At 46.1% G+C, this 57671-nt stretch carries 45 protein-coding genes and 1 pseudogene (2 of these 46 running past the window's edge); 26 read left to right on the top strand and 20 right to left on the bottom strand.

Annotated features, from left to right (window positions below; all coding sequences use genetic code 11):
- Nucleotides 1–3066: the 5' portion of a SusC/RagA family TonB-linked outer membrane protein gene (locus tag BMX95_RS14815; RefSeq protein ID WP_081203223.1), read on the bottom strand. The gene continues 369 nt to the left of window position 1, outside the view; only the first 3066 of its 3435 coding nucleotides appear in the window; it begins with the start codon at nt 3064–3066; the stop codon falls past the left edge of the window.
- A gap of 189 nt (nt 3067–3255) precedes the next feature.
- Nucleotides 3256–4722 carry a hypothetical protein gene (locus tag BMX95_RS14810; protein ID WP_081203222.1) on the bottom strand — a complete coding sequence of 489 codons (1467 nt, stop codon included), beginning with the start codon at nt 4720–4722 and terminating at the stop codon, nt 3256–3258.
- A 186-nt stretch (nt 4723–4908) separates the two neighbouring features.
- Here BMX95_RS14810 and BMX95_RS14805 point away from each other — a divergent pair, with 186 nt between their 5' ends.
- The 8 genes and pseudogenes from BMX95_RS14805 to BMX95_RS35500 all read left to right on the top strand — a co-directional run bounded on the left by BMX95_RS14805 (nt 4909) and on the right by BMX95_RS35500 (nt 10966).
- Nucleotides 4909–5730 carry a hypothetical protein gene (locus BMX95_RS14805; RefSeq protein WP_133054026.1) on the top strand — a complete coding sequence of 274 codons (822 nt, stop codon included), beginning with the start codon at nt 4909–4911 and terminating at the stop codon, nt 5728–5730.
- An 82-nt stretch (nt 5731–5812) separates the two neighbouring features.
- Nucleotides 5813–6352 (top strand): RNA polymerase sigma factor, encoded by a 540-nt coding sequence (locus tag BMX95_RS14800; RefSeq protein ID WP_081203220.1) that lies wholly within the window; start codon nt 5813–5815, stop codon nt 6350–6352.
- On the top strand, nt 6345–6938 hold the full coding sequence (locus tag BMX95_RS14795) for a DUF4974 domain-containing protein (RefSeq protein ID WP_081203219.1): 594 nt from the start codon (nt 6345–6347) through the stop codon (nt 6936–6938). The genes BMX95_RS14800 and BMX95_RS14795 overlap by 8 nt, the downstream gene beginning before the upstream one ends.
- Nucleotides 6922–8433: a hypothetical protein gene (locus tag BMX95_RS14790; protein WP_081203218.1), complete on the top strand. Its 1512-nt coding sequence runs from the start codon at nt 6922–6924 to the stop codon at nt 8431–8433. The genes BMX95_RS14795 and BMX95_RS14790 overlap by 17 nt, the downstream gene beginning before the upstream one ends.
- A 35-nt stretch (nt 8434–8468) precedes the next feature.
- Nucleotides 8469–8837 carry a VOC family protein gene (locus BMX95_RS14785; protein WP_081203217.1) on the top strand — a complete coding sequence of 123 codons (369 nt, stop codon included), beginning with the start codon at nt 8469–8471 and terminating at the stop codon, nt 8835–8837.
- A gap of 792 nt (nt 8838–9629) precedes the next feature.
- Nucleotides 9630–10235 (top strand): fibronectin type III domain-containing protein, encoded by a 606-nt coding sequence (locus BMX95_RS14775; protein WP_081203215.1) that lies wholly within the window; start codon nt 9630–9632, stop codon nt 10233–10235.
- A 37-nt stretch (nt 10236–10272) separates the two neighbouring features.
- Nucleotides 10273–10479, top strand: a pseudogene (locus tag BMX95_RS35760) (hypothetical protein); the annotation flags it as partial.
- 199 nt (nt 10480–10678) lie between these two features.
- On the top strand, nt 10679–10966 hold the full coding sequence (locus tag BMX95_RS35500) for a chromate transporter (protein WP_242673220.1): 288 nt from the start codon (nt 10679–10681) through the stop codon (nt 10964–10966).
- On the opposite strand, the gene BMX95_RS14765 is transcribed toward BMX95_RS35500, so the two are convergent.
- Entirely contained in the window at nt 10961–13114 is a 2154-nt protein-coding gene (locus BMX95_RS14765; RefSeq protein ID WP_081203214.1) for a TonB-dependent receptor, read from the bottom strand. The genes BMX95_RS35500 and BMX95_RS14765 overlap by 6 nt on opposite strands.
- 134 nt (nt 13115–13248) lie before the next feature.
- On the opposite strand from BMX95_RS14765, the gene BMX95_RS14760 reads away from it, so the two are divergent.
- Nucleotides 13249–13491, top strand: coding sequence for a hypothetical protein (locus BMX95_RS14760; protein ID WP_081203213.1), 243 nt, complete (start codon nt 13249–13251; stop codon nt 13489–13491).
- A gap of 41 nt (nt 13492–13532) precedes the next feature.
- Here the strand turns inward: BMX95_RS14760 and BMX95_RS14755 are convergent, their stop codons facing one another.
- From BMX95_RS14755 to BMX95_RS35680, 8 genes are all read right to left on the bottom strand, one after another.
- Complete coding sequence (locus BMX95_RS14755; RefSeq protein WP_207631694.1) at nt 13533–14882, bottom strand: sigma-54-dependent transcriptional regulator; 1350 nt, start codon at nt 14880–14882, stop codon at nt 13533–13535.
- Nucleotides 14883–14897: 15 nt separating this feature from the next.
- Entirely contained in the window at nt 14898–16595 is a 1698-nt protein-coding gene (locus tag BMX95_RS14750) for a HAMP domain-containing sensor histidine kinase (RefSeq protein ID WP_081203212.1), read from the bottom strand.
- Between the two features lie 100 nt (nt 16596–16695).
- On the bottom strand, nt 16696–17781 hold the full coding sequence (locus BMX95_RS14745; RefSeq protein ID WP_081203211.1) for a porin: 1086 nt from the start codon (nt 17779–17781) through the stop codon (nt 16696–16698).
- Nucleotides 17782–17792: 11 nt separating this feature from the next.
- Nucleotides 17793–18356 carry a K(+)-transporting ATPase subunit C gene (locus BMX95_RS14740; protein WP_081203210.1) on the bottom strand — a complete coding sequence of 188 codons (564 nt, stop codon included), beginning with the start codon at nt 18354–18356 and terminating at the stop codon, nt 17793–17795.
- Between the two features lie 16 nt (nt 18357–18372).
- Nucleotides 18373–20415: a potassium-transporting ATPase subunit KdpB gene (gene kdpB, locus BMX95_RS14735; protein ID WP_081203209.1), complete on the bottom strand. Its 2043-nt coding sequence runs from the start codon at nt 20413–20415 to the stop codon at nt 18373–18375.
- 9 nt (nt 20416–20424) lie between these two features.
- Nucleotides 20425–22137, bottom strand: a complete 1713-nt coding sequence (gene kdpA / locus BMX95_RS14730; protein WP_081203208.1) for a potassium-transporting ATPase subunit KdpA — start codon at nt 22135–22137, stop codon at nt 20425–20427.
- 18 nt (nt 22138–22155) lie between these two features.
- The gene (gene kdpF, locus BMX95_RS35845) at nt 22156–22236 is read right to left on the bottom strand and encodes a K(+)-transporting ATPase subunit F (protein ID WP_081203207.1); all 81 of its coding nucleotides are present in this window, start codon (nt 22234–22236) and stop codon (nt 22156–22158) included.
- A 116-nt stretch (nt 22237–22352) separates the two neighbouring features.
- Complete coding sequence (locus tag BMX95_RS35680) at nt 22353–22475, bottom strand: hypothetical protein (RefSeq protein WP_262493616.1); 123 nt, start codon at nt 22473–22475, stop codon at nt 22353–22355.
- A gap of 305 nt (nt 22476–22780) precedes the next feature.
- On the opposite strand from BMX95_RS35680, the gene BMX95_RS14715 reads away from it, so the two are divergent.
- The 13 genes from BMX95_RS14715 (at nt 22781) to BMX95_RS14655 (ending at nt 45132) form a co-directional block, all read left to right on the top strand.
- Nucleotides 22781–23053 carry a helix-turn-helix domain-containing protein gene (locus BMX95_RS14715; RefSeq protein ID WP_242673219.1) on the top strand — a complete coding sequence of 91 codons (273 nt, stop codon included), beginning with the start codon at nt 22781–22783 and terminating at the stop codon, nt 23051–23053.
- A 432-nt stretch (nt 23054–23485) separates the two neighbouring features.
- Nucleotides 23486–24775: a TolC family protein gene (locus tag BMX95_RS14710; RefSeq protein WP_165759053.1), complete on the top strand. Its 1290-nt coding sequence runs from the start codon at nt 23486–23488 to the stop codon at nt 24773–24775.
- A gap of 6 nt (nt 24776–24781) precedes the next feature.
- Nucleotides 24782–27922, top strand: coding sequence for an efflux RND transporter permease subunit (locus BMX95_RS14705; RefSeq protein WP_081203204.1), 3141 nt, complete (start codon nt 24782–24784; stop codon nt 27920–27922).
- A 16-nt stretch (nt 27923–27938) separates the two neighbouring features.
- Entirely contained in the window at nt 27939–29021 is a 1083-nt protein-coding gene (locus BMX95_RS14700; protein WP_165759052.1) for an efflux RND transporter periplasmic adaptor subunit, read from the top strand.
- 163 nt (nt 29022–29184) lie between these two features.
- Nucleotides 29185–29787, top strand: a complete 603-nt coding sequence (locus BMX95_RS14695; RefSeq protein WP_081203202.1) for an RNA polymerase sigma-70 factor — start codon at nt 29185–29187, stop codon at nt 29785–29787.
- An 82-nt stretch (nt 29788–29869) separates the two neighbouring features.
- The gene (locus BMX95_RS14690; protein ID WP_081203201.1) at nt 29870–31135 is read left to right on the top strand and encodes a FecR family protein; all 1266 of its coding nucleotides are present in this window, start codon (nt 29870–29872) and stop codon (nt 31133–31135) included.
- Nucleotides 31136–31522: 387 nt separating this feature from the next.
- Nucleotides 31523–35062 (top strand): SusC/RagA family TonB-linked outer membrane protein, encoded by a 3540-nt coding sequence (locus tag BMX95_RS14685; protein WP_081203200.1) that lies wholly within the window; start codon nt 31523–31525, stop codon nt 35060–35062.
- A gap of 10 nt (nt 35063–35072) precedes the next feature.
- The gene (locus tag BMX95_RS14680) at nt 35073–36587 is read left to right on the top strand and encodes a RagB/SusD family nutrient uptake outer membrane protein (protein ID WP_081203199.1); all 1515 of its coding nucleotides are present in this window, start codon (nt 35073–35075) and stop codon (nt 36585–36587) included.
- A gap of 11 nt (nt 36588–36598) precedes the next feature.
- Nucleotides 36599–37426 carry a DUF4843 domain-containing protein gene (locus tag BMX95_RS14675; RefSeq protein WP_242673218.1) on the top strand — a complete coding sequence of 276 codons (828 nt, stop codon included), beginning with the start codon at nt 36599–36601 and terminating at the stop codon, nt 37424–37426.
- 18 nt (nt 37427–37444) lie between these two features.
- Nucleotides 37445–38947, top strand: coding sequence for a PKD-like family lipoprotein (locus tag BMX95_RS14670; protein WP_081203198.1), 1503 nt, complete (start codon nt 37445–37447; stop codon nt 38945–38947).
- A gap of 172 nt (nt 38948–39119) precedes the next feature.
- Nucleotides 39120–39974: a peroxiredoxin family protein gene (locus tag BMX95_RS14665; protein WP_081203609.1), complete on the top strand. Its 855-nt coding sequence runs from the start codon at nt 39120–39122 to the stop codon at nt 39972–39974.
- 8 nt (nt 39975–39982) lie between these two features.
- On the top strand, nt 39983–42523 hold the full coding sequence (locus BMX95_RS14660; RefSeq protein ID WP_081203197.1) for a zinc-dependent metalloprotease: 2541 nt from the start codon (nt 39983–39985) through the stop codon (nt 42521–42523).
- 215 nt (nt 42524–42738) lie between these two features.
- Nucleotides 42739–45132: an ABC transporter permease gene (locus tag BMX95_RS14655; protein WP_081203196.1), complete on the top strand. Its 2394-nt coding sequence runs from the start codon at nt 42739–42741 to the stop codon at nt 45130–45132.
- A 2-nt stretch (nt 45133–45134) separates the two neighbouring features.
- On the opposite strand, the gene BMX95_RS14650 is transcribed toward BMX95_RS14655, so the two are convergent.
- From BMX95_RS14650 to BMX95_RS14635, 4 genes are all read right to left on the bottom strand, one after another.
- Nucleotides 45135–46265 (bottom strand): hypothetical protein, encoded by a 1131-nt coding sequence (locus tag BMX95_RS14650; protein ID WP_081203195.1) that lies wholly within the window; start codon nt 46263–46265, stop codon nt 45135–45137.
- Complete coding sequence (locus tag BMX95_RS14645) at nt 46262–46894, bottom strand: ABC transporter ATP-binding protein (protein ID WP_081203194.1); 633 nt, start codon at nt 46892–46894, stop codon at nt 46262–46264. Before BMX95_RS14645 ends, BMX95_RS14650 begins: the two co-directional genes overlap by 4 nt.
- Nucleotides 46895–47004: 110 nt before the next feature.
- Nucleotides 47005–47625 (bottom strand): DsbA family oxidoreductase, encoded by a 621-nt coding sequence (locus tag BMX95_RS14640; RefSeq protein ID WP_081203193.1) that lies wholly within the window; start codon nt 47623–47625, stop codon nt 47005–47007.
- 105 nt (nt 47626–47730) lie between these two features.
- Entirely contained in the window at nt 47731–47943 is a 213-nt protein-coding gene (locus tag BMX95_RS14635; protein WP_081203192.1) for an HU family DNA-binding protein, read from the bottom strand.
- 99 nt (nt 47944–48042) lie between these two features.
- Between BMX95_RS14635 and BMX95_RS14630 the strand changes: the two genes are divergently transcribed.
- Nucleotides 48043–49065, top strand: a complete 1023-nt coding sequence (locus BMX95_RS14630; RefSeq protein ID WP_081203191.1) for a proline iminopeptidase-family hydrolase — start codon at nt 48043–48045, stop codon at nt 49063–49065.
- A gap of 117 nt (nt 49066–49182) precedes the next feature.
- On the opposite strand, the gene BMX95_RS14625 is transcribed toward BMX95_RS14630, so the two are convergent.
- Entirely contained in the window at nt 49183–50289 is a 1107-nt protein-coding gene (locus tag BMX95_RS14625; protein ID WP_081203190.1) for a LamG domain-containing protein, read from the bottom strand.
- A gap of 116 nt (nt 50290–50405) precedes the next feature.
- Between BMX95_RS14625 and BMX95_RS14620 the strand changes: the two genes are divergently transcribed.
- Together BMX95_RS14620 and BMX95_RS14615 are read left to right on the top strand one after the other, a co-directional pair.
- Nucleotides 50406–51695 carry a hypothetical protein gene (locus BMX95_RS14620; protein ID WP_081203189.1) on the top strand — a complete coding sequence of 430 codons (1290 nt, stop codon included), beginning with the start codon at nt 50406–50408 and terminating at the stop codon, nt 51693–51695.
- Between the two features lie 79 nt (nt 51696–51774).
- Nucleotides 51775–52677: a helix-turn-helix domain-containing protein gene (locus BMX95_RS14615; protein ID WP_081203188.1), complete on the top strand. Its 903-nt coding sequence runs from the start codon at nt 51775–51777 to the stop codon at nt 52675–52677.
- 1 nt (nt 52678) lies between these two features.
- Here the strand turns inward: BMX95_RS14615 and BMX95_RS14610 are convergent, their stop codons facing one another.
- From BMX95_RS14610 to BMX95_RS14600, 3 genes are all read right to left on the bottom strand, one after another.
- Complete coding sequence (locus tag BMX95_RS14610) at nt 52679–53134, bottom strand: cupin domain-containing protein (RefSeq protein ID WP_081203187.1); 456 nt, start codon at nt 53132–53134, stop codon at nt 52679–52681.
- A gap of 82 nt (nt 53135–53216) precedes the next feature.
- Nucleotides 53217–55352: a S9 family peptidase gene (locus BMX95_RS14605; protein ID WP_242673217.1), complete on the bottom strand. Its 2136-nt coding sequence runs from the start codon at nt 55350–55352 to the stop codon at nt 53217–53219.
- 102 nt (nt 55353–55454) lie between these two features.
- Complete coding sequence (locus BMX95_RS14600) at nt 55455–56354, bottom strand: pepsin/retropepsin-like aspartic protease family protein (RefSeq protein ID WP_081203186.1); 900 nt, start codon at nt 56352–56354, stop codon at nt 55455–55457.
- A gap of 78 nt (nt 56355–56432) precedes the next feature.
- Here BMX95_RS14600 and BMX95_RS14595 point away from each other — a divergent pair, with 78 nt between their 5' ends.
- Nucleotides 56433–57071 carry an NAD(P)H-dependent oxidoreductase gene (locus BMX95_RS14595; RefSeq protein ID WP_081203185.1) on the top strand — a complete coding sequence of 213 codons (639 nt, stop codon included), beginning with the start codon at nt 56433–56435 and terminating at the stop codon, nt 57069–57071.
- Nucleotides 57072–57460: 389 nt separating this feature from the next.
- On the opposite strand, the gene BMX95_RS14590 is transcribed toward BMX95_RS14595, so the two are convergent.
- Nucleotides 57461–57671, bottom strand: partial view of a hypothetical protein gene (locus BMX95_RS14590; RefSeq protein ID WP_133054025.1) — the 3' end only. The gene runs 401 nt beyond the window's last position; only the last 211 of its 612 coding nucleotides appear in the window; the start codon falls outside the window, past its right edge — the gene reads right to left on this strand; it ends in the stop codon at nt 57461–57463.

Raw genomic sequence — 57671 nt, 5'->3', positions numbered from 1 at the left:
CGGCATCAGCCAGCGGTCGCTCAGGCGATTGCTGAGGGTATACATATCGGAATAGGACGCCGCGAAATTCAATTGCGGCCGAACATAGTTACCGGCTGAATAAGTTACCAGTGCGGAGAGCGAGAATCCTTTCCACGAAAAGTTATTATAGAACCCGCCGGTTAAGGTAGGGTCTACCGGACCGTTATAAACGAGATAATCCTTGTCTTCTTCCTGTAACCGGATATAACTGGCAGAGGTTTTACCATCCTGGTCTGTGAACAGCGGATAACCGTAGTTGTGGTCGAGACCGGCAAATGGAACAGAATATAAGCCCCGTTGTGCATTACCTACCCGCATACCGCCTTCGGGTTGTGCGTTCGACCAAACGCTGGGGTTTACCCGCAGGTTGGTGATCTCATTTTTATTAAAGCTTACATTCAATTGTGTTCGCCAGCGAAAACCATTGTTGGGCAATTTGATGGGGCTGCCGCCAATGGTAAATTCAAAACCCCGGGCAGCCATGTCGGCATAGTTGGCGGTTTTTACATATTGTCCGCCGATGCCGGAAGTATTGATGGGGCCAATAAGATCGAATGATTTGCGGCGGTACCAATCCATGGTCAGGTCGATCTTGTTGAACAGCAACAGATCGGTACCCAGGTTCTCCTCATACATTTTTTCCCAGGTCAGCTCCCTGTTTTCGAGGCTGTTGATGTAAATGCCCGTTTCTTTTTCGGTATCATACGGGCGGGTGGCAATCCCGTTATAATAAAGCGCAGCAGCATTGTGGGCATCGCCGATGCTGGCCGTCATGCCATAGGTACCACGCAGTGTAACGCCGGAAATGATGCCGGTGAGTTTACCGGTAAAGAATTTCTCCTTGTCAAGGTGCCACGCGCCTGATATGTTCCAGGTAGGCAGCCAGCGGGCAGTAGTTGATTTACCCATTTTATTGCTGCCATCGTAACGACCGGTCACATTCACGCTGTATTTTTCATCGAAGGAGTAAGCGGCCCTTCCCATAAAGGCTGCAAACCGGTCTTTGCCATACGACATGGCAAAATAAGGATCATTGCCTTCGATCATTTTTTTGAAGAAGCGATAGTTCGGGTTTACCAGTCCGCCGTTCTCATATTGATAACCGATGCCCTGGTAATCGGAGTTCTGCCGGTCGATGCTGCGCAATTCCAAGGAGCCAAAAAAGTTCACCAGGTGTTTATTGCGGAAGGTGTTGTTGTATTCAAGGTTCTGGCGGAAGTACAAACTCCGCAGGTTATCGAGAGTGGTATTAAAGAAACCGCCTTCGGGCAATACTACCTGGGGCAGCGAATTGGGATTATCGGGATCGGTATACAGGTTGATGTTATTGGCTGCGATGGTAGCGTCGTAATCGGCGCGGAAAGATTCAACCATGTTAGAACCTTCTTTTACATAATGCTGCCGCGTATTGTTTACATAGCGATAGGAGCCATCGACTGAGTATTCCAGCTGGGGAATGATCTTGTATGTAAGCCCCGTTTGCACCTGCAGATCGAGCGATTTCAGTTGAATATAATTTGTTTCCAGCTCGTTCAGGATGTTGAAGGGGGCATAGTTCCGTACAAAATATTCGCGGTTGCCATTTGCATCATAGGGCGTCATCAGCCGGCTGGTGTTCAGCGCGTAGGAGTAGGGATTAATATCGAATGACCGGTTAATGATCCCGTGCACCGGGTCGGGGTCTCTGTTCAGGGTACCGGGCGTACGCTGGTCGCGCACGGAGCCATTTACCATTACTTCACCGCGCAACCGGTCGTTCATCCTGAAGTTGTTTCGAAACTTTGCGGTATACCTGCTTACATTATCACCAACCGTCCAGCCATTGTCTTTCATAAGCGAGGTAGAAAAATACGTTTGGGAGTTGGGTGAACCCGAGGTCATGCTCAGGGAGTGTTCCTGCAACAGGGAATTTTTGAATAACACATCAAACCAGTCGGTGTTGGCCTTTGCATACCGTTCCAGGAATTGTAACCTGTCTTGCGGTGTATTCTTCAACGCGTATGAATCGGTGTTGGCATCATAATCATACATCTGGTTGTACATTTTATAAAAGATGCCGCCGTCTTTTGCGCGGGAAATAGAGCTGTGGTTATAATAGCCTTTGTTCTCCAGTTCCAGCAGTACAGAAAGCTGGTCGGCCGAATTCATGATGTCGAATTGATCGTACGAAGGCTTTCCGTAAGAAGTAAAGCTGCCGCTGTAATTGATCTGGGGTGTTCCGTTGGTGTTCTTTCCTCTTTTCGTGTTTACGACAATAACGCCGTTCATGGCGCGGGCCCCATACATGGCCGTGGCTGCAGCGTCTTTCAAAATGGTGAAGGATTCTATATCGTCGGGATTTATGCCGGCAACGGAGGAACCGATAAGAGTACTGGCATCACCGGTAGAAAGCGCTTCGTTGGAGATGTTTATCACTTCTTCGAGGATGATGCCATCCACCACCCAAAGTGGTTTATTCTCACCCGAGAGCGAAGTGGCGCCGCGTACGCGTATTTTAGGCGCAGCGCCAAATGTACCCGATACGTTCTGTACCGTTACACCGGCCACCTGGCCTTCGAGCATCCGTGAAATATCGGGTATGCCATTGCGTTCGGCGTCTTTGGCATTCACTTTGGCGGCCGCGCCGGTAAACAATTTCCGGTCAACATTCTGGTAACCTGTTACTACCACTTCCTGTAACTGGTTGTCTGTTTCCTGCAACACAATACTTAAAACAGTGGCAGCAGCGTGTAGCTTTACCTGTTTGGAGGTATAGCCTACAATACTGAATACCAGGGTAGCTTTTTCAGGAACACCTTTCAGTTCAAACCGGCCTTCGTTATCGGTGGTGGTGCCGGTGGTGGTGCCTTTGATCAATACAGAAACGCCTTGAAGCGGAGTGCCGGCCGCGCTTTTTACCACGCCGGTTATAGAGATGTTGTCGTAGGCCATGGCCTGGAAGGAAACTATGGCCAGCATCAAAAAGATCAATAGCTTCCATAGCAATGCTTTGAGTAGGGGCCGCCCGTACCAGGAGTGCATGCCCTCATAAGCAGTAATCGTCATACTGTTTGCGTGTTAGGTTTTTTAAGGTTTACCAAATGAAATATGCCTTCGGTAAGGGGAATGGTGTATTCACCTCCCGAATGTGGTAAGTGCCCTGAAATTATTGTGACTGCTGTGCGCTGCGGTTAAGTTGCTGGTCTTATATACAAAGATGCAAAAAAACGAAATTTATTCCTTTCCGTCTGTAAATTAACTGTTACGGAGGTCCGCTTTAAAAGTTTTGATGATTTTGACAGGCGCACTGCCATTTTTAGGCACCACCTCAAGGGAAACCCTTACACCCAGTATGTTTAAGGGCGCTGAAGCTTTTAGCTGTTGCCCCTGGTACAGGTGTGCTTCAGTGAGGTTGGGCGTTTCATTGGTAGCTACTGCAACGATCTCCTGGCGAAAGTTGCGTATAGTCGCATAGGCTTGTGTGAAGGGATTTATTTTGTATTCAATGGAGGCTACATCGAGTGTGTATTGTTCAGACAAAGGCCCGTCTACTTTCGTATGGTTGATAACGGGTGCGGCGCCCAGATAAAAAATACCCAGGGGTTCATTAAATGAAGGCCCGAAACCAATCACATTACTGTGATCGAACCCTGGTGATGCGAGGTTAAGCCGTATATATCCAACGCCGTCGGGATAGAGCCGTATTAATGCAGGAACATCAACCTTGGTATCGGCCATGTTCAATTGCGGTACCAGGGTGGCATTGAGTTTATTGCCAGCAGTACTGTCGAAGATGGTTTGCTTCAGGTTACTGACAACGGAACCGGAGAAGATCCCGGACAGTTCATCGAGCCCGCCAACTGATTTTATGTGTGCCTGCATGTTGGTACCAATAGTGGTACCCAGGTTAAAAAGAAAATTAAATCCGGGGCTTTGCAGAAAGAGCATTTTGTTGCCGGCAGGTTTGTTGTTGAGGGATAACTCCAGCGGGCGTACAAAATTAAAGCTCCAGCCAAGCAGAAATTTGTCCCAGGTCAAATCATGCAGGTTACCATCATACGCTATTTCATATTGGGAAAGATACCAGGCGTTTTGAGTAAAGGGCCATGGTTCCATAAGCACAGCCCTGTCGGAATTGACATTCATATCAACGATCAGCTGGTCGGCAAAATTGAGCATATGGGTCATCCCGTTTACTTCGCCATTCACGCTCATGATATTTACAATGGAACGGTAATTGGCCACGGTAGGATTACTTTCTCTTACATTATAGGTGTAATACCGAATTACGCCCCGGTATTTATTGTAGAGTATAAAGAAGGGATCGGCGGCATCGAGGGTATCCGAAAAACTGTTATATACCAGTTCCCAGCCATCGCTTTTTTTATAATCATAACGAAGGCCGGGGTCATAATTCCTGATCGTTTGATCGCTCCAGGGAACGGGTACGGCCGGGTGACCGGGCACTACGGGCATGAATTGGGTATTTTCCCAGTCGAAGACAAAATTATATTTGGTTTTTGAAGGGGGTACCGTGGTATTGCCGGTGATGGTGATCACTGGCTGGGCCGAATTGCCGGCAGTGGGGGCTTCTTCAACCTCCAATGGTTTTTCAGGGGCAGGACCGTTATCATTATCCTTGTCGCAGCTTATGAAAATAAAACTGAATATGAAGGCGGCCGTGACCGCTTTGTGCAATTGAATGATAAGGCGCTTTTTCATGATATGAGGTTGAAGCGATTACAAGACAAACAGGTCCCGTTTTTTGTTGCATTAAAAAATGGTTAGTCGAAGTCGAAACTTTTTTTAAAAAAATATCCGGTTGTTCCAACCTTTTGGGCAGGGGCTGTAGTTTATTAAGTACAGCAGTGATCACTCTGTATCAAATACCCAAAAATTAAAAGCATCATGAAACGTTTATTAGTCCCGATTTTACTATTGACCGGGGTAATTGGCTACATGTCGTGTCAGAAAGAACACAGCAGTGATCCAAACTCGGTAAAAGCTGCAAAAACAGAAGGGATCAAAAAGGGAGAACCGGTAATATTTACGGTAGAAAATAACTCCGGACAAACCGCCAAATGGTCTGTAACCCCTTCCAGCAATGTATCTCTTACCAGCGATGGCGATAAAGCCACCGTTTATTTTCGCCAGTCAGGTTCTTATTCGGTAATAGCCAGCATGGGCAGCCTGGTGCAACGGATTTCGGTAAATGTAGTGGACAGCAATTATTGCGACAGCCTGTACAGAGATTCACTCTGTGGGTTTCCGCACGATACGATCCCTACCATTCCCCGCGATACCACCAAAACGGATACTACCTGTAAGAACTGCGGTCCGCATGATTCTACTTACACATTGCTGAACGACCACATCAATCTTTCCGTAGTGAAAATTGATACCGGTAATATTTCAGGGTTGGTAATTAAAGCGACTACGCAAAACAGCTATCGCTGCACTTACAATACCCTCATCACCGGGTTTTCCAATTCGAATGGCAGCTATTATTTAGAATACTCGAGTGTATATGTTCCGGGAAGCTGTCTCAGCGGGCCGGTGCAGGCAACATCAACGAGGACACTGTATCCGATACAGGATGGCAGCCATGAATTTAAAGTGAATGTAAGTGGCGTTACTTATACCGGTTCCTTTACAAAAACGGGTAGTCAGTATAGCTTTACCTGGCCCGACCCAAGCAGAGTAACTATTTCACCACTAATTCTTAATTAGACGCTGTAAATGGTAAATTTGTATACCGTGCCACGGTTCAAAACCGTGGCACGGTTGGTACTGAGTATAAACCCCGGATCATTTGGATAAGAAGATAATAGATGGCTGCAAAAAAAATGACCCCCAGAGTCAGGAAAAATTGTACAGGCAATTTTACCCGGCCATGTTTGCATTGTGTAAATGCTTTTTTTCCGACAACCATGATATTCTTACAGCAGTAAATAACGGCATGTTGAAAGTGTTCAGGAATTTTGATAAATACGATCCCGCCAAAGGCGATCTGTTTAACTGGGCTTACACAACCGTGCGCAATGCTGCGCTTACCCTTATCAGGGATAAAAAGACCCGGCTCACCTTTGAGTTGAATGAGAACAACAGTGATGCCGTGGTGAATAATCCCTTCAAACAACTGGAATGGAAGGATATTTATTATTACCTTGACCTGTTACCACCCAATACCAGGTATGTGTGCAGCCTGTACTACCTGGAAGGTTTTTCAATAAAAGAAATAGCCCGGATGATCGATATGAAGGAGGGTACGGTGAAATGGCAGCTGAACGAATGCCGCACCAGGCTGAAAGAAATTTTTGAACAGCATAATAGAAACAGAAACATTGGATAAGAAAAAGTTACATATTAATGAGGTTGGCGATAACCGTTATCCTGAACCGGATATACCGGTGGAGGCCGCCTGGGAAAATATGCAACAACTGCTGTTGCAGACGCCTGCAGCACCCGTGAGGGCATCCGGTTTCAAAAAATGGATAGGGAAGGGAACAGCCAAATTGGTGATCGGTGCAGGCCTGGTAGCAACCATTTTCCTGATCACTTATATAACCACAAAAAAGCCAGCCCAAAAGGCAGCAACGCCCGCAACCTATAAGAACGACAGCCCGGCTGCAAACGATACGGCACCTACAGGCACTACGGCTGTTTCTGACACGCTTACCCCAAACGCAAAAGATAAACGGGTCTCCCTTGAGTTCGAGAGTACGCCTTTTAAAAATGTGGCCGAACACATGGAAAAGGAGTTTGATATAAAGATCATTTTAAAAGGCAATGTGGGCGAACGCAGAATCACCACCCGGTTTGATAGTGTTACATTAAAACAAATGCTCGATGTAATGGCATACACCCTTGCTTTCGAGTATAAAATAGATAAAGGGAACAAGCAAGTCACAATATCTGGAAATGGACGTAATAAATAAATGCCTGGCGGGACTGGTTATACTATTGGTATTGACTGTTCCGGTAGATTGCTTCGCACAACAAAAGGCCGCTGCACCCAATAACCAGCGACCTCAATTTTATTTTGATAAGCCGATAACACTGGATTCGCTTACAAAATATGTACACACGCACAGCTCCATTCGTTTTTCGTTTAACTCATCGAAGGTAAAAGGCGATAAGATCATCAACCTGAAAAAAGGATCGTACACCATTGGTATGTTGTTACAGGAAATACGCAAGAACACCTCGCTGTATTATTCCATGTTCAAAGGGTATGTGATCTTCCAGGATAACCCGCCAAAACAACAAACAGCAACTGCAAAAATTAACCCGCATAAAAAAAACAACCTCAGTCATCATAAACCGGTAAGAAAGGTAATGCGGCCTGTTCCGCAAACCAGGCCCGGGGACACCATCCTAATGGCAGCGCATACAAACCCCGATACATCCAGCCGGGTTGTTGTCGTTAATACCCCTGCTCCGCATCCTGATACGGCAAATGTTGCCCGCCGGACAAAAGACACCACCGCCGGCAACTTACTATTGACCACCATGGCTGGAAAGGCACCCGATAATGACTACATCGACGTAGTTAAAAATACAAACGGACAAGTTGAAAAAGGAAAACCCATAACGCCGGTGTATAAAGGCAGTGCAGCCCAGCCCTGGATAAAAGACACCATGCAAACAAAAACAAAGGTGGTGCGGGCAGATGTGAGCAAGAAAGACGGACGTACCGTTGTGCAACCCGCGCGAAAAGAAAAAGACGAGGAGGATAACCGGAAGATCTTTCACACCTGGCACTGGCAGTATGGCTTGCATTGGAAAGGGACTGTTCCCCTCAATGGGGATGGCCATTATTTTACCGGTCCCAATAACCGCAGTCAACCTTATAACCTGCTGATCCCCGGCATTTGGCTGAGCCGGCACAATGAACACCACGAGGTCTTATTGCTGGTAAAACCGGCTGAATGGACCTCCTATAACAACAATGTAATCAAGGTAGACAGCACGGTAAAACAAGTAGCTGTCGATTCTGTAACATCGGTAAATGTTTGGACACGCCACACCAGCAGCTTTATAAAATCGGGCGGTATTTATTTTGGCTTGCAATACAACCTCCATATCAACGAAAACTTTGTAATTGGTGCCGGCATCGGGTACCAAACGTTGGGGCAAACCCTGGTGCAAAGACAATCAAAACTGGCGGTAGATACAGCAAGGAATAAAGTGGCTATTCCAGACACCATGTATTCGGTAAAGAATGATTCATTAACCAACAGGTATCTGAACTCCCATTTGATCATGGCCAAATTTGAAGCAGCTTATAAGTTAGGCCCGCTCGACCTGGGCGCGGCGATAGTGGTCCCGTTTGGCAGTGCATTCACCAGTCAAAGCAAGGAACAAAAGCGGTCGTTGAATTTGCAGCTTTTTGTACGGTGGCGATTGAAGCGGGAGGAGGAGACAGACTAAACAAAAATGCCTTAAATTGCTGCAAAACAAACACCATGAAACGCGTAACAGGTATAGGCGGCATTTTCTTCAAGTGCAAAGACCCCGGGAAAATGAAAGACTGGTATAAAACCCACCTGGGTTTTGATGTAACCGAATACGGCGTAATGTTCAATTGGAAACAGGAAGACGAAACAAAGGAAGGATATACGCTGTGGAGCCCGTTTGCAGAAAATACCAAATACTTCGAGCCATCTGCAAAAGACTTCATGATCAACTACCGGGTCGACAACCTCGAAGCACTGGTGGAAGAGTTAAAGAAAGAAGGGGTAACGGTGTTGGATAACATCGAAAGTTATGACTACGGAAAGTTTGTTCATATCCTTGATATAGAGGGAAACAAGATTGAATTGTGGGAGCCTTAAAGTAAATAGGGTGTTTTTCACGTACATGAGATATTAAGAATAATATATATCTTACAGCTACTTCTACATTGAGTGTATAAGATGGTGGCTCTGGTTAGTTTCCTTTTTTATTTGCCCTGACAAACACCTCACTGAAGAAACAATAGGATCTCCTTAAAAATAATTATCAGGAACAAGCCTTCTGATTGAAACAGTTGTTTCAGTCAGAAGGCTTGTTCCGTTATAGATCTACACTTGTTTTTTCCCCCGGTAAAATGATCCGTATCCCAGGATTTTACCCTGTTTTCCTGGGAAAACCATACACTTTCCTGGGATTTTACATGATTTTCCCAGGGAAATAATATGTTATCCCAGGATTTTACCTTGTTTTCGTGGGAAAATGATATGTTTTCCCAGGATTTTACATCAGTTTCCTGGGAAAATTTTATACAATCCTGGGATTTATTTTTTGACTTTCAGGTTGAAGAAGGGCATTGTAAGTATACTGCCAGTCATAAATCCGGAATGAAGTTGTCATTCGTACCTGAAATCAAATACTTCATCCCACCTTTTTCCTCACGCCGTCCCTAAAAGAATAGGTACTCCCTGGGGGAAGTGACCTTACGTCCCACCTTTTGCCTCGAACCGTCCCAACAGTTTCCGAAGCCCGTCCCATTTTGGGCCATCGTGTGGTAGTAATGGATAGATTTGTCTTCGTATACAGATCGACTTGTATTGGCCAATACAGTGTAGGTTAAGAGACTGATAATAGCGTATGGTCTTTCTATTTTTTAATTTTTAAAATTTACGATCATGAGTAAGAGTATTGCTAAATACAAAAAACGCCAGGGTGACATTGCGATGATATGCCAACGCGTTATAGAGAACATGGAAAATAATCCGGCTTTTCCAACTCCACCAGCTGCGCTGACAGAACTCAAAAAGTTATTGCCCGAATACCAGGCGGCGCTTGTAAAAGCCGGGAGTCGCGACAAACAAATGGTGTCTGTTAAAAACGATAAGAAGGTCCTTGTGCTGGCCTATTTAAAGGAACTGGCTGAGTATGTGACCGTGACCTGTAATGGCGACAGAACGTTGATCCTGAGCAGCGGTTTCGATGTAGCTAATGACGCCAGGGATTATCAGACACCTGCTATCGAAATACTGGAAGTTGAAATGGGTGCAGCCGGTGAGGCTACTACCCATGCTAAAAATGTGTCGGGTATACTCGCTTATGTACATCAGTACACTAAGGAGCAACCCGGTATAAACACCGAATGGATAGGAATAGGGAGCTCTCAAAGTAGTCATACTTTCGAGGGATTGATTTCTGACAAACGCTACTGGTTCCGCGTTGTTGCCATTGGCACCAATGGGAGAAGAAGCTATTCACCCGTTGTTACCAGGGTCATTCAATAACATAGTGCTATAAGGCACATATTGTCCTCACAAAGGATTGGAGCGGTCCGCCCCGGCGGACCGCTTTTTTATAAATTGCAACTTTGGGTTCTTTTATCAGAAATACAGCACACTGCCCGATGTACAGGATTTTATTTTCGGACTGCGCCCGGCCACCACGGCGCAGGTGATTGCCACCGTATGCCGGCTGGCCGCTTCTACCTTAAAAAATAAAATAGCGCTGACCATTCTTTGCCTGGTTGTATTCGTGGCTTCGCTGGCAGGCATAAACGAAGTGTTGTTGATTATAACCGCTGGACTGATTAATTATGGAATTAGTATAGGTAAAGAAAAGCTCGCAGTATTCTCCGGCTTGTTGTATGCGCCTTTGCTTTTACAGATAGATACCCGGTTTCAAAATCAAAAGCTGTTTTTAATTTTTCTGAAGATTGGTGCGATCCTGTATGGGCATCTTTTTACCTTCCTTCTTTATCTCTTTCTTTTTGCACCGGGTTGTATCATCAGCCCGCAAGAACCAGCGCCTGCGGGTGTTTCTCGATGGACTGAGCGCCGCTTCTGTTTCTATCATCGCTGTGGTTGGGTGGCATCTTTTAGTAGAAACTGTTTCAGACTGGCGGGGTACATTGATCCTGGCCTCTTGCCTGGGGCTTACGCTGGTGTTTAAAAAGATCAGTTCTTTCTACATTATTTTATTGGGCAGTGTGGCCGGGTTCCTGTTGCTGAAGTTATAATTTTATTTTGATGCCGCCATTTACTACAAACCCGTCCAAAGGCGCATAAATATCCTTGAATACCGGATTGTCTATAGAACCCGTATATATCGTATCGAATTTCGTTTGGCGGGTATTGGAGAAATTCTCAAAGTTTATGAATATGGAAACGTGCTCCCAGAGTTTTTCAGCCATCAAACCGGTTACCCAATATGATTGGCCAAAGCTTCCGTCGCTTAATTGCTGGCGACTGTAATAATAGGCTTCCAAACCTATTTTCCATTTGTCTTCCACTTCATACATCAGCACGTTATTGAGCCGGTGTCTGGCCGTTAATGGCAGCCATTGCTTTTCATTGAAATGCGTATTGGCATCGGTATATGTATAACCAATGAACAGTTTAAAATCTGCATATGTGAACCGCACATTTGTTTCTATGCCTTTGGTGTCTATATACCCGCTTGCATTGTCAAAAGCCATTTTACCATTCCCCGCATCTGTCAATACCAACGGTCTGTTCAGTTTCGTATAGAAAAACAGGTTGTTCAAACTTACACCCAATTCGCCAAAATGGGTACGGTAATTCAGGTCCCAGTTGCCGCCGGCAGAACGTTCATTATTGGTATTGTTAACGGCAATAGGCAGGATGTGCTGAAATTGTAACCGCTCGGCCTCCTCAGTAAAGATCGTTGGGGTTTTATAACCAAGGCCGCCACCCAGCCGCGTAGTAAAAGCCGGGCTGACCTTATACATGACAGATACCCTGGGCAGCAACTCAAATCCATAATCATTTACATGATCGCCACGTAAGCCAGATTCTATGACAAGCTGTTTGTTGAGCGACCAGGTGTTTTGTATAAACAGGCCAATGGTATTATAATGATAGTTACGCAATGGGTCTGTTGACTGTTGCCTTTCATTCAGGTCATCTGTAAGCATATTACCGCCAATAACCCAGTCAGTTTTCAATCCTTTCCTGTTCCAGGTTAATTCAGTAAATGAAGATTGCTGCAAGGCGTCAAATGTGTAGGTGGGGATGTTGATCACCCTGTCGAAACGGCTGTAACTGGTTTTTAGCTGTATGGTATTGTTTTCATTGAGGTGGTGTACTATGCCCAGTTGTGCCGTGAGGCGATCTGTATTGTTTTGTTCAAAGTAACCGGTGCCACCATGTTTGATGTAATTCATGTTGCCGCCCATTCTGTCTTCTGTAACATAACTAACACCTGCGTCGGCTGTTGTTTTCTTCCCATATAAGAAAAGACGTGGGTTGATGGTATAGCGTTCAAATTTTGGAATAGCTGTAAGGCCAATACCGGCGGGATCAAAAGGGGCGTTGCTATTGCGGGAGCCAAATACCGTAAGGCCCATCTTTCCATACAGTTCGCTGTAAAAGGCACTCAGGTCGAGCCCTTTGGCCGAAGTGCCATTTGCCATAAAGTCCAGCTCCCGTTTTTCACCCGGCGTTTTAGAAACCAGATTTACGAGTCCGGCAATAGCACCACCACCGTAGAGGGTGGAAGCAGATCCTTTAATAACCTCCACCTGCTTCAGGTCGAGTGGGGAGATCTGTAATAGAGACAGACCGCTGGAGAAGCCGGCGTACAGCGGATAACCATCCCGCAGTATTTGTGTGTATCGGCCATCCAGTCCCTGAATACGAATACCTGAACTGTAGGAGGTGGCAGATGTTTGCTGTGTTTGTATACCCGTGCTTTCATTGAGCATCATTCGTATATCACCCGGCTTCATATTGCCTTTTTCAGCCAGCTCTTCTCCTGAGATCACCTCTGTGCGGGTTGGCAGGTTGCTAATGGTGCGGCTGGTACGGGTAGCTGTAACTATTACTTCGTCCGCTGTTTCTTCCGTGGCCGGTTCCAGGACTATATCCATGTTATCCGGTCCGGTAAGCGGAAAAGTCACTGTAATTATTTTTTCTTCAAAACCTATATGGGTGATAACAAATGTATGTACCCCGGCTGGTATATTTATAAATACAATATTGCCTGTAGAATCGGTTTGTACGGCCCTGTTTTGTTCTTTCCAGGCAACGGTAGCCCCGGCGAGCCGCTCATGATCATTGCTGGTAACTGTAAGTTTTAATGTATGCTGGGCCTTTGAGGCAAATACAAAACAACAGAGAAAAAAGCTGGTAAAAAGATATTTCATCTTCCGCAAATATAAAATTCGGACCTCGGATGAGGGAATAAAACTACAGGCTTACACTTATTTTTTTTATTTGGCGTCATTTTTGCACATTACGCTGAATAATAATCCAGTATCATTCGAAAAAATCAGTACCTATGTGGAAATCCCTTACATCATCACAACGAGTTAATAGCGGAGATAAAATAAGATATCTCTATCCCAGTGCACAAAAAGCGGACAGCTTTTTCAAGGTAATAAAGTCGGATGAGCATTACTTTGAAATTCTTCCGGCCATGGAAGATGCCGACCTCCCGCAAAGCTTCTTTTCAAAAAAAATAGTTAAGTACTTCGATATTGGCTACAATATTCAAATTGAAATTTGGCAGGAAGGAGTATAAAGCTGTTTACAGATTAATGTATACAAATGCCTGACTGTAGATCAGGTGTCGATTTTATATTCTTCAATTTTTCTGTATAAGGTAGCGATCCCGATATTGAGCAGTTTGGCTGCTTGTGATTTGTTTCCTTTGGCGTATTGCAACACCCGTTGAATATGAAGATATTCTACACTGGCAAGGTCAAATGCAGATATAGATTTTGTATTGAATGTATTGTATTGCCATTCTATGGGCATATGTTCAACGGTCAGCGTATCGCCCTGGCAAACGATCAAAGAGCGTTCGATAACATTCCTTAATTCGCGAATGTTCCCGCGCCAGTCATGTTTTTGCAGTCTTTCAACAAAAGCGTTCGTCATTCCTTTTACATGCTGATAGGCGCTTTGGGTGATCTTTTTTACAAAGAACGCTGCCAGCAGGGGAATGTCTTCCTGTCTTTCTCTTAAGGCTGGTAAGGTTATGGTAACAAGGTTGAGGCGATAGAACAGATCGCCGCGAAAACGTCCTTCTCTTATTTCCTGTTGCAGGTCTTTATTGGTGGCGGCAATGATGCGGATGTTCACCTTTATTTGTTTGGTGTCGCCAATTTTTATAAAGGTATTTGTTTCGAGTATGCGTAACAGCTTAGCCTGCAGTTCAAGCGGCATTTCGCCTATTTCATCAAGAAACAGGGTGCCTTCATTAGCCTCTTCAATCAGGCCTTTCTTTTCTTTTATGGCGCCGGTAAAGGCGCCTGCTTTATGTCCAAAGAGTTCGTTCTCCAGTAATTCTTTACTAAATGCGCTGCAGTTGAGACCCAGAAAGGTTTTTGTATTCCGTTTACTGGTTGCGTGGATAGCCTGGGCAAACACTTCCTTGCCAGTACCGGTTTCGCCTAATAACAAAACGGGGGCATCGGTGGGTGCAGCCATCTGGGCCAGTGTTTTGGCTTCTCTTATTCCCTGTGATTTGCCTATGACGCTGTCGAAGTTGGCATAGCGGCTGGCGGCCTGTTGCTCCAATATTGCCACCCTTTTTTCCAGCTTGCTTTTCTCTAATGCACGATACAGCAATGGTAAGATCCTGTCGTTGTCATTTGCCTTGGTAATATAATCGAATGCTCCGTTTTTAATGGCCTGTACGCTATCGGGGATATTCCCGTAGGCGGTAAGCATAATGATCTCGATATACGGATGAAGGGCTTTAACCCGGGGAATAAGATCAACGCCATTGCCATCGGGCAGTTTAACATCACATAACACTACATCGACGGTTTCTTTTTCAAGCATCTGCAAGGCTGCCTTACAGTTGGCGGCTTCATAAATAATAAACCCTTCCAACGAAAGCACACGTTTTAACAGTTGCCTTACATCTACTTCGTCTTCTATGATCAAAACGTTTGCAATACTCATATTTTTTATTTTTTCTCAACTGTTCAACAGAAAGTTGAACCCGAATGTACTTCCTGAACCATATTCGCTTTTTACCCAAATGCTGCCGCCCTGCGCTTCAATAAATTCTTTTGAGATAGAGAGGCCAAGCCCCGTGCTGGTACTTTCATTTGAGCCGGGTACCTTGAAGTATTTATCAAATACATGGGTTACATATTGCGCATGGATGCCTTTCCCTCTATCAGCAACAGAGAAAATTAACTGGTTATTTATTTTTTCGGCTTTTATTTCTACCGATCCATTTTCACTGGAATACTTAATGGCATTGCTGAGCAGGTTAATAAGTACCCAGGTTGTTTTTTCTTCATCGATATTAATAGCTGGTAAATTAGTTCCAACGTTTTGCTTCAATTGTACCTGTGATTGCGCCGCCAGCTGCTGTACAGCCTGCAAAGCGCGTTCTACGATCATTGCCGGCTGGGTGGCTTCTTTTTGAAGCTGGATCCTTCCAGATTCGACCTGAGACAGATTTAACAATTCCCCGGTTATTTTTAGTAACCGTTCGGTGTTCTTTTTAAGACTTTCCAGAATTTCCCGTTGATCTGTATTTAATTCCCCGATCCTTTTATCGTCGAGCAGTTGCGTGCTCATTTTAATAGCGAATAGAGGTGTTTTCAACTCGTGTGAAATAGTGGCAATAAAGTTTGTTTTTGCTGCATCCAGCTCTTTAAACGGAGTGATGTTCTTTAACATGATCACCTGTCCGCCTACACCATTATCGGTTTGTATAACAATGGACTCCTGCTCAAAATATCCTTCCTTATTATCGAGATAAATTTTTAGCGTTTTCTTTTCCCCGCTTTGCAGTACTGTTCTAAGCAGGTCATTCTGCAAGGCAATATCAGATGCGTATTTGCCGGTAATGTCTTTTTCCTTTAAGCCAAAAAGTTTTTCAGCTTCGGAGTTAAAGAACAATATCTGCCTTTTTTCATTAAGCCCGATAATGCCATTATTCATTTTGTTTATAATGGCTTCTATCCGGCTTTTTTCCAGTCTTATTTCGGCTAAGTTACTGTGTTCATACTCATCCAGTTTTTGGGCCATGGCATTAAATGTATTGGCCAGTATGCCAAATTCATTTTTCTGGTCAAGGTGTATGCGTTTGCTGTAATTCTTTTTTGCAATTTCCTGGATCCCTTCGGTGAGTAAATGAATAGGTCTTGAAAGCACAGATGGGAAGTTCAGGATGAATGCAAATGCTGCCAGGCTTAATATGCTTACGATGATCGTAAGCCATAACGTAGCCTGGGATGCGGTATTGGCTGCAATCAGATTTTTATGAATGATTGCTGCCTGGTTTACATCTATGACCTTGAAAATATCTTTGCGAAGCTCTTTATATGCGGTGAATGCCGCGGGGTCTTTTCTCAATTCATCAAACAGGGCGCGTACGTCGGCGGTTGCTTCAAATTCTCCCGGTTCGGTGATGTTATGTTCCTGTAACCGCAGGTTTTTGTCAAAGATGGCTAACTGGGTGGTGTCGCCCGGCAGCTCATTTAATGCTTTAAACATGTAATTACAAAATTCCACGCTGATGTGGTTGTCTTTCAGGATCATTCCGGCGTCGCTGCTCAATCGCTTAACGTAAAAAATGCCTAATACCCCGAAGCAGATGATCACAATAAACAGGAACACCAATCCAATAAAGAGCTTGGTTTTAATTGTGGTTACCATTACTTGCAAAGATACAATAGCCTGTATAAACAGGGAAGTTCCCGGGTTCGCGTATTGTACGGAAGTTCCGGGAACTATGGTGAAGGATGGTGTTTGCTTGTTAAAACCCGATAGTCAGGGCAGTTGTTATTGCCAGGTTATTACGTGTCCCTTTAGTATCGGGGTCTGTAAAGATCAGGTCCTTGCTGTTCAAATTCCGCACTTCCAGCCGCCACATGGCTTTGCCCATGATATTGTAATCGATATTGGCTGAGTAGCCCCATGTTTTAAAGCCATTGGGTGTACCGGTGGCAATGATCACGCCATGCTCATCGTTGTAGTATTCCCCTCTTGCTGCCATGCTTAATTTGGTGACTGGCGTATATTTTACGATCAATACCGGGGTATACCAGGTGTTCATGTCAGAAGCGCCTTTTGCTTTTTGTTCGGCGCCCAGATCAAAGCCTGCCACGATGGTCCATTTTGTGCCGGCTTGAAAAATGCCGTATAAGTCGTGGAAATAACGCATTTGTCGAACACTGTCGGGCTTGTCGTTCCCTATGAACGTGCTGCTATTGAGGGTTACAGTTGAGTTGGGTTTAAATGTAACCTGTGTGCCAAATGCCGGTGTGGTATTTCCATCTACCCGCTGAATGCGTTGCCATCCATTCAATACCAGGGCACTCAGGTACCACTTTTCGTTCCTGGACGTATAACCGAGTTTCACACCTGTTTCAAAATAAGGGGAGTTCTCTGCCGCCAGGCTTCGGCTCAGGGTAGGGCAGTCTTTACCGATCGCGCTTTCCCAGCCTATATGAGAAGGGAGGATACCTGCATCCAGCCAAAGATTGCTTTTGGCGGAAAGTTTTACACCTGCATTTGCTTCATAGATGTTTTTCAATACACCAGGTTCTGCAGCATAATTAGCGTTCATATACGTGCCGGTGGCCAGCGAAAGATTAGCCCTTAACCTGTCATTGGTGTAGGCTGCTTTTATCATTCCCAGGTTCAGGTTTATTTCATTATTGCGGCTGTGGCTGTAAATAAAACCTGGTTTGGTATTGTTAACGGGCTTATTGAAGTCGTAAGAGTAATATCCTTCAAAGTAACCGCTGATATCCAGATTTCCCATTTTCGCGGGCAACGTGTCCTGCGCCATGGCGCCCGCACCGGTGAATAGCGTAATGCCTAATACAATATATTTCATAGTTGTCTTCTTTATTTTAAATTGTCTAAAGCAATGTTTAGTTTAAGTACATTTATTTTTTCAGGGCCCAGTAAGCCCAGTAATGGTTTCTCGGTGTATTGCTGCACCAGTGTTACCAGTTGATCTTCGTTCAGTTTTCTTATGGCTGCAATTCTTTTTATCTGTACCCTGGCTGATTTGGGTGAAATATGTGGGTCGAGGCCACTACCCGAAGCCGTTACCAGTTCGGCGGGTATTTCTTCTTTTTTTACCTGGGGGTTATGTACCAGGAAACTGTCAATTCTGTCAGCAACGGTTTTCAGGTAATCTGCGTTGGATGGGCCTTTATTGGAACCTCCGGAGCCTGCTGAATTATAATCTACGGCTGATGGCCGGCCCCAAAAGTACTTGTCATCGGAGAATCGCTGGCCTACGTTTGCGTAGCCTACTACTTTACCATTTACCATTACTTTTTCACCATCGCCCCTGCCCGGGGCCAGTTTGGCAATAAGGGCGATCAATAATGGATAACATATGGAACAGAGAATAATTGTTACCAGCGTTAGTTTTAACGAAGGCAGAAAGTATTTTTTCATTATGATCAGTTTGTCATTACATAAATAATCCTAATACCATATCAATGAGCTTTATGCCGAGGAAGGGGACCAGTATGCCACCCAATCCATAGATGAGCAGATTTCTTCTTAACAGGGCGCTGGCGCCAATAGGCTTGTAGGTAACGCCCCGTAATGCCAGTGGTATCAGTGCCGGAATGATCAGTGCATTAAAGATCACGGCGCTAAGAATGGCACTTTCAGGCGTTTTAAGGTGCATAACGTTCAATACCTGTAAAGCGGGTATGGTTGTTATAAAGAGGGCCGGAACAATGGCGAAGTATTTTGCTATGTCATTGGCAATTGAAAACGTGGTAAGCGTTCCCCTTGTCATTAATAATTGTTTGCCTATTTCTACTATCTCGATGAGTTTGGTGGGGTCATTGTCGAGGTCAACCATGTTGCCTGCTTCTTTAGCTGCCTGCGTACCACTATTCATGGCTACGCCCACATCGGCCTGCGCCAGGGCAGGGGCGTCGTTGGTACCATCGCCCATCATGGCTACCAGTTTGCCTGCCTGCTGTTCCTGTTTTATATAGTTCATCTTATCCTCGGGTTTGGCTTCGGCAATGAAATCGTCTACCCCTGCTTTTTCGGCAATGTATTTTGCCGTGAGCGGGTTATCACCGGTAACCATAACCGTTTTTACGCCCATTTTCCGAAGGCGCTGAAAACGTTCCTGTATGCCTGGTTTAATGATGTCCTGCAATTCAATTACACCCACTACCTGATTATCCTGGCAAACAACCAGTGGCGTGCCGCCATTGGAGGCGATTGCCTTTACCCGTTGGGTGGTTTCTTCAGGTACGGTATTGCCGGCTTGTGTTACTATTTTTTGAATGGAATCAAAAGCCCCCTTGCGGATCTTTCTGCCCGATGGCAGGTCAATCCCGCTGCTTCTGGTTTCGGCAGTAAAGGCAATGAATTGGGCGCCCTCCGTTGGCAACAACCTGGTATTCAAATTGGCCAGTTCAATAATTGATTTTCCTTCAGGGGTTTCATCGGCCTGCGACGCCAATACACAGGCTTCAATAAACGCATCTTTATCGATATTAGGCGCAGGATAAAAGTTAGTGGCTTTTCTGTTTCCTATGGTAATGGTGCCGGTTTTATCGAGCAACAGGGTATCCAGGTCGCCTGCGGTTTCAACGGCTTTGCCACTCTTGGTAATCACATTGGCCCTTAGTGCCCTGTCCATACCGGCAATGCCTATGGCATTCAATAGACCGCCAATGGTCGTTGGTATTAAACAAACAAATAAGGAAATAAAAGCCGCGATGGTGATGGGGGTGTTGGCATAATCACCAAATGGTTTCAATGTTACACATACCAGTACAAATACCAGGGAAAAACCTGCCAGCAGGATTGTCAAAGCTATTTCATTGGGCGTTTTTTGCCTGGTAGCGCCTTCTACAAGGGCGATCATTTTATCTAAAAAGCTTTCACCGGGCGCTGTAGTAACTTTAACTTTGATCTTATCGCTTAATACTTTAGTGCCGCCGGTCACAGATGATTTATCGCCGCCTGATTCGCGGATAACAGGGGCCGATTCTCCCGTTATCGCTGATTCATCGATGGTGGCAATCCCTTCTATTATTTCCCCGTCAATGGGAATGATATCGCCTGTTTCGCAAAGGAAAATATCACCCTTTTTTAATTGTTTGGAAGGAATGATGGTGACGGCTGTTTTATTGAGCTTGTCTATCAGTTTGGCGGGTGTTTCTTCCCTTGTTTTACGCAGGCTGTCTGCCTGTGCTTTACCCCTCGCTTCTGCAATAGCTTCCGCAAAGTTGGCAAACAGGAGGGTCAGTAACAGGATGATGAAAACGGCGAAGTTATACCCTAAAGAACCCTGTGTTTTATCACCGGTAGCAGCTGAGTACAACGTTACCATTAACATGATGACAGTACCAACTTCAACCGTAAATATGACCGGGTTACGGAAAAGCACCCGTGGATTTAATTTTACAAATGATTGTTTTAAGGCAGCTGCTACCAGCGGGCCCTCAAACAATTTATTCTTTTTTATATTGCTCGACATGGTAATGGATTATTTTAGATTGAAGAATTCAGCTAAGGGGCCTAACGTCAGTGCAGGGAAAAAGGCCAGTGCCGCCACGATCATGATAACAGCATAAGTCATAATGCCAAACGTAGCCGTATCTGTTTTTAAGGTGCCCCCGGCTTCGGGTATATATTTCTTACTGGCCTGTAAACCCGCTATGGCAACCGGACCAATGATTGGCAGGTACCTCCCCAGGATCAGTACAAAACCGGTGCTTACATTCCAGAAGATGTTGTTGTCTGAAAGTCCTTCAAAGCCGGAGCCATTGTTGGCGGCTGAAGAAGTGTATTCGTACAACATTTCTGAAAAGCCATGACTGCCCGGGTTGTTTAACCAGGCGGATGGTTTAACCGCCCAGCCGGCATCGGGGAAGTGTACCAGTATGTAGGAAGAAAGGGCCGTGCCTGCGAGTATGATGAAGGGATGTAACAAGGCGATCAACGAGGCAATTTTCATTTCCCGCGCTTCTATCTTTCTTCCCATAAATTCTGGCGTTCTTCCTACCATTAACCCCGAGATAAATACGGCAATGATGAGGAACACAAAATAGTTGAGAATACCCACGCCTACACCGCCGTAAAAACAGTTGGTCATCATGCCCAGCAACATCATGGCGCCCGACATAGGCATAGCGCTGTCGTGCATGCTGTTGATTGAGCCGGTAGAAATGATGGTGGTCACCACCTGCCAGTAAGCCGAGGCGGTAACGCCCAAGCGCACTTCTTTTCCTTCCATGGCTGCGGCATCGGCGATATGCATATTTGCAATGGCGGGGTTGCCTGCTGTTTCGGAAATAATATTCGGGATCATAAAGGTGAGCATGCCAAGCGTCATCACCCCAAAAATGACATAAGCCAGTTTTCTGCGCTGAATAAAGAAACCCATGGCAAACACCAGGGCAATGGGTAATACCACCTGTGCAAACATTTCAAGCATGTTGGTGAAATAGTTGGGGTTCTCCAGCGGATGGCAACTGTTGGCGCCATACCAGCCGCCGCCATTGGTGCCCAGGTGTTTTATGGCAATCATGGCTGCTGCCGGACCTCTTGATACCTGAACGGAATCGCCCTGTACAGTTACCAGGCTGTCTTTACCTGCAAAGCTGTTAGGGGTGCCATTGAATGCCAGCAGGGTAGCAATAACAATAGCCAGTGGAATAAGTATACGGGTGAGCGTCTGAGTAAAGTATACGAAAAAGTTACCCAGCTTCTCCGTTGTTTTTCCTGCAAATGCCCTGAACAGCACTACTACTGCCGCAATACCTGTTGCTGCAGTTACAAATTGTAAAAAAGTGATCACTATCATCTGGCTGAGATAGGTAGCGCCGGTTTCACCCGAGTAGTGTTGCAGATTACAGTTTACCAGAAAGCTGATGTCGGTATTGAACGCAAGATCTGGTGTCATATTCGGGTTGCCATCCGGATTAAGTGGAAGGTTGCCCTGGAACAGCAAAACGAAAAGCGCGTACACAAACCAGATCATATTTATCGAAAGCAATGCAATGATGTGTTGCTTCCAGTTCATCTCTTTGTTTGGATCGATACCGCAAAACCGATAGATGAGCCGTTCAAAAGGAAGTAAAAAATCAGTAACGGTTCTCTCACCCTTAAAAACTTTGGCAATATATTTCCCCAGGGGGAACGCCAATATCAGGGTGATTAGGAATGTGGCAATAATGCCAATCATTTCAGTATTCATGTTCAGTAAGTTTAGCTATTAGAATTTTTCCGGTTTAATAAGCACGTACAGGAGATAAATGAATACCAGTACGGAAATAATGAATGTGATGAAGATCATACCGTCGTTGTTGGTTTTAAAGGGTTATACATTTTCAAAGAATTGGATCGATTTAAAAAAAATACCAAAGCATGCCAGGCCGGCCAGCAGGAATAGAATGATCATGTTGCTATATTTTATTTATGATGTAATACATTGTATTTTACGTACACGAGGTAAGCAATGGCCACTACCCATAGCCAGATGAATGCAATGGCGATGATGTCTTTTATTGTAAACTTTCGATTTTGCTGTTCCATAGAACCTGAATTGTGTGAACAGCATTTGACAAAGAGGATACCAGTAGTGGGGTGAATATTTGAAATAGCTGCTAAATGAATTGCAATCAGGTAGTTATAATAGGTTGGGTAGCCGAACATATTTTGCAGGAAGGGGTATGAAATCCTATCAAATTGATAGAGGTGTATCAGTATGATCCGTAATAATCAGTTATCTTCGATTCCATGAATCCTGCAGGTATAGATATAAAAGATAAAACCCAGCCAGCTGAGTCCTTTAAGATCTCTCCATTCCGGAAAGAGGTGCGGAAAACCAGGCGGGTACGGTGGTAAAGAATTCTGTGCAGTTTTATGCAGGGCAATTGAATACCACGCCCCAGAATCTGAATGCTGCCTGTCGTAAGGCCGTTGACCAGGCTTCGGCCGAAGTACTGGCCGAATTCATTACCAGTGAAGCAAAAAGGTTGCTGTTGTATACCAACAACACCGTTTCACAAATTGCAGGTACCCTTGATTTTATAGACGCTTCTCACTTCATAAAATACTTTAAACGCATAACAGGCCAAACGCCCCAGTCATTCAGGCTGGCATCCCAATAATACTACGCTATTTTCAGAGATACCATCCCTGGCGGTTAATTGGCAGTAACTTTAAAGGAGTTTGCTGCCACGTCCATACCTCATTAAACTCAAATGATAAGGAACCACAATTGTCACCCAAAAAACAGGGGGTAGCTATTCGCTATATAAACTTATGGTTAAATACCATACTATTTTCAAATATACCATGAAATTGGTGGACTAATTCCTAATATTTGCGGGAATGATTGCGGATGCAGGCTATTGCTGCCTGGTCCGCAATTGTTGTTTTATACAGGATTTATACAGGTTCCTGCCACAGTTTTGCATCCGACAACCAAAATATAATCGAGCATGTTTGCATCAGGCCAATCGAATCGTCGAGTTCATGCTATGCTGTCTTTTGTGGTTTTTTGTTTATTCGTTGTGTCCGGTAATGCGCAACCGGCAAAATTGTCCATTAAAGAAACGCTGGAGAAGGTAGCGCATAACCTGCCGCAACTGGAAGCGTACCGGCAGCAGGCAGCCGCTGTAAAAGAAAATATCTCATTGGCGAAAAACAGCCTGGTACCCGATCTTACCGCCGGCTACCAGGTGAACGTGGCCACTTTCAACAACATTACGGGCATGAGTTATCCCGGGTTTTTGCTACCCATCAGCGGGCCGCCTTCTGCCACCAATGAAATGAACTTTATTCCCGGTACTGCCCTGGGAGCCCTGGTAAAATGGAATCCGTTTACGTTTGGCCAGCGCAATGCGGCCATTGAAAAAGCGGCCGCCCAGTATAAACAGGCCAATGCCGCTTATAACGAACAGTTATTTCAATACCAATACGCTGCCGTTAATGTATACCTGGAAGCATTGTACCTGAAACAGGTGCTTCGGATCTCGGAAGCCGTTACAGGCCGGTACAAAGTAAGCCTGGAACAATCATTGGTGCTGGCAAAAAACGGCTTGAAACCAGGAATAGATACCGCGCAGTTCCAGTCGGTGATCGTTCAAACCGAGATCGATTACCTGCAAACGGAAAAAACATACCTGCAAAAACTCGAAGAACTTACCCGGTTAACCGGCTTGGAGGCACCGGCAGAAAACCTCGTTCTGACAGATTCCACCCTGAAACCATCCCTGAGCATTGCCGATTCGGCCGCCTTCAATAATCATCCGTATTTGTTGAACCTCGAAGCACAGAAGAAAACAACAGCCGCCGGTTTGCGGGAAATACAACACGCCTGGGTGCCCCAATTGGATCTTTGGGGAAACCTGTACGCCCGCGGTTCAGGTGTTGATGCCAGTGGTATAGTAAATAAAAGCGAAGGCTGGGGTTTATCCAGAACCAATGCCGGCATTGGTTTGCAAATAAGCTTTCCGGTTCTACAATTCAGCCAGTTCAATCTGAAGAAAAAACAATACCGGTTTCTGTTGCGATCCGATGAAGCCCGGTTGGCCCAGGCGCGGTTGGATATTTCCAAACAAATAGAAAGCGCCGGCCTGCAGTACCGGCAGGATGCGAAAATTGCGGCAAAAACGCCGGTTCAACTACAGATTGCCACCGATGTATACGAAGGGTTGAAGCTTAGTTACGAAGCCGGATTAATTGATTATACCCGGTTGTACCAGTCGCAATATGAATTAACAAAAGCGGAATTGAGCAACGCCACCGCGCAATTGCAATTATGGCGGTCGTTGTTGTCGATTGCCATTGCCAAAGGAAACCTGGCCCTATTTACTGACCAACTATAACAGCGTATGAAATTAATTATAGCCGCATTAAGGCATCCCATCACCATACTGGTAGCCGTGATCGGCATCGTGTTTTTCTCCTGGCTGGCGGTGCGTAATACAAAGGTTGATATTTTCCCAAAGCTGGGTTTGCCAACTGTATATGTGGCCCAGCCTTACGGCGGATTATCGCCGGAACAGATGGAAGGTTTTATTACCTCTTATTATGAATATCACTTTCTGTATATCACCGGCGTAAAATATGTTGATTCAAAATCTATCCAGGGAGCTGCCCTTATAAAGATCGAATTTAACGAAGGTACAGATATGAGCCAGGCCATGGCCGAGGTGGTGGGTTATGTGAATCGTTCGCGGGCTTTTATGCCGCCGGGCACGGTGCCGCCCTTTATTACCCGTTTCGATGCAGGCAGCGTGCCGGTTGGTCAACTGGTATTTAGCAGCGAAACCCGCTCGCTGGGTGAGATTGCCGACCTGGCTTTATTCAAGGTGCGCCCTATGTTCTCAACGCTGCCCGGGGTGTCGGCGCCACCGCCATTTGGTGGTAACCAGAAAACGGTGTTGATCACCGTTGATCCCGATAAGATCAGGAATTATCATGTAACACCCGACCAGGTGGTGCAGTCGTTGGTAAAAACAAATACGATCAGTCCGGCCGGTAATGTGCGCATAGGTGATAGTACGTATATAACTCCGCAGAACAGCGTAATAGAGAATTTGCAGGACCTGCAGAATATGCCCCTGCAACTGGGCAGCGGCCCTGCGGTGTATGTAAAAGATATTGGCAACGTGTCGCTGGGCAGTGATGTAACCACCAGTTATGCCCTGGTGAATGGGAAGCGTTCCGTATATATACCGGTTACCAAAAGGGCAGATGCCAGTACCTGGGAAGTGGTGCAGCGGGTAAAAGCAGCTTTGCCCGATATGCAGGCCGCCATTCCGGAGGATATCAAAGTGTCGTATGAATTTGATCAGTCGGGGTACGTGATCAATGCGCTTAAGAGTTTGTTGTTTGAAGGCGGTTTAGGAGCGTTGCTCACTGGTTTAATGGTGTTGTTGTTTTTGGGTGATAGAAGAGGCGCGCTGATTGTGGTATTGACCATTCCTTTGGCGTTGCTAGCCTCGGCCACGTTTTTGTACCTCACCGGTCAAACCATCAATATCATGACGCTGGGCGGACTTGCCTTATCGGTTGGTATATTGGTTGATGAAGCCACAGTGACCATCGAGAATATTCACCGGCACATGGAAATGGGTAAAAGCAAGGCAAGGGCCATTGCAGATGCTTCTAAAGAAATAGCCATTCCCAAATTGCTGATCCTGTTAAGCATCCTGGCCGTATTTGTTCCCGCCCTGTTTATGAATGGTGTGCCCCGCGCTTTGTTCCTGCCTTTATCACTGGCAGTAGGGTTTGCGATGATCGCCTCTTTTTTATTGTCGCAAACCTTTGTGCCGGTAATGGGGAACTGGCTTATGAAACATCATTTGAGTAATAAGGAGAAAACTTCCGGCCGCTTCAACCGGTTCAAAAATAAATATGCGCAATATGGCCGTCAGCTGCAGGGCAGGGGCGGGGTGCTGTCTGTTTTGTTTTTAGCAGTATCTGTGGCCGCAGTCATTTTGTTGTTCACTACTATCGGTACAGAATTATTTCCTGCCAGCGATACCGGGCAAACGCAGGTGCGTTTGCGGTTACCAGTGGGAACGCGCATGGAAAGAACGGAAGATGCTACCCGGCAATTATTAACGGAGGTGAATAAAATTGCCGGTCCGGAAAACGTGCTGATCACTTCTGCTTTTGTGGGTACCCAGCCTTCCAGTTTTCCGGTTAACTATATTCATTTGTGGACGGGCGGGCCCCATGAATCTGTTACCAGGATAAAACTAAAGCCCGGTGTTATTGGATTGAACAAATTCAAAGACCAGCTCAGGGCTGCGGTGGCAAAGGAAATACCTGCAGCAAAGATTTCATTTGAACCTGGTGATTTGTCGGAGCAGGTGCTTAACCTGGGTACAACAAATCCCATCGAGATAGCGGTGGTCAATAAAAACCTGGAAGAAGGCCGCAAGACAGCTAACTGGTTGTATGAGCAATTAGCTGCAGTGCCTTATCTGAAGGATGTACAGATTGCGACACCGCTTAATTATCCCGCTATTAAAATTGATGTAGACCGGGTGAAAGCGGCGCAGCTGAACCTGACAACCGACCAGATAACAAAGTCTACCACCGCCGCTACTTCATCCAGCCGTTTTACCTCACCGGCTTACTGGCTCGATAAAACAACCGGCACGGCTTACATCATCCAGGTGCAATACCCTGAATACCGGATGAACAATACCACGCAATTGGAAATGATCCCGGTAGCAGCTGATAACGGGAATCTGCACCTGTTAAACGAAGTGGCCAGCTGGAAACGCACTACCATACCCGGCGAGTACGACCGGTTGAACCAGCAACGCTATCTTACCATTACGGCCAATGTGCAGGGGCGCGACCTGGGCAGTGCTTTTAAGAAAGTGAATGAGCTGATCAAACAGGCACCGGTTCCCAAAGGCGCTAAAATAATAGCCCGTGGCCAGCCTGAACTATTGAACAATACATTGAGCAGTTTGCAGTTCGGTCTGCTGGTGGCAGTGGTGGTCATCTTTTTATTGATGACGGTGTATTTCCAGTCCTTTCGTACGGCTGTTACCATCTTATCGGTAGTGCCGGCAGTAGTGGCAGGTTCTTTATTATTCCTGCTGTTGACCGGCAAAACGCTGAACATACAATCATACATGGGTTGCATTATGGCCATTGGCGTTGCCATTGCCAATGCCGTATTATTTATTACCGCAGCAGAAGTGCAGCGAAAGGCCGGTGATCTTCGCACTGCCTATCTGGTGGCAGCGGAAAGCAGGCTGCGGCCCATTCTTATGACCAGCCTCGCTATGATTGCCGGCATGCTGCCCATGGCAATAGGATTGGGCGAGAGTGGAGACCAGATGGCGCCGCTTGGGATTGCCGTTATTGGCGGACTGGTGTTTTCAACCATCAGTGTCTTGTTCTTTTTACCACCGCTGTATCAGTATGCGGTTGGAAAAAAGAATTATGTATCTGCCTCCCTCGATCCGGATGATGTGAACAGCAAAAACTTTAATGAACAATAAAAGCAAGTACAGGCTTATGAAATATTTTATTGCAGCACTTGGAATAACGCTACTCGCCGGTTGTCACGACGATCCGGCAACGCCTGCTGCTGCCCCCGTTAATGCCCCCGATACCGTTCCCGTTTTTGTGATACACGATACCAATGTGACCAAGAATATTGAATTGCCTGCTGAATTGTTGCCGTATGAACAGGCTGCACTTTTTGCGCGGGTGCAGGGGTATGTAAAAGACCTGAAAGTGGATATGGGCGATAAAGTACGCCAGGGACAAACACTGGCCATTATTGAAGCACCGGAACTGCAAACGAAATACGCAGAGTTTCAGGCATCGTTACAGGCGGCAAAAGCGAAATACATGAGCAGTGCTGATGTATACCAGCGGTTGTCAAAAGCGGCACAGGCAAAAACACCGGGTATTGTAGCGCCTGTTGACCTGGAGCGGAGCCGCAATCAATACCTGGCAGACAGCGCCAGTTATGAAGCATCGCGCCAGTTGACGCGTTCTTATAAAGAAGTGGCAGGATACCTGGTGTTGACTGCGCCTTTCGATGGTGTGGTCACTGCCAGGAATGCGGACCGCGGAACACTGGTGGGTAATAACCAGGCGATCTTAACTGTACAACGGAATAATAAATTACGCTTGCGGGTAGCAGTCCCTGAATTGTATGTGGCTTCAGGTGCCGTTTCGAAAACCGCCAACTTCAGGGTAGATGCTTTTCCCAATAAATTATTTCAGGCAGCCCTGAGCCGCAAAAGCGAAAGCATAGACCCGCAAACCAGAACGGAGTTGTGGGAGTATGTTTTTGACAATAGCAACCGCGAATTGAAAACCGGTTCATTTGCCTATGTAAAACTGGGCTTGCAACGCACCGGCAATTCTTTTATCCTTCCGCCCACGGCGGTTGTTACCAACCAGGAGCGCAAATTTGTGATCAGGGTAAAAGAAGGCAAAGCAACCTGGGTGGATGTACGTTCGGGCATGTCGACCGACAAAGGTCAGGAGGTGTTTGGAGATTTGAACAATGGCGATACATTGGTGGTACGCGCAACCGATGAAAGAAAACCAGGGAGTACTGCCTGGTGGAAAGTGGGTCATTGATTTATCGAAAACCGCATAGCAACCGGGCTGCCAGCACATTTGGCGCCCGGTTTTTGTTTTTAAGCAGGCCGCTCCCTCCATAAAATTCAATATTTTTGTTGCTATACTTAAGTACAGTGTTTATACTTAAGTCTGGCCCCCATGAGAAAAACGGAGTATATAGTTGGATAGTAGCGCCTTACATAATGATAGAGAAATTTTTCAACGCATAGCCCGCGGCGATGCGCAGGCATTTGCCGAGTTTTACGACGCTTATGCCGTTAAACTCGCCCTGTACGTGTCGCGATTTTTGGGGTCGGAACTATGGGCGGAAGAAATTGTACAGGATACATTTCTTAAACTATGGTCCATTCGCGAAACGCTTACCACCGTGGAAACCCCGGCAGCCTTTGTTTACCGCATGATCGCCAACCGCGCCAAAGACCACCTCAAACACCAGGAGCATGAAGTAAAACTGCAACAACACCTCGTGCGCCATTTACAACAGGCGCACAGCAATACCACCCAGGACCTGCTGGATTATCAAATTGGTGAAAAACTCTACCGCCAGGCCGTTCAGCAATTGCCGGCGCAACGCGCATTAATATATAAGATGCGCCACGAGCAGGGGATGAGTTATGATGAAATAGCGCAGGAACTCGAACTCTCGCGCCACACCGTTCGCAATCTGCTAAACCTGGCGCTAAAAGACATCCGCAAGTATTTATTACAGCACGGCGATATCACTGGTGCTGTGGCACTTATCTTCTTTTTAAAAAATTCTTAAATAATTATTAAATCATTTGGTACTTCCTTATCCATCGATCGTCATTATAAACGGGTGGTTGTAGGGACAATCATTTTTAATTATGGCAACAGATAGTCAGCATATTATTTATTTATTGGGAAAGTATTCCAGTGGACAGGCAACTTCCAGTGAGGTTGATCAGTTGCTTACGCTGTTGCGCACCGAAAACCACGATGAAACAGTTGTTTCATTTATTGAAGATCAATTAGGGACGTTTGAACCTGATAATACAGAAGATATTGCTTTTTGGAAAAACCGGTTGAAAGGAGGGGCTCAACAGATCACCGGTGTCGTTGCTGATGCAAACGATTCGGTAGTTGTAGATATTCCAGGGTATGCCCGGCCAGTCCATCGCGTACACTTTTTACGCAAATGGGGTTGGGCAGCCGCATCCATTATCCTTGCGTTGGGCCTTGGCGTTTACCTCCTTGCGACAAAAACGAACAAAACGCTGCCACCTGCCAATGTTGTACAGGCTGCCGAAATAGCACCCGGGAAAAACGGCGCCGTGTTAACGCTTGCCGATGGATCGCGTGTGGTATTAGACAGCCTGGGCAACGGAGTGGTTGCCACGCAAAACGGCGCCCAGGTAGTATTGAAAGGGGGAGCACTGGCTTATGATGCAAGCAATACGGCCAGCGGTGAAGTGACGTATAATACCATGAGCACCCCCAAAGGACGCCAGTTTCAGGTAACATTGCCCGATGGCACCAAAGTATGGTTGAACGCCGCCAGTTCATTACGTTACCCCACGGCATTCACCGGTGAAGCCAGAAAAGTGACCGTAACAGGCGAAGCCTATTTTGAAGTGGCGCACAATAGACAAAAGCCATTTATAGTAACCATCCCTCCCCAGCCGGGCGGGCTGGGAGGGGCCGAAGTGACCGTACTGGGTACGCACTTTAATATAAATGCCTACGAGAATGAGAATGCCATTCATACTACCTTATTGCAGGGAAGTGTAAGAGTGGCAAAGGGCAGAAGGCAAAGGGCAGAAGGCAAAGAGGAATCCGTCGTATTAAAACCAGGCCAACAAACGATCTTATCCCAAACATCCCAGCTTTCCCAACCCATCCCTGTTCAGACAGCGGAGGTAATAGCGTGGAAAAACGGCCTCTTCAATTTTGAAGGTGCTTCGCTGGGTGAGATCATGCGACAGCTGGAACGCTGGTACGATATAGAAGTAAGTTATCAGAAAGGCATACCGGACGTTGAGTTTGAAGGTAAGATGACACGAGACGTTCCATTAGGCGATCTATTGACCATGTTAGAACGATCAGATATACATTTTAAAGTGGAAGGCAGAAAACTCATAGTGCTGCCCTGAAGTTAAACCAGACCAAGACCACCCCTTATCCTCGTTATACCTAACCTCCTTATCATTATTGAACGATGCTGTAATGGCCCGTAGAACACTACGCTGGGCCAAACGGGATTGTATTGCTCCGAATAAAACAGGCAACGTGCAAACAGGGCCTGTCAAAATAAATGGATAGCGCCATGAAAAAACAAACCGGAAGTGTTCGCTGCACCTCCGGTGTTATCCGCCGAAGCCTTGGCGAAGGCGGATGTTGCCCACCGTATCCGCCAGCTGGCGGAGAAGGTGGGTGTCACCCGCCGAATCCGCCAGTTGGCAGAGTAAGCGGGCAAGTTTCAGGTTGCATCCAATGTGTAGTTATCATCATTATTTAACAACCAAAACTGTTCACAATTTATGCAAAAAACTGCTGATTGTGGCCGGTCCTTTCCGCTTGCAACCGCCTGTAAGGGGGCATTAGCCGCCTTACGGACTGGCAGGCAGGAAAGACGCCACAACCTCGCCCAAATTATGCTGGTTATGAGATTGACCGTTTTATTATTAACTGCTGCTTTGGTACAGGTACATGCAACCGGATTGGCCCAAAGCGTTACACTCACCGGTAAGGCCCAAAAACTGAAACAGGTATTTACAGCCATTGAAAAGCAAACGGGCTATGTTGTTTTTAGCAAGAAAGGTACGCTCGACGATTCAAAGCGCGTAACTTACGATGTACAGAATATGCCCTTGCGCGATTTTCTGAACACCGTGCTGAAAGATCAGGAGCTGTCGTTCAACATTTCAGGTAAAACCATAATGGTATACCGCACATTAAGGTTTGTATCAATAACACCTGTTGTGCGGAATGAACCGGTGGCAGTTCAAGAACCAAAGCCACGCCCGCTTGAAGGATGGATCACCGATACGGCAGGCAGACCCATGCATGGTGCCACGGTATCTATAAAGGGAAGGCAGGGTGTTGCTACTACTGATGCCAGTGGGCACTTCCTGGTTAATGTAGAAACAGGAGATGTGATTACTGTGAGTTATGTAGGATATGGCAGCGTTTCAGCCAGAATTACAAAAGAAACAGTATCTGTACGGCTTATGATGGCGCCTTCAGCCGCCGTGCAGGAAAATATTGTGATCACCGGGATCTTCAACAAACCCAAAGAAAGTTATACCGGCGCTACCCGCGTTATTACTGAAAAAGAGATCAAAGAATTCCAGGGCCGTAACATCTTTGTTACCCTGGGTAACATCGATCCGTCTTTTAATGTAGTTGCCAATAACAACATCGGTTCAAACCCCAACACGGTGCCTGAGATACAATTACGTGGTACCCGCAACCTGCCAAACATCGATCAGTTTCAGGCCGGTTCAACAACCGGTTCACTGGCCCTGCGCGATCAGCAGTTCCAGTACCAGTCGGCTTCATTGAATGCCCCGCTGATCATTATGGATGGTTTCCCCATCACGCTGCAGCGGATGATGGACATCAATACCAACGAGATCCAGAATATTACCCTGCTTAAAGACGGTTCTGCTACGGCGTTATATGGCTCCCGCGGTGCCAACGGTGTTGTGGTGATCACTACCAAACAGCCCGCGGCCGGTAAACTCAGGGCTACCTATAGGGGCGGCGTGAATGTGAGCCTGCCCGATGTAAGCAGCTATCACCTGTTGAATGCCCGCGATAAACTGGCATTGGAAAAAGCATCTGGATACTATTCGAACAAAACAAAATCACCGGCAGATAACCTGTTACTTGAAAAATATTACAATGATATCCTGGGCCTGGTAGACGCCGGGTTGAATACCGACTGGCTCCGCCAGCCTTTACATACACAAACCGACCAGAACCATAGTCTTCGCCTCGAAGGCGGCGATGCCTCTTTCCGCTATGCACTGGAAGGACAATACAACCGCATCAACGGGGTAATGAAAGGCAGCAAACGCGAAACAGTGAACGGTACAGCTACCATTTCCTATCGCCTGAATAAATTGAACTTCTCCAACAGCCTGCGCATCGGTAGCAACAAAAGCAACGAAAGCCCTTACGGTTCCTTTTCTTCCTATGCCAAACTGAACCCGTATTGGAGCCCGTACGATGACAAGGGGAATGTGGTGCAGTCCTTCAAACCCTATCTCTATGCCTATTGGAGTCAGTCGAATAAAGGCAGCCAGCCGTACGCCAACCCTATGTACGATGCCACGCTGAATACATTCAACAAAACGGCTTATACCAACATTGTCGACAACTTCCAGGTAGATTACCGGCTGGTAAACCACCTGACCGTTAATGCCGGTCTTAGTATCAATAGCACGCAGGGTTCAGGCGATGATTTTAAACCAGCTTCGCACTCTGCTTTCGCCCAGTATCCTGTTACGGATGTTTTCCGTAAAGGATCCTACAATTACAGCACCAACAAATCCTTTACATTAAATGGCCGGGCACAGGCTATTTATAATAACCTGTTTGCAGGGGTTCATGGCTTAACGATTGGGGTAAGTGCGGAAATGAATGAAGCTAAATCAACCTCCTATAATATTGCAGCAGAAGGCTTCCCCGATGAAACGGTTGACTTCCTGGGCCGGGCGCTTCAATACCAGCAGGGCGCTGCGCCCACTGGTTCTGAATCCACTACCCGCAGTATTGGTCTGGTAAGTACAGCCAACTATGTTTACGACGATCGTTATTTTGTTGATCTTACTTACCGGGAAGACGGTTCCTCACAATTTGGTACCGACAAACGTTATGCGCCTTTTTATGCCATCGGCGGTGGTTGGAACCTGCATAAGGAAAGATTTTTAAGAGACCTTACCTATATTGACCGGTTGAAACTGCGTGGTTCTTTTGGCGTTACCGGTAACCAGGCGTTTGGCACCTATCAACCCCTGGCTACTTATTCCTACATCGTTAACGACCGGTACAAGAACTGGGTGGGTGCTACGCAAACAACCCTGGGCAATCCCAACCTGCAATGGCAGCAAACAGATAAAGTAGACCTTGGGTTGGAAACACAGTTATTAAATGATCGCATTTTCATCCAGGCCGATTATTATACAGAGAAAACATCGAATCTGTTGTCTTCACTGGAATTGCCCTACAGTAATGGCTTTACCAACTATACAGAGAACATTGGTGAGCTGCAGCAAAAAGGATGGGAATTAACAGCCCGTGTTACCATTTTGAAAAATAACTGTAACTGTAATAAAGGGATCATGTGGTCGGTTACAGGTAATATAGCGCACAACGAAGACAAGATCGTAAAACTGTCGCAGGCGTTGAAAGCAGCCAATGATAAACTGGCATTGCAATACGACTATACTGTTAATACACCGAACAAGATCATTCGGGAAGGGGCATCGCAAAACGCCATCTATGCAGTGCCTTCCCTGGGTATTGACCCCAGCACCGGTAAAGAATTATTCCTGAACCGCTTTGGCGAGGTGACCTATACCTGGAATGCAGCCGACCGGGTAAACGTTGGTTTATCACAACCGAAGTACCGTGGTAATTTCAGTACTATGTTCCGGTATAGCGGTTTTACTTTCAATGCCTCCTTTGGGTATCGTTTTGGCGGCCAGTTGTATAACCAAACGCTGATCGATAAAATAGAAGAGGCCGACAAATGGTTGAATGTGGATGAACGCGTGTTTACAGACCGCTGGCAAAAACCTGGCGATCATGCCGCGTTCCGCGGATTGAATGAAACGGCACCGGTAAACCCGTCATCACGTTTTGTACAGAACGAGTCAACCTTTACCTGTCAGAATGTGAACCTGAGCTACGACGTTACCAACCGTGCTTTGTTAAAACGGATAGGTATGCAGGCCCTGCAAGTATCGGCTAACACCGGAGAGCTGTTTTATATCTCAACAGTACGCCAGGAACGTGGGCTCGATTATCCATTCACCCGTCAGGTAAGCTTTAACCTCTACGCAACTTTTTAATTGAATGCACATGAACAAGATCACAATCACACTATTAATATCCGGCGCGTTGGTTTTTACCGGTTGCAAAAAATGGCTCGATGTAAAACCGGAAGGCCAAAGCACCAAAGACGATCAATTCAGTACCCAAAAGGGATTCCGGGATGCGCTTACCGGCGCCTATATAGATCTGAAAAGCAGCGATTCATATGGTGGCGCCATGGAGTGGGGTACCATTGAATTTATGGCAAAGAACTGGGATGTAATTTCTCCCAATTTTACCACGCTCACCGCCCTGGTCAATGCCAATTACCGGGATGTAGGTGCCAGGGCAGCGCTCGATGCCATCTACGCCAAAGAATATAAAATAATAGCCGATGCGAACAGCATCCTGGAGAAGATAGATGCACAAAAAAATATTTTCCTCGATGATAACTACTCCCTGATCAAAGGCGAGGCACTGGCCCTGCGGGCATTTGCCCATTTTGATGTGCTGCGCCTGTTTGGTCCCATGCCCGATAAACCGGTAGCAGATCCTATTCTGCCTTATGTGAAGGCGGTATCGAAAGACATTGTTCCTTTATTGAGTTACGATGATTTTACCAAACAGATCCTGGCCGACCTCGATCAGGCAGATACGTTATTGAAAGGCGTAGATCCTATAACGAAGTATAATTTACCCGAGTTGAATCCGGATCCATTAAATGGTAGTATTGTTCCGGTGGTATCCGATGACTATTATTTGTACCGCCAGGTAAGGATGAACTATTATGGGGTGCTGGCGCTGAAAGCCCGGGTGTACAACTGGCTGAAACCACGGAGTGATGTGAATCGTTTAAACGCCATCAAATATGCGCAAATGGTGATCGATGCCAAAAATCACGCCGGTCTGTCAACATTCAGACTGGGTGAATTGAAAGACCAGCAGGGCGGTGACTATTCCTTCACCAGTGAACATATTGTTGCCGTGAATTACTATAACCTGAATACTACCGTAGATGCGAATTTTGGCGAAAAAGGATCGCTGGCAAAGAACGACTTTAGCTTTCCGGGTACTGATTTTTACTACCTCAGCAACCTGTTTCCACCAGCAGAAAGAGCAACAGACGCCCGGTGGGTAGGTCAGTGGTCGTATAAATCAGATCCCAACCAGAGCAGTTATGCCAAGTACAAAAAGTTTTATCAGAATACGCAGATCCAGTATCCCAACAACCAGGTTGCATTGCTGCGCCTGAGCGAGATGTACCTCATACTAACAGAGTGTGCTACGTCAAAAGCAGAAGCGGAAAACGTCTATCGCATTTATTGTAATACAAAAGGGATCCCCTTTACCAGCGGTTTCAGTGCGTCCGGTTGGGAAGCAGACCGCAGGAACAAAATGATCAGGGAATATGTACGCGAATTTTATGCAGAAGGACAAACCTTCTTCACCTACAAACGGTACAATGTAACCACTTTACCAGCAGGCTGGGCAAACTTTAGCGGTACAGCAGCCAGGTATGTGGTGCCTAAACCCGACCGGGAATTTAATTATCATAACAACTAGTGATCATTGATATGAAAAAATATAGTTTCATAATAATCATACTACTGGCCGTTACCATAGGTTGTAAAAAAGAGGGTTACCTGATGTACAACGATGGCCATCGCATACAAATGTCCGATACCACTACCCAAAGCTTCAGCTTCTTTTATGAGGCGGCAGCGGTTACCCGGGATACCATTTATATTAAACTGAATACCATAGGCGGAATTACAGATTATAACAGATCGGTTACTGTTGAACAAATACCGGAATTCGATTATACTTATAAATATGATTCGGTTACCAGTAAGGTGATCGACTCCACCGCATATCCTAAATCGAACCCCGCCATTGCCGGTAAACACTATGTGTCCTTTACCGATCCGGGTGCACTGGCCATCATGTATGTACAGGCCGACAGCGCCATCGGCAGCCTGCCGATCATCCTGCTCAGGGATGCCAGCCTGAAAGACAGCTCCTGCCGCTTACGCATTCGGATAACTGCCAACGATGAGTTTATGCTGGGAGAAAAGAATGCCATGGAAAAGACCATTATATTCAGCGACAGGCTGGAGCGGTTTGAATCATGGAAGTTTGACAACTTTACTTCTCCTGCTTATGGAACGCTTGGTAAATACAGCACCGGTAAACACCAGTTTATGATCGATGTGCTGAAAGTGCGGATAGATGAAGCCTGGTGGCAGGCTATTTTTACAGCCCAGGCAATCACGCACTACAAGAACTACCTGCGGGATGCATTGCAGGCATTCAATGCCGACCCGGCCAACATCGCTTCGGGCAAAGCGCCGGTACGGGAATCAAACAATCCTGCCAGTACACCCATCAGCTTTCCTAATTAATCAACAAGCAAAACAACAATGAAGAAATTATATATACTGATAGCGCTGTTTGGTTTGCTGGCGGCTGCCTGTAATAAAGACGACAGCACCAGTGCCGGGCCGGTAGTAACCCTGAAAGTAACCGGGTTGAAGGATACTTTTAATTTGTATACCCACCAGGACTTTTTAAAAGCTACGCCTGCCGTAGAAAGTGAAAGCAGTTACGATTTTTACTGGACGCTCTTTTCAACCAACTTTAACGCGATAAATGGCCTGGGGTTGATAAAGCCCGATACCATTGCCCGCACAAAAGACCTGAACTATGAAGTGTTGAATGATCCCGGAGCCTATATCCTTGTGTTCAATGCCAGAGATAAGAACACCGGCATAGTACGGCAGGTAAACATGGTGGTAAATATAACCACCCTTACCATGAACGGCTGGTACCTGGTAAAAGACAACGGGGGAAAAACCGATATGGATTTCATTTACCCGGCCGGTCGCATCGACAACTGGATCTCTTTCTTCAATGGCGGCAACGGCCTGGATGGCAATTTGATGTCAGTGGCATTTGTGCCACAGTTTAAAACGGTGCTCACCACCCAAAACACCTATTCAGCATTGATGGTAGTGTCGCAAAACGATGCGGCTATTTACCGGGTCGACAATGGGGCCAGGGTGATGAGCTATGATAGTATGTTCTTTTCAAAACCGGCTGTACGCAAACCGCAAGCCGTGTTTCAACCCGTTGCCTCCACCCTCCTTGGCTTCATAAACGATGGGAAGGCTTATAGCATGACCAAAGGCACTTTGTTTGGTAATTATCCTCTCACCTATAACAGCATCTCCTATAACAACCTGTCGCCCGTGGTGGCTGATGCAGCCATGGATATTGGCTGGGACCCTACCCGCAAAAGTCTTTTCCTGTATAACGGGCAAACTCCCAAGGAACTGGTAGTGAACGATAGCAATGGTGTGAAAAAATTGCAGAACGTAAAAGGCAACCTGCAATGGATGACCGGTTATGCCGGCAGTCGCAGCGTGGCCCTGGTGCTATTCCGTAATCCGCAGGACAGCGGTTACCTGTACAAGTTGAATGCATCGTTTGGTCCGCTGTTCTATGGCTCTCCCGGTTATATAGTGATGAATTCAGATACGCTGAAACCACAACACGGTCTGATGAATGCCAGCGTTATTGGTGGCAATTACGATGTTGACCTCATCTATTATGCCTACAATGGCAAGATCTATATGACGGATGTGGCTACTGCTACGGAAACTCCCTTGTTCGATATACCAGCTGGTGAAACGGTGACCGCTATCCAGCATATCAGGTTTCCTGAGCCAGTTGGTACACCGCCTCCGGCGGCGTCCCTGAATGTAATAGCCATTGCTACTTACAATGCAGGGCATTATAAGATATACCAGCACCCTATCAGTGGTACAGGTACTATTGCCCCCGTGGCAGCATCGTTTAGTGGTGATGGCCGCGTTACCAAAATGATCTATATGGAAAAAGGCAACGGTACACGTATCTATTAAAACAGAGCTGACCTGTAAGGTGCGCCATCGGGTCTTGAACTTACAGAAAGATGATGCGCTCCTGACAGGTCCAATGTACACTAAGTCTGACCTGTCAGGACCGCATAAACCGGTTGATATTTCAAAACCCAAAAGCGGACCTTACAGGTCAGACTCTAAAAACAAAAACTACATGAAATTTTTATTTGTTGCGACGTTCATCTTAATAACAGGCAATCTCCTGGCACAGGATTCTGCACTGCTGGCAAAACAGCGGGGTGAATTAAAACAGGCGTTGGCTGAGGCTGATAATAAGATTGAAGTCAGGACACAACGTTTCTACGATGATCAGAAGAAGGATGGAAAGTATGATACCAATGGTATAGGACAGGGCCGTTATGAAATAAAATTGCTCAGGGACGAACGCCGCGAACAGGAAATTGCTTTCATCAAAGCGCATCCGAATTATCTTGTAAGCGTAGAAGCCCTGAAAGATGCTATAGGGTATTTGCCCGATGATATCCGCATCTATGATAAACTGTTTAAAGGATTAAGTCCGGCAGTACAAAAAAGCAAGGAAGGCGATTCGTTGAAGCGGACCATCGATGTTTTTATGAAGGTGTGTATCGGGGCCGAAGCGCCGTTGTTCACCTCGCCCGATACCGCGGGGCATACCGTTAACCTGAAAGACTTCCGGGGAAAATATGTGTTGCTCGATTTCTGGGCCAGCTGGTGTGTACCCTGCCGGGAAGAAAACCCGAATGTGGTAAAAGCATACAAGCAGTTTAAAGAAAAGAACTTCACGGTATTGGGTGTATCGCTCGATCAGGCAAATAAAAAAGACGCCTGGGTGAAAGCTATCAAGGATGATGGCCTGGTATGGAACCACGTGAGTGACCTGAAATTCTGGGACAATGCCGTGGCCAAATTGTACGCCATCCATTCCGTGCCCCAGAACTTTTTAATAGATCCCAATGGGAAAATTGTAGCCGCCAACCTGAGAGGGGAGGAATTGTTCAAAAAATTACAGGAATTGATCCTTCATTAATAACAGATATGTATAAACTGAAAATTATTCCCATCGTTTTATTGATGGGTGTGCCCGTGTTGGGTATGGCGCAGAAAAAAGGCGCCGCAACACCACCGGTAGCCGCGAAAGACACCGTTCCCAAAGTAGATTCTGCAAAGAATACACCTCCCGGAGCACCCAAACGTTATGAAGACGTGATCACCAAAAAGGCGATCACTAAAACCGGGATGTTCCGCGTGCACCAGATCGACGAAACGTATTTCTTTGAAATACCCGACAGCCTGTTGAACCGCGACATTTTGGTAGTGAACCGCATTTCAAAAGCGCCTGCTGGCTTACGACCCTATACTGCCGTCTTTGCCGGTGATGAGATCAACGAGAACGTGATCCGTTTCGAGTTGGGCCCCTTCAACCGCATCTTTATGAAGCGGATGGTATTCCGCGATAAAAGTGACGACAGCACCGAGAACGGCCTGTATCGTGCCGTGATCAACTCAAGCCTGCAACCCATTGTGGCTACCTTCCCGGTAAAAGCATTTGGGGGTGACAAAGGCGCCGGAAAAACCTATGTGCTCGATGTAACTTCTTTTCTGCAAACAGAAAATGAGATCGTTCACTTTGGACCCGACGCAAGAACGGGACTTAAATTAGGCGGCGTGCAAACCGATAAATCATACGTTTCAGGGTTGAATGCATTTCCCATTAATGTAGAAGTAAAGATGGTGCGTACCTACATGCCAGCCGGGCCCGGTTCTACACTGCCTACTACGTATGAAGTGAACAGCTCTATGGTACTGTTGCCTAAAGTGCCCATGAAACCCCGTTATTACGATCCCCGGGTTGGGTTCTTTGCACGTGGTGTAATTGATTTCGATGCTGAACCACAACGCGTAGCCAACCGCTATTTTATTACCCGTTGGAGACTGGAACCAAAACCGGAAGACCGGGAGAAATACCTGCATGGTGAATTGGTAGAACCACAAAATCCGATCATTTATTATATAGATCCTGCAACACCGAAGAAATGGGTGCCTTACCTGATTGCCGGTGTGAACGACTGGCAGAAAGCATTTGAACAGGCCGGTTTTAAAAATGCCATCAAAGCATTACCAGCACCTGAGAACGACAGCACCTGGAGCATCGATGATGCCCGCCACAATGTGATCGTATACAAACCCTCTTCCATTGCCAATGCAAGTGGTCCGCATGTGCATGATCCCCGCAGTGGTGAGATCATAGAGACGCACATCAACTGGTACCATAACATTATGTCACTGGTGCACGACTGGTACATGGTACAGGCCGGTGCTATCGATGCCCGTGCCCGTAAAATGGAATTCGATGATGAGCTGATGGGCCAGTTGATCCGCTTTGTATCCAGCCACGAGGTAGGACATACGCTGGGCCTGATGCACAACTTCGGCGCCAGTTCTACAGTCCCTGTTGAAAAGCTGCGTGATAAAAAATGGGTGGAAGCAAACGGACATACGCCTTCTATTATGGACTATGCCCGCTTCAACTATGTGGCACAACCAGAGGACAGCATAACAGAAAAAGGCATCTTTCCCCGTATTGGCGCCTATGATAAATGGGCCATTCAATTTGGGTACCAGTGGCTGCCGCAATTCAGCAATGCCGAAGCAGAAACCCCGTACCTGAACAAACAGGTTATCGACAGCCTGAACAACAACAAGCATTTGTTCTATGGTTATGAGATCAACGCCAGTGATCCCCGTTCGCAAAGTGAAGACCTGGGCGATGATGCCATAAAAGCCAGTACTTACGGTATAAAGAACCTGCAACGGATCCTGCCCAAACTCAGCGCCTGGACGCGTAAACCCAATGAGGGCTACGAGGGACTGCAGGCAGCTGACGATGCCCTTTTCCGCCAGTACAATACCTACATGATGCATGTGTTGAAGAGCATTGGCGGCCGTTATACTACACCTAAAAGCGTGGAGCAAAGCGGACCCGTTTTTGAACTGGTACCCTATGCCAAACAAAAAGCAGCCATGAAGTTCCTGGATACCTACCTGTTCCATGTACCCGACTGGCTGGCGAACGATACTACTTTTAAACTCACCGGCTACAATGCCGAGCTTTACTTCGGTACGGCGCAGTCCAATGCCCTCGGGCGTTTGCTGGGCTCCGGCATCCTGAATGGTTTGGTGAAGAACGAGGTGGATTACAAGAACGAAAAAGTGTATACCATCAGTGAATTCCTGAACGACCTGAAGAAAAGCATCTGGGGCGAACTATACACCAACAAGCCGATCGATATCAATCGCCGCAACCTGCAGCGGATGTATGTAGATCTTTCGTTCAACGCCTTCAGGGCGGTTAATGAGATCGTAGGCCGCAATAATGGTAACGGCACCCAGTTCTATGTAAACCCTGATCCTACCAGGAATGATGTGTCGGGCGTAATGCGCGCGCACCTGAATGACCTGCGCAGCGATATCAAAAAAGCCATTCCTTTACAACAGGGATTGGCCAAAGCGCACCTCGAAGATATTGTTGCCCGTATTGACCGGGTCTTTAAAGATGGGGTAGCCATGCCGAAGTAAGGCTTTCGTCACAATAAATAAAGTGTAGCCATGATCACAGGGCCGACAGAATCGTCGGCCCTTTTTTATGCAATACCGGACACAAACTGTTCGTTTTCGTACACCTGTCTATCCGGGCAGCCCGCTCCAAACCCTTATGGGTAAACAGTTGCAGTCTGGCACAGCGCTTGAGGTTTCCACCACGGCCTGCATTCCTCACCTTTACAAGAAGTGCTATGCTTAGAAATTATCTTATTATTGCCTTTCGCCATTTTACCAAACACAAGTTGTTTTCTGCCATCAATATCTTATGCCTGTCTATCGGCATTACCTTTTCCCTGATCATTGGCATGTATGTATTGGACCAGAAGAGCGTAAATAGTGAGTTGCGCCATGCAGACCGGCAATATTATATAAAATCAACCTGGAAGACAAAAGACCTGGGCTCGGAAATAGTTTCTATTTCCATGTGGGCAAAAGGGTTGAAAGAAGAATATCCAGACCTGGTGGCCAATTATTACCGGTATGACCCGATCACCAATGTGGTATCGTATGGCGACAAGCATTTTAAAGAAGATATTGCCATTTGTGATACCACGCTGATATCCATGTATGGTTTTCCGCTGTTGTATGGAGATAAAGGGCATGCGTTCATCAGTAATAATTCGGCAGTGATCACTGCTACTTTTGCCCGAAAGCTATATGGCACTACCAACGCTATTGGTAAACCGCTCAGCATTCAAACAACGGTAGCCGGTATTACCCAGGAATATACGGTGTCTGCAGTGTTAAAAGATCCGCCCGGTAATTCAGTTACTACCCTGAATAATGATTCGTATAACCTGTTTGTGCCCACTACAGGTAATAAGTATTATAGTGGGGGCGATCCTTCATTGAGCTGGAATAATGCAGATATGGTAAGCTATGTGGAATTGAAACCGGGGGTAACCGTGCAGGCAGTGAATGATGCCATAAACAGGTTAAGCAAAAAGTACTCAGCAGATTTTGTTTGGAAAAACATTTGGGCCAATACCGTACCGGTTAAAGATTATCACCTCAAAAATAACAATGGCGCGGTTAACAAAATGATCATGATCCTGTCTACGATAGCCCTGTTCATTTTGTTAATGGTGATCATCAATTATGTAAACATCAACATCGGTACCTCTACATACCGGTTAAAAGAAATAGGGCTGCGTAAAACATTTGGCAGTGTAAAAAAGCAGGTAATAGTACAATTCCTGTTGGAAGCTTTGATCCTTACTTGTATTGCTGCAATCTTCTCCTTGTTCTTTTATCAATTGCTCATTCCGGTTTTTTCAAAAATGCTCAATGCCACCCTGAAACCAGTATGGCAGTTCCGCGTTCCTGAAATTATTCAATTGACCGGGTTGGTGTTATTGATCGGTTTGCTGGCTGGTACCTATCCGGCGTTTGTGTTGAGCAGTACCAATTTGATCCAGGCGGTAAAAGGTAAAATAGATACGGCAAAAGGCGGCCTGGGTTTAAAACGGGCATTGCTGGTAGTGCAGTTCTCATTAGCCGTATTGGTGTTCATTTGTGCCCTCAACCTGAGTAAACAGGTTTCCTATATTTTTAATAAAGACCTTGGTTATAATAAAGAACAGGTATTGGTGATCACGGCTTTTCCTAAACAATGGGATACAGCAGGCGTGTTAAAGATGGAGGCTATTAAAGAAAACCTGTTGCAAATACCGCAGGTAAAAAGCGCTTCACTGACCTTTGAACTGCCAGATCGCAAGCCCTTTGGCCAGATCATACTCTATCCGCCAGGCGCGGGAAAAGAGAAGCAGCTGGTTTTGCCCATCTTTCCTACCGATGAGGATTATGCAACAACATTTGGTCTTCATATGAAGGCGGGTACTTTCTTATCTCCCGCCAATGGCAGTCTGGTATTGAACGAGACCACCATTAAACAACTGGGATTGACCACTGAGAATGCCGTGGGGCAACAAATTCAAACACCGGTTGGTCCTGTTACGATCGGTGGCGTGGTAGGGGATTATAATTTTTCTTCTTTGCAGGACAAAATAGGCCCGGTTGCATTTGCACACGTTAAGCTGGCAAAAGTTTACCGCTTTCTGGCCGTGAAATTAAACACCACCGATCTTTCCAAAACCCTGGACGATATAAAAAAACACTGGCACGCGATGACGCCGAATGCGCCTTTCGACTATACCTTTATGGACGAAAAGTTTGCAACGATTTACAGATCTGAATTGCAATTGAAAACTGCAGCCGATGTGGCCACTGTGCTGAACCTGATCATAGTACTGCTGGGTATACTGGGCGTGGTAGCGTTTACGTTGAATAAAAGAATGAAAGAGATTGCGGTACGCAAGGTGCTGGGTGCGAATGCAGGCAGTATTATTATGATGTTTTTGAAAGAATATGCCTGGCTCCTCATCATTGCCAATGTAATTGCGTGGCCGCTGGCGTATATGGCTACGGAGCATATTTTACAAAACTTTGCCTATAGAATACAGCAGAATATTGTCCCTTATTTAATGGTACTGGGGGCAGTAGCTGCCCTGGCGTTTGGTCTCATTAGTGCACATTGCGCCAAAACAGCCGTTGCCAATCCGATAAAGAGTTTGAGAACCGAATAAGATTACAGGTCAGGGTTTTGCTGTGGTTCGAACCGGTAATACCGGTGGAAGAACAGGATAATGGCCAATACAAAGAAAATAATGGAGAGGGTCAATAGTTGCCGGGTTACCATGGCAATAATTACGGCAAAGAATAGTTGTGCCACATTTACCAGGTAATTCTTCAGGTTGGTATAATTGTACAACTGCAGGCTGTTAAGCAGTAACAAAATGCCATACCCAAAAAAGATAAAGAAACCCGCTTCTGCATAGGTTAAACAGGAGGGCGTGCGCGAGATAATAGCGATGATCTCAGGAATAAAAAGATAAAAATAAAACCAACCGTATTGTGCAAAGCGGCGGCTAACCGGTACAGGCAGGCTGCGGTAAAATGACAAACCCGTATTCTCCATTTCCTTTAACCGGTGCACCAGTATGCCATGGCCCAGCATACCCGCACTAAAGAAAAGCGCCATCATCCGAATATCGGTATGCCGGGCCGGATCACGACCGTCCAGCATCAGGTACAGCGAAGCACAGTTATACAATTTGGTAACAAAGAATAACAACTTGCCTTTCTCCAATACGTATCTCACCAGAAATTGTGAATAAGACTTTCGGATTAGCAGCGATGATAACTTCCATTTTATTACAAAGGGGAATTCTCCCTGTCTTTGTAAAAGGTATAAGTACCATCCCGCGCAAACAGCACATACAAATACTACAAACAGAAAAGCCAGGTTGGCGAACGGAATCCAGTGTTCATGATAGCCAATGCCCATAACAGCTACCAGGTACGACAATACCGGTAAAAAAAGCATCAGTTGAACCTGCAATAACAACCAGTACACTTTTCTTACATTAAGCAACGACAACTGGTATAAATAGGAAAATGCCGGCTTTTGTAAGGTGTTGGTAACAAATTGTCCGCACTTGATGGCATACGTAAGCCATAGGCCCAATACTGCCAGTAAAAAAGGCGCATTGGTAAGCATACCCCTGATCAACGAATAATGATATTCCAGCAAACCTACCCCGTTTGCCCGGCCTATCGCCAGGGTCATCATATAATATACAAAAACAAGCAGCGCCGCATTCTGGCGGTAAAACGGTGTTACCAGTGATTTAAATAATATCCGGCGTTGTATGTTCATAGGAGAGGTTGAATGGTATGATCAGTAATACTGAAATTTTTGTCGATAGGAAGCGAGGCAGATAAGAATGGCTGGTGCGAGCTGAAGATAAAACTGCAGCCGTATTGTTGCCGGAACTCGTTTATCAGGTCAGGTAATGCATGAACAGCCTCCGTATCGAGCGTGGCCAATGGTTCATCTAACAGAATAAATGATGCATTGCCAATAAAGGCCAGCAGTAGGGACAGCCGTTTTACCATGCCACTGGAATAGGTGCCGATGGGATTGTCGAGATGGGGGCCTAACCCGGAAAACGCTATGAGCCTGTCTATTTGTGAAGGAGTGGCTTTTCGGATCTTCTGGTAAAATAGAACCAGGTCGCGGCCGGTAATATAGCTGGGATATACGGGTTCGGCTTCGGCGAAGCTCACCAGTTTTCTATAGTTTACCCCGTTCTTTTTCAGGCTGATGGTATTGATATGCGCCTCGCCATCAAAGGGGATCATCCCGGCGATGATCTTTAGAAAGGTGGTTTTACCGGAGCCATTCAGGCCATAGATCCAGTAAATACCCTTGTCGAGTTTGAATTCCGGGACGTTCAGGATCAACTTCTGGTCGTACTTTTTTTGTACCTGTTGTAAATGGATCATGGGCACTGTTTTAGCTCATTCGGCTTATTAGTAGCCCTTTCCCCGAAAATGTTTCAGATTAGATAAAAAAATCCTCCCGGCCGGGCCAGGAGGAGCAATTCTAAAGATGTTTATTGATTCGGCTGTAATTGCTGGAAATAGGCGCGCGATTGCAAACCGGGTACCACCTGGTTTTTAAGGATCCATGCCGGGGTACCTTGCAAACCCACCAATTGGGCGCTGTATTCAGCGTTGCGCAGGTCGTCGAAGGCGGTATCGTTTTGCAACCACTGGTTAATTTCGGTTTCCGTGATCCCAAAAGAAATAAGGATGTTATTTACCACGGCTTTTGAGCCCAGGTCTTCATTCAAAGCAAAATGGGCAGCATATAATCTGTCTTTGACATCAGCAAAAAGGTGCGGTTTATTCCGGCGTACCTGTTCGGCCAACGCCAATGCATATCGGCTATTGGGTAAACGCGCAGGCCAGTTCAATGGCAGGTTTGATTCTCTGGCTTCTTTTTCCAGCAGTTCATACATGGGTCCGGTGCGTTGGCCCATATGCATGCCGTCAGCAGGTACTTCAGGATGCGCCTGAAAGGGAAGTGCAATCAGGTTGAACCCGTTTTCCTTTAATATCTTATTTCGGCTATTGCTGACATAACAAAAGGGGCAGGTGAGATCGTACCAATGCCAGGCTATGGAGTCGTAAGTGGGTTTCTTATCATCAAGAGCTGTGTTTATATTTGACATATTATATAAACAACGGTGGAGGCTAATTGTTCACTTAACAGGTAGACTGAACGGGCTACAAACACAAAACCCCAACGGTATCATCGGGGTTTTGCAATTATTTCTTTAGAAACCCAATTTACTACCCAGATCACCCAGGATGTTGCCACTACCGGTATTGCCTGAATTATCGCCGCTGGTGCCTAACAATGAATCGATCTGGCCACCGAATTGCGGGAATTTTTGTTTTACGAAATTGGCTACTACGTCTACCACCTGTTGCGCCTGTTCTGCAGGTACACCTGTTTTTTCAACTATTTGCTTAATTAACTCGCTCATGATATTTCAGTTTTATATAATACTGCAAATGTAGGGCCCATACCCATTCAAAACTAACTGCAAAAGGGTAATTCCGTATCTTACCATAAATAACTACACATGAGAATACTATTTGCCTTTATACTTGGTACCATTGTTCTATATTCCTGCCAGTCACCCGTCGAAAAACAGCCACTTGCAGCTACCAGCTACTTCAGTACCGGAGATACAGGCGTGCGCATGGCCGGTATAAAAATGATCCCCGTGCAAACCCCCGTGGGTACCTTTAAAGTCTGGACCAAACGTTTTGGCAATAATCCCACCATTAAAGTATTGCTCTTACATGGCGGACCGGCGGCAGGGCATGAATACATGGAATGCTTCGAAAGCTTTTTCCCCGAACAGGGCATCGAATTTTATGAATATGATCAACTGGGTTCTTCTTATGCCGACCAGCCCACCGATAGCAGCTTATGGACAACCGAACGTTTTGTAGAAGAAGTAGAACAGGTGCGAAAAGCATTACACCTCGATAAAAACAATTTCTATCTGTTAGGCCATTCCTGGGGTGGTATCCTTGCGATGGAGTATGCACTTAAATACCAGGATAACCTGAAAGGACTGATCATTAGTAATATGATGGCAAGTGCGCCGGACTATGGTAAGTATGCCGACAGTATTCTGGCAAAACAAATGGACCCCGAAGTGCTGGATACCATCCATCAACTGGAAGCGCGTAAACAAACCAGTGATCCCAAATACATGCAACTGCTGATGACCCATTTTTATAGCAAACACATCTGCCGCCTGGCAGAGTGGCCCGAACCCGTGGACCGGTCTTTCAGGCACCTTAACGGCGTCATTTATACGATGATGCAGGGCCCTTCTGAATTTGGTATAAGCGGCCGCCTCGCCAATTGGGACCGCAAGGCCGATCTGCCGAAAATCAAAGTACCTACTTTAACAGTAGGCGGTCAATTTGATACCATGGACCCCGAGCACATGAAATGGATGAGCACGCAGGTACAAAAAGGTTCTTACCTGTATTGTGCCAACGGCAGCCATATGAGTATGTGGGACGACCAGCAAACGTACATGAATGGCGTGATCAAATTTATCAGGGATGTGGATGGGGGAAAGTAGAATGCTTGTTTTGAAAAATCCCCTCCTGGGAGGGGTAGGGGTGGGTTGCTCCAGAGTTGTAAATACTCCACGAAAAACAGCAAGCGTTTTTCGTGGAGTCATAAAGTATTTCTTCCGTCATCGCAACGAGATCTTCTCCATATTCTCCAGTTTGGCTTTTACGCCCCAGCCACCAAAAATTTCTGAGAGTACAAACCAAAGCTCGTTCTTACCTTTCTTCAACGGCAGATAGACCATATCGAAATAACCTATCGTTCCCAGAAAACGATAATCACGCGACATAAACGCATCCCTTCCTGCGTATAAGGCTTTGTCGTTGAGGTACACCGTTACAAAATCACTAAAGCCAAATGCAATGGCTTTCACTTGCTCAGTTTCCGATTCTATGGTCACCCTGGCCACCATCACCTTATTGGTGTCTTTGGGGTTGGTAAATTTATCGAGGTTGATGGTGCCTGAAGGCTCACTGGTTTGCGTGGTAAAGGTGAGAGCTGATTTTATCTCTGGCGTCAATTGTTTTTTGTTCTCGAACAATTGGTTGTTAACCTGGTTGCTTATCTGCCATTGGGTGATAAGGCCATCGGTGCCATTGGCCGGTACCGGCATGGCTGCCTGTATAATGGGTGTTTTTATGGTGTATTGCACATTGGCAAACCTGGCCGTTATACCGCCCGAATACACCGCAAAACTCCCGGCTTTGGGATCGCGTTTTAGTTCTGTGACTTTTGTTAAGGGTTGCTGCATGTCATCGAGGTAAATTTCCGCCTGTCTGCCATGTACATCGATCTTTACATGATGCCATTGATCGAACCGGAATGAATAGGCTTTTGAATATCCTTCTCCATGATACAATTGCCAGCCTGCGTTGTTGTTAAAGACCGGTGTATACTGTGTGGCATCGGGGTTGCCCGACTGGTGAGGACGAACATAAAAGTTCTCGCCGTTTACCAGGTCCTGCATGCGGAAGATAAAGCCGGGAAAACCACGCTGTTGCGGAAAACTGAGATCGGCTTCAATAATGCCATCCTGCAGTTGCAGATCGTTTAAATAAACAGTGCCCGATTTCAGCAACAGGCATTCTTTTCCCAAATAGGTTTCTACCGAAGCCTGGGCATCTTTCATATTCCACCGGTTGGATGTAAAAGGAATGCTAACCGCCTGGCCACTGGCATGCCAGCCTTGCAAAAACAAAGTAACTCCAATCAGCAAATGATTTTTCTTCATATGAGGTGATTTTATCTGGCTGCAATAAACACCAGTCTGTAAGCACTTCATTTTCAATTGCCGTTCAAGTTCCAGTCATTTGCCGGTCAAATTGTTTTTATGTGTAAATTACCAGCATGGACCGTTCTGAGCATGAACATATAGCCGATTGCAAGCGATTGATTGAAGAAAAACTCCGGTTCGGAAATGAACAGGGAGAACTGCGTCAACGCGATCTTGAATATTTGGCAACTATCATTGAAGATAACTCCGGCATTAAATTAAGCCTGTCAACCCTGAAACGGTTATGGAAAAAAGATTATGATAAGGTCCCGCACCCCGCCACTTTGCAGGGGCTGGTATCGGTGCTGGGTTATAAAGATTGGCAGGCCTTCAAACAGCGGGAAACGGTTGCGGCGGAATTGTCGCCTGAACGGGTGATGGCAATACCCAGGCGGCCGGGCAGGTTCAAACCCTGGCTGTTCCTTCCCATTGCAGGTGTTGTTGCGGTCGTTTGCTGGCTGATCGCTTTTCGCTCCGGGCCACAGCACAAAAAGCTGGCGATAAAAGGACCGGTCACTTTTACCGGTAACAAAACCGTATCGCAGGGCGTTCCCAGTACTATTATTTTTAATTATGATGTGAGCAATGTTGAAGCTGACAGTTTCTTTTTTCAACAATCCTGGAATCCACAGGATAGGGTACCACTGGATCCCACCGGTCATGTGTATTCCAGTATTTATTATTACCCGGGTTTTCACCGGGCTAAATTGATTGCCAACGATTCCCTGGTGAAGCGTTTTAAGGTGCACATTACTACAGATGGCTGGTTCCCGTTAACACGCAATTCATTTGAAGATAACAGACCCATTTATATTAGAAAGAAAAATTTAGTACAGGATGGCGCCTTGCATCTTACCCGTGAAGACCTGTTGGCTGCTGATGTAGATATGGAGAAAGAAGAGGTGTTGAGTTATTTCAATATCCGGGAATTTGATAATACACGAAGCGATAATTTCTCCATCGATACGCGTATTGCCTGCGATAGTTTACAAACGGTTCCCTGTCCTGGTTTTCAACTGGTGATCGTATGTGAGGAGAACATCTTTTTTGTACGCATAACGGGCAAGGGTTGCGAACGGGATATTGCCGTGAAAATGGGCGAGGTAATGGATGATGGCATTCATAAAGATTTGTCGGTTTTTGGCCGGAATGTATACCAGTGGCAACACCTGCAGGTAAAAGTGGTCAATAAAAAGGCTACGATCTACCTCGATGAACAACCCGTGTATTCCATTTCATTCAAAGATGATTTTGGAAAGGTAATGGGACTGGTCTACAATTTCAACGGCACCGGCGCCATTGATTATGTGCGATTGAAAAATGGAGAGAATAAGGAGGTGTATGCAGATGAGTTTGATCAATAAATAAGAAACGCAAAAAAATATCCAGATTGCCAACCTTAATGACCGATAGCACGTTTTTTGTGTAGAAGGCAATCAATAAATGGAACACTTACGTACAATACAACATTTTAAGGAAAGTGCATTCAATAGTTTGGGTGACGACTTTAAACGGCAGGAAGGAAATTTCAACCTGTACCGGCGAAAAAGATACGACGGCCCCCGGGAATTACCTTATGGCAGAAGTGATTATTATTCCATTAGCCTGATTGACGGGCCTATCAGTATTGACTATGCAGACCAGTCCCTGCAGGTAAATGGCAATGTACTGATGATCACCAACCCGCGGGTGCCTTTTGGCTGGCGGCTGTTGCGTGATTTACCTGATGGGTTCTCCTGTGTTTTTTCGGAACAGTTTTTAGAACCCTGTGCCTATGTACGCGACTATTTGATCTTTCAACCAGGATGCCTGCCTGTTTTTTCGCTTAGTGACAGACAAATGGTAGAAATGGTTAATTTGTTTGAACGAATGGCCAGCGAACTGCAGGATGATTTTATTTATAAATATGATGCCATCCGGAATATGGTGCAGGAGGTCTTTTTTACCGCAGTAAAGTTATTACCGGTTTCGGGTCAGCAGGCTGCGCATATGGCAAGGGCCCCCCAGGTAGTGTCCTCGTTCAATGAATTGCTGAATAAACAATTTATTGGAAGGAATTATTCCCGGGAGGCGTTGATCCGCAATCCCGCCGCCTTTGCGGAACGGCTGGCGATAAGCGTGAATTACCTGAATCGTAACCTGAAGGAGGCTACCGGTAAAACCACTTCGCAGTTGATTGCGGAACGATTCATTAGTGAAGCAAAGAGCTTATTGAAACACTCCAGCCACAGTGTAAAAGAAATTTCTTCGTTGCTGGATTTCGATGACGTGGCCCATTTTATCAATTTCTTTAAGAAGATGGAAGACATTACGCCCCGTGCCTATCGAAAAAGAGAACTGGCCTGATCTATTTCACCGCAGGTCTGCTGCCGGGCGGGCCTAAAAACACATCACCGATCTTTTCAGAAAATTGCATAAACGCACCCATGTCATTGGGTTGTTTTTGTCCATCGCTTTGTTTACCGGCAATGCCTACCGAACGGATCAATTCAGCAAAACCACTGGGTGAAGCTACCGCGAGCGCTTTGGAAAAACCAGTACTTGTGTTCACCACTGCATGCGGTGCACCAACGGGAATAAAAACATGTTCGCCTGCTTTCAGCACATGCGTCCCATTCTCCATATACACGGTAAACTCGCCTTCCTGTACATACAGCACTTCAGAATAACGATTGTGAAGATGAAGCGGTGTTTCTATGCCCGGCGGAAAGACACCTTCTATGAGGTCATAACGGCCATCAGTGCTCTTCTCATCAGCAAGGATGGTCAGAAAGCCTTCGAATAACCAGTAAGAATTGTTCATGATGTTGTGTTTACATTATGAAACAAAATTAGTTATTGGAAGGCCCCCGGAGTTGTGACAATCAATCGGAGAATTGCAAGAATCAATCCAGCCTGCCTTCCAAAGCCAGGAAGAAGGCATATTGCCAGGCTTTGTCTTTCAGGTAATCGAAACGGCCTGAAGCACCACCATGACCTACGTCCATATTGATCTTGAAAAGGATCTTGTTGTTACCGGTATGCAGTTCCCGCATTTTGGCCACCCATTTGGCTGGTTCAAAATATTGTACCTGCGAATCGTGCAGACCGGTTGTTATAAGCATATTGGGATATGCTTTCTTCTCAACATTATCGTACGGCGAATAAGATTTCATATAAAAGTATTCGGCGCTGTCCGCGGGGTTGCCCCATTCCTTATACTCACCGGTGGTGAGGGGAATGCTGGGGTCAGACATGGTAGTGATCACATCTACAAAGGGCACATCAGCCACTACACCATGCCATAGGTCGGGGCGATAATTTACAATGCCACCCATCAGCAAGCCGCCGGCGCTGCCTCCATTGGCATATAGGTGCGCTGTGGAGGTATAGTTTTCTTTGATCAGGAAGTCACCGCAATCTATAAAATCGAAAAAGGTATTCTTCTTGTTAAACAGGTGGCCCTGGTCGTACCAGGCGCGACCCATTTCCTGTCCACCCCGCACATGTGCAATGGCATACACAAAACCGCGGTCGAGCAGGCTGATGATATTGCTGTTAAAGCTGGGGGAAACACTGTAGCCGTAAGAACCGTATGCGTACAGTAATAAAGGGTTGCTGCCGTCTTTTTTCATTCCCTTTTTATATACCACGGAAATGGGCACCCTGGCGCCATCACGCGCAGTAGCCCACAGGCGCTCAGCTGTATAATCCTCCTGTTTAAAACCGCCCAGTACCTCTGTTTGTTTTTTCAATTCACGCTGTTGCGTATCCATGTTAAAATCATAGATGGAACGGGGTGTGGTCATGGAGGTATAGGAGAGGCGCAGGATGTTCGTATTATAGTCGGGGTTTACATTTTGAAAAGCAGCATAGACAGTTTCCGGGAACGTGATGTAGTAGTCTTTGTGATCGGTTTGGTTGATCACACGCAACTGGTTCAGTGCATCTTTCATTTCGCCCAGTACCAGGTGGTTTTTAAATACCACCATATCTGAGATGTATACATCATTCCGGTGCGGGATCACTTCTGTCCAGTGTTCTTTTGACGTTTTTGTCTCTGGCGTTTCCATCAGCCTGAAGTTGGGAGCATCCCAGTCGGTCAATACATAGAACTTATCGTTAAAATGCTCGATGCTGTATTGAAAGTTTTCTTTCCGGGGTTCGAAAACGGTAAATTCACCGGTAGGGTGGGCTGCATCCAACAACCGGTATTCGGTGGATACCTGGTTCATGTTGGAATAAATGCTTACATATTTCTTCGACTTGGTACGGTACACCCCAATGTAATAGCGGTTGTCTTTTTCTTCGAATACCATTACATCATGGGCCGGATCAGTACCTAATTCATGCCGCCAGATCTGGAAACCCAGCAGGGTGGTGAGGTCTTTCTTTACATAGAAAATAGTTTTGTTATCAGCCGCCCAGCAGATATCGCCTTCGATATTGGGGATCGTTTCAGGATATATAGTACCGGTTTTCAGGTTCTTTACCATCAGTCCGTAGAGCCTTCTGCTTACGGAATCAACCGTAAAAGCCAGCAGTTCATTGTTATCGCTAACAGCCGTTCCGCCGATGGCATAGTATTTAAACCCTTCCGCCAGTTGATTCTGGTCGAGCATGATCTCTTCAGGCGCCTCCAGGCTTTCCTTTTTACGGCAGTAAAGGGGGTATTGTTTGCCTTCTTCAAAACGGGAGTAGTACCAATAACCATTGTCTTTATAAGGCACCGATTCATCTTTTTCCTTGATGCGGCCCTTCATTTCAGTATACAGTTTATCCCGCAGGTTATTGGTGCCGCTCATCATCGTGTCGAGGTAAGCGTTTTCAGCTTTGAGGTAATCGATCACTTTGGGATTTTCGCGCTGGTTCAGCCAGTAATATTCATCGATGCGTTTATCGCCATGGGCAATAAATTCCTTTGGTTCTTTTTCCGCCAGGGGAGGATTTACGTCCGCCGGCCATTTATATGTATTCATAGTAGATGATTGTTTACAGGCTGCCAGTGAAGCAACCAGCAGCAATATAAAGATATTTCTCATTTGAAATATTTCAGTGAATATACTGCTTCTGGTTGCATCGGTTGCAGCCGTTTGTAAAACAATCAGCCTTAACGGCTATGTGGCATGACGATTGTCACAGGCTTAACTGGTATAAGGAGTTTTTTGAAACTTGTTTGGTTTCAGGAACACAAATGCACGGGAGGCATCGATGATGATGTTGAACCGCTTCAACACATCACCGCCAAGGATGCTCATCTTTTGACGGCCGATCGTTCCTTCAAAGAAGCCAATTGGAATGTCCTTTAAAGTAGTATTGCCAAGGGTGAAACCAGGCAGGATGGCTTTTTGCACTTTGAGTATATGGCCATAGGAGTCTTTCAGTTCTTTGGTATCGATCACTTTTAACTGTTCGCCCAGTTTATTGCTGGCTACAAATTGATCGTCGAGTAACATGCTGCCCGAATGGCCGGTGTGTATCAGAAAGTTGTTGGTAATGGTTTGGCTGCCGGTATTGCAGGTGGCCTCTACAAACAGCATATCGTTATTAAATGTAGTTTTTAGTTTAGTGTAATGTTTTGATTTAGCGGGCAGATGGTTATGCAACACAATTACTTTTTTATCGAAGTCGATCTCGATGGCTTTGTTTTTAAACAATCCGGGGCCAAATTTACCATCGGTACCGGGGCCGGAGTATTTGTCTTCCCAAATGGGCTCTTGTTCCCAGGTAAGATGGCCTATTTGTAAGGTGTTGTTTTCGCTATGGCGGGAAGTGTTGCCACCGCCACCCCAGCTTTTCACGGTGTCGGCCCCGCTGAAATGCAGACTACCCAGCTTTTTTATGCTTTCTTCAATGAGGGTTACTGAACCGGCTGCTGTATGGAACATCAGGTGGACGGTATCCTTCCCATTCAGTATAACCTGGATGCTTATGTTGTTGTAGGGGGTCAATTCAAAAGGAATGACGGTTGGTTTTTCCTGTGCGCGTACTGTTTGGTAAAACGAGATCAGGAACAGGCAGGTGTAAAGTATGGTTTTACGCATTGTACAAGGTGGCTTTCTCAAATATAAGTAACTGTTCTGGTCAATTATAGTAATTTGAGGGCGCTTAGGCGAAATACTATGTCCAAAAATATCATGATCATCAATGGTTCGCTCCGGGGTGCAGCCGGTAATTCGGGCGCTGTGGCCAAACAGGCCGCAGAGGTACTTACGACCGGGTTGCAACAACAGGCTGCCATACTAACTTTGACCGATCGTTTGCCAACGATCAGGGAAGTGTATGCGTTGCTGGCTGGTTGTGATGGCTTTCTGGTGATAACCGGGGTGTACTGGAATAACTGGAGTTCACCTTTGCAACGGTTTATTGAAGTAACTACCGCTTTTGAAAATACGCCGGCTTTTTTCGGTAAACCGGTTGCTTGTGCCGTTACCATGGATTCGGTGGGTGGTATTGAAGTCGCTGCCCGGCTGCAGGCCGTGTTTGGCGGCCTGGGTTGCTGGACCCCGCCTTGTTCAACGGTGGTATTATCGCGCACCGGACAGGAAGCGATCGATGCGTCGACTGGTGATGCCGACGACCCCAATAACGATGTATGGCGATTGGACGATCTGCAAATTGTATTGCAGAACCTGGTTACGGCGGCTGCCATGCCCCGTAATAACTGGGTGGCCTGGCCGCATACCGGGCTGGTTATTCCCGATGGCCCCTGGCCCGGCGAGGGGCCGCTGGACATGGGGACGCCGAGGTTTGTGCCTTAATCCTGTCAATCCTGAAGGATTGAGGTTTCTATATCGATTTAGTTTTTATTTTTGATCTACGTTCTACGATCTACTTCCTTTTTCTTCTACAAGAAGTAGCCTTCAACGCTATACGATTTCCTTGTTTTCGGCTATTGATTCCCATGTCTGTATGCAGTTTACTTTATGTGATATTCGGTGGATAGCCGATACTTATTCCACCAGGCCCCCACCATAATTGCACTGGAATTGCACTGAAGAGTGGGATTTCAGTGGCATTCCAGTGGCATTCCAGTGGCATTATTACCGGGGAAGTCGTATAGATGGAACAAATCTGACTAGAACCAGACAAGGGAATGTCTACTATTTGTCTAGGACTATTAATAACGTTGCTAAGCGGAAAAACGCCATTAAACCGCAAGCAGGCGCTTACCGCCGTCTACTATAAGTAAGTGAGTATGCTGAACTGACTGAACGAAATACAATTGAAAAGCGGCCTCCATCAAACAGTTAATATGGTTATATGTCATCCAGGCCAGCCAGGGCGTGAAGCCGTCGGGGTAGTCACCATCATAACCAATGCCCGCATCGAGGAAATCACATAATTCGCGGCGGACGTAG

Origin of the sequence: Niastella yeongjuensis, assembly GCF_900110245.1 — a bacterium.
GTDB lineage: Bacteria > Bacteroidota > Bacteroidia > Chitinophagales > Chitinophagaceae > Niastella > Niastella yeongjuensis.
This window is presented reverse-complemented; position numbering and strand designations above follow the sequence as displayed.

Excerpts from the sequence above, each read along its gene's own strand:
- BMX95_RS14810 (WP_081203222.1), bottom strand. The coding sequence starts at position 4,722 with ATGAAAAAGCGCCTTATCATTCAATTGCACAAAGCGGTCACGGCCGCC.
- BMX95_RS14805 (WP_133054026.1), top strand. The coding sequence starts at position 4,909 with ATGAAACGTTTATTAGTCCCGATTTTACTATTGACCGGGGTAATTGGC.
- BMX95_RS14790 (WP_081203218.1), top strand. The coding sequence starts at position 6,922 with ATGGACGTAATAAATAAATGCCTGGCGGGACTGGTTATACTATTGGTA.
- BMX95_RS14785 (WP_081203217.1), top strand. The coding sequence starts at position 8,469 with ATGAAACGCGTAACAGGTATAGGCGGCATTTTCTTCAAGTGCAAAGAC.
- BMX95_RS14775 (WP_081203215.1), top strand. The coding sequence starts at position 9,630 with ATGAGTAAGAGTATTGCTAAATACAAAAAACGCCAGGGTGACATTGCG.
- BMX95_RS35500 (WP_242673220.1), top strand. The coding sequence starts at position 10,679 with ATGGGCATCTTTTTACCTTCCTTCTTTATCTCTTTCTTTTTGCACCGG.
- BMX95_RS14765 (WP_081203214.1), bottom strand. The coding sequence starts at position 13,114 with ATGAAATATCTTTTTACCAGCTTTTTTCTCTGTTGTTTTGTATTTGCC.
- BMX95_RS14760 (WP_081203213.1), top strand. The coding sequence starts at position 13,249 with ATGTGGAAATCCCTTACATCATCACAACGAGTTAATAGCGGAGATAAA.
- BMX95_RS14755 (WP_207631694.1), bottom strand. The coding sequence starts at position 14,882 with ATGAGTATTGCAAACGTTTTGATCATAGAAGACGAAGTAGATGTAAGG.
- BMX95_RS14750 (WP_081203212.1), bottom strand. The coding sequence starts at position 16,595 with ATGGTAACCACAATTAAAACCAAGCTCTTTATTGGATTGGTGTTCCTG.
- BMX95_RS14745 (WP_081203211.1), bottom strand. The coding sequence starts at position 17,781 with ATGAAATATATTGTATTAGGCATTACGCTATTCACCGGTGCGGGCGCC.
- BMX95_RS14740 (WP_081203210.1), bottom strand. The coding sequence starts at position 18,356 with ATGAAAAAATACTTTCTGCCTTCGTTAAAACTAACGCTGGTAACAATT.
- kdpB (WP_081203209.1), bottom strand. The coding sequence starts at position 20,415 with ATGTCGAGCAATATAAAAAAGAATAAATTGTTTGAGGGCCCGCTGGTA.
- kdpA (WP_081203208.1), bottom strand. The coding sequence starts at position 22,137 with ATGAATACTGAAATGATTGGCATTATTGCCACATTCCTAATCACCCTG.
- kdpF (WP_081203207.1), bottom strand. The coding sequence starts at position 22,236 with ATGATCTTCATCACATTCATTATTTCCGTACTGGTATTCATTTATCTC.
- BMX95_RS35680 (WP_262493616.1), bottom strand. The coding sequence starts at position 22,475 with ATGGAACAGCAAAATCGAAAGTTTACAATAAAAGACATCATCGCCATT.
- BMX95_RS14705 (WP_081203204.1), top strand. The coding sequence starts at position 24,782 with ATGAAATTAATTATAGCCGCATTAAGGCATCCCATCACCATACTGGTA.
- BMX95_RS14700 (WP_165759052.1), top strand. The coding sequence starts at position 27,939 with ATGAAATATTTTATTGCAGCACTTGGAATAACGCTACTCGCCGGTTGT.
- BMX95_RS14690 (WP_081203201.1), top strand. The coding sequence starts at position 29,870 with ATGGCAACAGATAGTCAGCATATTATTTATTTATTGGGAAAGTATTCC.
- BMX95_RS14685 (WP_081203200.1), top strand. The coding sequence starts at position 31,523 with ATGCAAAAAACTGCTGATTGTGGCCGGTCCTTTCCGCTTGCAACCGCC.
- BMX95_RS14680 (WP_081203199.1), top strand. The coding sequence starts at position 35,073 with ATGAACAAGATCACAATCACACTATTAATATCCGGCGCGTTGGTTTTT.
- BMX95_RS14675 (WP_242673218.1), top strand. The coding sequence starts at position 36,599 with ATGAAAAAATATAGTTTCATAATAATCATACTACTGGCCGTTACCATA.
- BMX95_RS14670 (WP_081203198.1), top strand. The coding sequence starts at position 37,445 with ATGAAGAAATTATATATACTGATAGCGCTGTTTGGTTTGCTGGCGGCT.
- BMX95_RS14665 (WP_081203609.1), top strand. The coding sequence starts at position 39,120 with ATGAAATTTTTATTTGTTGCGACGTTCATCTTAATAACAGGCAATCTC.
- BMX95_RS14660 (WP_081203197.1), top strand. The coding sequence starts at position 39,983 with ATGTATAAACTGAAAATTATTCCCATCGTTTTATTGATGGGTGTGCCC.
- BMX95_RS14655 (WP_081203196.1), top strand. The coding sequence starts at position 42,739 with ATGCTTAGAAATTATCTTATTATTGCCTTTCGCCATTTTACCAAACAC.
- BMX95_RS14650 (WP_081203195.1), bottom strand. The coding sequence starts at position 46,265 with ATGAACATACAACGCCGGATATTATTTAAATCACTGGTAACACCGTTT.
- BMX95_RS14645 (WP_081203194.1), bottom strand. The coding sequence starts at position 46,894 with ATGATCCATTTACAACAGGTACAAAAAAAGTACGACCAGAAGTTGATC.
- BMX95_RS14640 (WP_081203193.1), bottom strand. The coding sequence starts at position 47,625 with ATGTCAAATATAAACACAGCTCTTGATGATAAGAAACCCACTTACGAC.
- BMX95_RS14635 (WP_081203192.1), bottom strand. The coding sequence starts at position 47,943 with ATGAGCGAGTTAATTAAGCAAATAGTTGAAAAAACAGGTGTACCTGCA.
- BMX95_RS14630 (WP_081203191.1), top strand. The coding sequence starts at position 48,043 with ATGAGAATACTATTTGCCTTTATACTTGGTACCATTGTTCTATATTCC.
- BMX95_RS14625 (WP_081203190.1), bottom strand. The coding sequence starts at position 50,289 with ATGAAGAAAAATCATTTGCTGATTGGAGTTACTTTGTTTTTGCAAGGC.
- BMX95_RS14620 (WP_081203189.1), top strand. The coding sequence starts at position 50,406 with ATGGACCGTTCTGAGCATGAACATATAGCCGATTGCAAGCGATTGATT.
- BMX95_RS14615 (WP_081203188.1), top strand. The coding sequence starts at position 51,775 with ATGGAACACTTACGTACAATACAACATTTTAAGGAAAGTGCATTCAAT.
- BMX95_RS14610 (WP_081203187.1), bottom strand. The coding sequence starts at position 53,134 with ATGAACAATTCTTACTGGTTATTCGAAGGCTTTCTGACCATCCTTGCT.
- BMX95_RS14605 (WP_242673217.1), bottom strand. The coding sequence starts at position 55,352 with ATGAGAAATATCTTTATATTGCTGCTGGTTGCTTCACTGGCAGCCTGT.
- BMX95_RS14600 (WP_081203186.1), bottom strand. The coding sequence starts at position 56,354 with ATGCGTAAAACCATACTTTACACCTGCCTGTTCCTGATCTCGTTTTAC.
- BMX95_RS14595 (WP_081203185.1), top strand. The coding sequence starts at position 56,433 with ATGTCCAAAAATATCATGATCATCAATGGTTCGCTCCGGGGTGCAGCC.